The organism is Saccharibacillus alkalitolerans (genome assembly GCF_011090185.1).
GTDB classification, from domain to species: domain Bacteria; phylum Bacillota; class Bacilli; order Paenibacillales; family Paenibacillaceae; genus Saccharibacillus; species Saccharibacillus alkalitolerans.
Genome location: NZ_JAAFGS010000011.1, coordinates 57672 through 114761, shown reverse-complemented (window position 1 = coordinate 114761; position 57090 = coordinate 57672). Strand labels below are relative to the sequence as shown.

General features: G+C 56.9%; 55 protein-coding genes and 1 riboswitch (2 of these 56 running past the window's edge). Of the genes, 12 read left to right on the top strand and 43 right to left on the bottom strand.

All coding sequences use genetic code 11. The annotated features are described in order from the left end of the window. The 18 genes from GYN08_RS21675 to yyaC all read right to left on the bottom strand — a co-directional run. Positions 1-1553 carry the 5' portion of a glycosyl hydrolase family 18 protein gene (locus tag GYN08_RS21675; RefSeq protein ID WP_328802996.1) on the bottom strand. 94 nt of this gene lie to the left of the window's left edge, so 1553 of the gene's 1647 nt are visible here — the first part of the coding sequence; its start codon is at positions 1551-1553; its stop codon lies beyond the left edge, outside the window. Positions 1554-1720: 167 nt separating this feature from the next. Further along, positions 1721-2146 (bottom strand): Fur family transcriptional regulator, encoded by a 426-nt coding sequence (locus GYN08_RS21670; RefSeq protein WP_166279188.1) that lies wholly within the window; start codon positions 2144-2146, stop codon positions 1721-1723. A gap of 96 nt (positions 2147-2242) precedes the next feature. Further along, entirely contained in the window at positions 2243-3505 is a 1263-nt protein-coding gene (locus GYN08_RS21665) for a DUF4097 family beta strand repeat-containing protein (RefSeq protein ID WP_166279185.1), read from the bottom strand. Next, positions 3495-4067 (bottom strand): hypothetical protein, encoded by a 573-nt coding sequence (locus tag GYN08_RS21660; protein WP_166279182.1) that lies wholly within the window; start codon positions 4065-4067, stop codon positions 3495-3497. The genes GYN08_RS21665 and GYN08_RS21660 overlap by 11 nt, the downstream gene beginning before the upstream one ends. 48 nt (positions 4068-4115) lie before the next feature. Next, positions 4116-4829, bottom strand: coding sequence for an MgtC/SapB family protein (locus GYN08_RS21655; protein WP_166279179.1), 714 nt, complete (start codon positions 4827-4829; stop codon positions 4116-4118). 40 nt (positions 4830-4869) lie between these two features. Then, positions 4870-5346, bottom strand: a complete 477-nt coding sequence (locus GYN08_RS21650) for a GNAT family N-acetyltransferase (RefSeq protein WP_166279176.1) — start codon at positions 5344-5346, stop codon at positions 4870-4872. A gap of 145 nt (positions 5347-5491) precedes the next feature. Further along, on the bottom strand, positions 5492-6928 hold the full coding sequence (gene gatB, locus GYN08_RS21645; RefSeq protein WP_166279173.1) for an Asp-tRNA(Asn)/Glu-tRNA(Gln) amidotransferase subunit GatB: 1437 nt from the start codon (positions 6926-6928) through the stop codon (positions 5492-5494). A 32-nt stretch (positions 6929-6960) separates the two neighbouring features. Next, positions 6961-8418, bottom strand: a complete 1458-nt coding sequence (gene gatA, locus GYN08_RS21640; protein ID WP_166279170.1) for an Asp-tRNA(Asn)/Glu-tRNA(Gln) amidotransferase subunit GatA — start codon at positions 8416-8418, stop codon at positions 6961-6963. Between the two features lie 26 nt (positions 8419-8444). Beyond that, positions 8445-8732 (bottom strand): Asp-tRNA(Asn)/Glu-tRNA(Gln) amidotransferase subunit GatC, encoded by a 288-nt coding sequence (gene gatC, locus GYN08_RS21635; RefSeq protein ID WP_166279167.1) that lies wholly within the window; start codon positions 8730-8732, stop codon positions 8445-8447. 186 nt (positions 8733-8918) lie between these two features. Further along, the gene (locus GYN08_RS21630) at positions 8919-9302 is read right to left on the bottom strand and encodes an ATPase (protein ID WP_166279164.1); all 384 of its coding nucleotides are present in this window, start codon (positions 9300-9302) and stop codon (positions 8919-8921) included. 231 nt (positions 9303-9533) lie between these two features. Beyond that, positions 9534-9806, bottom strand: a complete 273-nt coding sequence (locus GYN08_RS21625) for a hypothetical protein (protein ID WP_166279161.1) — start codon at positions 9804-9806, stop codon at positions 9534-9536. Between the two features lie 310 nt (positions 9807-10116). Then, a complete protein-coding gene (locus GYN08_RS21620) occupies positions 10117-10749 on the bottom strand; it encodes an MBL fold metallo-hydrolase (RefSeq protein ID WP_166279158.1) in 633 nt (210 codons plus the stop codon). A 1-nt stretch (position 10750) separates the two neighbouring features. After that, positions 10751-11320, bottom strand: a complete 570-nt coding sequence (locus tag GYN08_RS21615) for a thioredoxin family protein (RefSeq protein ID WP_166279155.1) — start codon at positions 11318-11320, stop codon at positions 10751-10753. A 49-nt stretch (positions 11321-11369) separates the two neighbouring features. Next, on the bottom strand, positions 11370-11984 hold the full coding sequence (locus tag GYN08_RS21610) for a DedA family protein (RefSeq protein WP_166279152.1): 615 nt from the start codon (positions 11982-11984) through the stop codon (positions 11370-11372). Between the two features lie 144 nt (positions 11985-12128). Next, the gene (locus GYN08_RS21605; protein ID WP_166279150.1) at positions 12129-13307 is read right to left on the bottom strand and encodes a class I SAM-dependent methyltransferase; all 1179 of its coding nucleotides are present in this window, start codon (positions 13305-13307) and stop codon (positions 12129-12131) included. Between the two features lie 65 nt (positions 13308-13372). Next, positions 13373-14029: a DUF6483 family protein gene (locus tag GYN08_RS21600; protein WP_166279148.1), complete on the bottom strand. Its 657-nt coding sequence runs from the start codon at positions 14027-14029 to the stop codon at positions 13373-13375. Between the two features lie 32 nt (positions 14030-14061). Next, positions 14062-14847, bottom strand: a complete 786-nt coding sequence (locus GYN08_RS21595) for an alpha/beta fold hydrolase (protein WP_166279145.1) — start codon at positions 14845-14847, stop codon at positions 14062-14064. Between the two features lie 17 nt (positions 14848-14864). Continuing rightward, a complete protein-coding gene (gene yyaC / locus GYN08_RS21590) occupies positions 14865-15443 on the bottom strand; it encodes a spore protease YyaC (protein WP_166279142.1) in 579 nt (192 codons plus the stop codon). Between the two features lie 232 nt (positions 15444-15675). On the opposite strand from yyaC, the gene GYN08_RS21585 reads away from it, so the two are divergent. The 4 genes from GYN08_RS21585 to GYN08_RS21570 all read left to right on the top strand — a co-directional run bounded on the left by GYN08_RS21585 (position 15676) and on the right by GYN08_RS21570 (position 17594). Next, entirely contained in the window at positions 15676-15900 is a 225-nt protein-coding gene (locus tag GYN08_RS21585; RefSeq protein WP_166279139.1) for a DUF1128 domain-containing protein, read from the top strand. Positions 15901-16146: 246 nt separating this feature from the next. Next, positions 16147-16404, top strand: coding sequence for a GlsB/YeaQ/YmgE family stress response membrane protein (locus GYN08_RS21580; RefSeq protein ID WP_166279136.1), 258 nt, complete (start codon positions 16147-16149; stop codon positions 16402-16404). A 90-nt stretch (positions 16405-16494) separates the two neighbouring features. Then, positions 16495-17031, top strand: coding sequence for a YtxH domain-containing protein (locus GYN08_RS21575; protein ID WP_166279133.1), 537 nt, complete (start codon positions 16495-16497; stop codon positions 17029-17031). Between the two features lie 143 nt (positions 17032-17174). Then, on the top strand, positions 17175-17594 hold the full coding sequence (locus tag GYN08_RS21570; RefSeq protein WP_235946430.1) for a DUF5665 domain-containing protein: 420 nt from the start codon (positions 17175-17177) through the stop codon (positions 17592-17594). A 206-nt stretch (positions 17595-17800) separates the two neighbouring features. Here the strand turns inward: GYN08_RS21570 and GYN08_RS21565 are convergent, their stop codons facing one another. The 10 genes from GYN08_RS21565 to GYN08_RS21520 all read right to left on the bottom strand — a co-directional run bounded on the left by GYN08_RS21565 (position 17801) and on the right by GYN08_RS21520 (position 28925). Then, positions 17801-18574, bottom strand: coding sequence for a sigma-70 family RNA polymerase sigma factor (locus GYN08_RS21565; RefSeq protein WP_166279130.1), 774 nt, complete (start codon positions 18572-18574; stop codon positions 17801-17803). Further along, positions 18571-19023 carry an anti-sigma B factor RsbW gene (gene rsbW / locus GYN08_RS21560; RefSeq protein WP_166279127.1) on the bottom strand — a complete coding sequence of 151 codons (453 nt, stop codon included), beginning with the start codon at positions 19021-19023 and terminating at the stop codon, positions 18571-18573. Before rsbW ends, GYN08_RS21565 begins: the two co-directional genes overlap by 4 nt. An 18-nt stretch (positions 19024-19041) precedes the next feature. After that, a complete protein-coding gene (locus GYN08_RS21555) occupies positions 19042-19380 on the bottom strand; it encodes an STAS domain-containing protein (protein ID WP_166279124.1) in 339 nt (112 codons plus the stop codon). Between the two features lie 133 nt (positions 19381-19513). Further along, complete coding sequence (locus tag GYN08_RS21550; protein ID WP_166279121.1) at positions 19514-21169, bottom strand: response regulator; 1656 nt, start codon at positions 21167-21169, stop codon at positions 19514-19516. Positions 21170-21187: 18 nt separating this feature from the next. Continuing rightward, positions 21188-22057, bottom strand: coding sequence for a CheR family methyltransferase (locus GYN08_RS21545; RefSeq protein WP_166279118.1), 870 nt, complete (start codon positions 22055-22057; stop codon positions 21188-21190). 63 nt (positions 22058-22120) lie between these two features. Further along, entirely contained in the window at positions 22121-25798 is a 3678-nt protein-coding gene (locus GYN08_RS21540) for a response regulator (protein WP_166279115.1), read from the bottom strand. Continuing rightward, complete coding sequence (locus tag GYN08_RS21535; RefSeq protein ID WP_166279112.1) at positions 25799-26962, bottom strand: SpoIIE family protein phosphatase; 1164 nt, start codon at positions 26960-26962, stop codon at positions 25799-25801. A gap of 279 nt (positions 26963-27241) precedes the next feature. Beyond that, the gene (locus GYN08_RS21530; protein ID WP_166279109.1) at positions 27242-27643 is read right to left on the bottom strand and encodes a general stress protein; all 402 of its coding nucleotides are present in this window, start codon (positions 27641-27643) and stop codon (positions 27242-27244) included. Between the two features lie 90 nt (positions 27644-27733). Beyond that, positions 27734-28267: a hypothetical protein gene (locus GYN08_RS21525; protein WP_166279106.1), complete on the bottom strand. Its 534-nt coding sequence runs from the start codon at positions 28265-28267 to the stop codon at positions 27734-27736. Between the two features lie 130 nt (positions 28268-28397). Further along, positions 28398-28925 (bottom strand): DUF948 domain-containing protein, encoded by a 528-nt coding sequence (locus GYN08_RS21520; RefSeq protein ID WP_328802993.1) that lies wholly within the window; start codon positions 28923-28925, stop codon positions 28398-28400. 325 nt (positions 28926-29250) lie between these two features. Here GYN08_RS21520 and GYN08_RS21515 point away from each other — a divergent pair, with 325 nt between their 5' ends. The 3 genes from GYN08_RS21515 (at position 29251) to GYN08_RS21505 (ending at position 31060) form a co-directional block, all read left to right on the top strand. Then, on the top strand, positions 29251-29418 hold the full coding sequence (locus tag GYN08_RS21515) for a DUF1328 domain-containing protein (RefSeq protein WP_166279103.1): 168 nt from the start codon (positions 29251-29253) through the stop codon (positions 29416-29418). A gap of 350 nt (positions 29419-29768) precedes the next feature. Next, on the top strand, positions 29769-30650 hold the full coding sequence (locus tag GYN08_RS21510) for a hypothetical protein (protein ID WP_166279100.1): 882 nt from the start codon (positions 29769-29771) through the stop codon (positions 30648-30650). Between the two features lie 227 nt (positions 30651-30877). Beyond that, positions 30878-31060, top strand: coding sequence for a hypothetical protein (locus GYN08_RS21505; protein WP_166279097.1), 183 nt, complete (start codon positions 30878-30880; stop codon positions 31058-31060). A 151-nt stretch (positions 31061-31211) separates the two neighbouring features. On the opposite strand, the gene GYN08_RS21500 is transcribed toward GYN08_RS21505, so the two are convergent. Together GYN08_RS21500 and GYN08_RS21495 are read right to left on the bottom strand one after the other, a co-directional pair. Next, positions 31212-32837, bottom strand: a complete 1626-nt coding sequence (locus tag GYN08_RS21500; RefSeq protein ID WP_166279094.1) for an ABC-F family ATP-binding cassette domain-containing protein — start codon at positions 32835-32837, stop codon at positions 31212-31214. Positions 32838-33043: 206 nt separating this feature from the next. Beyond that, on the bottom strand, positions 33044-34150 hold the full coding sequence (locus GYN08_RS21495; protein WP_166279091.1) for an MBL fold metallo-hydrolase: 1107 nt from the start codon (positions 34148-34150) through the stop codon (positions 33044-33046). A gap of 158 nt (positions 34151-34308) precedes the next feature. On the opposite strand from GYN08_RS21495, the gene GYN08_RS21490 reads away from it, so the two are divergent. Together GYN08_RS21490 and GYN08_RS21485 are read left to right on the top strand one after the other, a co-directional pair. Next, positions 34309-35457, top strand: a complete 1149-nt coding sequence (locus GYN08_RS21490) for a virulence factor (RefSeq protein WP_166279088.1) — start codon at positions 34309-34311, stop codon at positions 35455-35457. Between the two features lie 288 nt (positions 35458-35745). Then, a riboswitch (Lysine riboswitch) is annotated at positions 35746-35931 on the top strand. Positions 35932-36050: 119 nt separating this feature from the next. Beyond that, complete coding sequence (locus GYN08_RS21485) at positions 36051-37520, top strand: amino acid permease (RefSeq protein ID WP_166279085.1); 1470 nt, start codon at positions 36051-36053, stop codon at positions 37518-37520. 148 nt (positions 37521-37668) lie between these two features. Here the strand turns inward: GYN08_RS21485 and GYN08_RS21480 are convergent, their stop codons facing one another. The 3 genes from GYN08_RS21480 to xylA form a co-directional block, all read right to left on the bottom strand. After that, positions 37669-38784, bottom strand: coding sequence for a transglutaminase domain-containing protein (locus GYN08_RS21480; protein ID WP_166279082.1), 1116 nt, complete (start codon positions 38782-38784; stop codon positions 37669-37671). Positions 38785-39019: 235 nt separating this feature from the next. After that, the gene (gene xylB / locus GYN08_RS21475) at positions 39020-40525 is read right to left on the bottom strand and encodes a xylulokinase (protein WP_166279079.1); all 1506 of its coding nucleotides are present in this window, start codon (positions 40523-40525) and stop codon (positions 39020-39022) included. A 545-nt stretch (positions 40526-41070) separates the two neighbouring features. Beyond that, positions 41071-42384, bottom strand: a complete 1314-nt coding sequence (gene xylA, locus GYN08_RS21470) for a xylose isomerase (RefSeq protein WP_166279076.1) — start codon at positions 42382-42384, stop codon at positions 41071-41073. A 239-nt stretch (positions 42385-42623) separates the two neighbouring features. On the opposite strand from xylA, the gene GYN08_RS21465 reads away from it, so the two are divergent. Further along, positions 42624-43850, top strand: coding sequence for an ROK family transcriptional regulator (locus GYN08_RS21465; RefSeq protein ID WP_166279073.1), 1227 nt, complete (start codon positions 42624-42626; stop codon positions 43848-43850). A gap of 139 nt (positions 43851-43989) precedes the next feature. Here the strand turns inward: GYN08_RS21465 and GYN08_RS21460 are convergent, their stop codons facing one another. From GYN08_RS21460 to kduI, 9 genes are all read right to left on the bottom strand, one after another. Further along, positions 43990-44220, bottom strand: a complete 231-nt coding sequence (locus tag GYN08_RS21460; protein WP_166279070.1) for a glutaredoxin family protein — start codon at positions 44218-44220, stop codon at positions 43990-43992. Between the two features lie 158 nt (positions 44221-44378). After that, entirely contained in the window at positions 44379-45332 is a 954-nt protein-coding gene (trxB, locus tag GYN08_RS21455; protein ID WP_166279067.1) for a thioredoxin-disulfide reductase, read from the bottom strand. A gap of 117 nt (positions 45333-45449) precedes the next feature. Beyond that, entirely contained in the window at positions 45450-47528 is a 2079-nt protein-coding gene (locus GYN08_RS21450; protein WP_235946429.1) for a heavy metal translocating P-type ATPase, read from the bottom strand. Between the two features lie 322 nt (positions 47529-47850). Further along, the gene (locus GYN08_RS21445; protein ID WP_268952905.1) at positions 47851-49167 is read right to left on the bottom strand and encodes a homocysteine synthase; all 1317 of its coding nucleotides are present in this window, start codon (positions 49165-49167) and stop codon (positions 47851-47853) included. 328 nt (positions 49168-49495) lie between these two features. Then, positions 49496-50323: an SDR family NAD(P)-dependent oxidoreductase gene (locus GYN08_RS21440; protein ID WP_166279061.1), complete on the bottom strand. Its 828-nt coding sequence runs from the start codon at positions 50321-50323 to the stop codon at positions 49496-49498. Between the two features lie 89 nt (positions 50324-50412). Then, complete coding sequence (locus GYN08_RS21435; protein ID WP_166279058.1) at positions 50413-51273, bottom strand: sugar phosphate isomerase/epimerase family protein; 861 nt, start codon at positions 51271-51273, stop codon at positions 50413-50415. Positions 51274-51419: 146 nt separating this feature from the next. Further along, positions 51420-52172 (bottom strand): 2-dehydro-3-deoxy-D-gluconate 5-dehydrogenase KduD, encoded by a 753-nt coding sequence (gene kduD, locus GYN08_RS21430; protein WP_166279055.1) that lies wholly within the window; start codon positions 52170-52172, stop codon positions 51420-51422. A gap of 39 nt (positions 52173-52211) precedes the next feature. Beyond that, on the bottom strand, positions 52212-52991 hold the full coding sequence (locus tag GYN08_RS21425; protein WP_166279052.1) for a DeoR/GlpR family DNA-binding transcription regulator: 780 nt from the start codon (positions 52989-52991) through the stop codon (positions 52212-52214). 40 nt (positions 52992-53031) lie between these two features. After that, positions 53032-53865, bottom strand: coding sequence for a 5-dehydro-4-deoxy-D-glucuronate isomerase (gene kduI / locus GYN08_RS21420; protein ID WP_328802992.1), 834 nt, complete (start codon positions 53863-53865; stop codon positions 53032-53034). Positions 53866-54155: 290 nt separating this feature from the next. On the opposite strand from kduI, the gene GYN08_RS21415 reads away from it, so the two are divergent. Next, positions 54156-56198: a glycosyltransferase family 39 protein gene (locus GYN08_RS21415; RefSeq protein WP_166279046.1), complete on the top strand. Its 2043-nt coding sequence runs from the start codon at positions 54156-54158 to the stop codon at positions 56196-56198. 4 nt (positions 56199-56202) lie between these two features. Continuing rightward, a complete protein-coding gene (locus GYN08_RS21410) occupies positions 56203-56607 on the top strand; it encodes a GtrA family protein (RefSeq protein ID WP_328802991.1) in 405 nt (134 codons plus the stop codon). A gap of 24 nt (positions 56608-56631) precedes the next feature. On the opposite strand, the gene GYN08_RS21405 is transcribed toward GYN08_RS21410, so the two are convergent. Further along, positions 56632-57090, bottom strand: the end of a protein-coding gene (locus tag GYN08_RS21405; RefSeq protein WP_235946428.1) for an SGNH/GDSL hydrolase family protein. 606 nt of this gene lie beyond the right edge of the window; the window shows 459 of its 1065 coding nt (coding positions 607-1065); its start codon lies off the right edge, out of view; it ends in the stop codon at positions 56632-56634.

The window sequence follows — 57090 nt, the reverse complement described above, 5'->3', positions numbered from 1 at the left end:
GCCAATTCGATCCGCCGTTTCAGCGATTCGCCGTCCTCCAACCAGATTCGTTTCAGCTCTCCGTCCTCTTCATACTGTACGTAATTTTGTCCCACGTCTTCGAGAAACTCTTTTTTGGCCCCGCTTTCGGCAATCAATCGCTGAGCCGTAACCATTCCGACTGCCGAAGAAGAAATTTTGGCGTCTCCGTTTTCTTTCGTTTCCGTCCACACCCGCGTATACAGAGGAATGCCGAGCACGAGCTTGGCGGACGGAACTTTATCTTCTTCCAGAACGCGTTTGACGGCTTTCTCGACCCATGGAAGGGAAGCCACCGATCCCGCTGTCGGACTGCTGGCCCAATGCTCGTCGTATGCCATCAGCATCATGAAGTCGACCGTTTCTCCCAGCGCATGGCGATCCAAAAATGCCGACCACATTTCGGTATTGGATTTCGGGGTCACGTCAATCGAGACCGTAAGTCCTTCGTTTCGAGCCCGAACCGTAAATTCGCGCACAAACTCGACGAACGGCTCTTTGTCTTCGGTATATACATTTTCGAAGTCAAGGTTGATTCCGTCGAGATTGAATTGCTTGGCGTAAGCCAGAACCTGGCTGATCGCTCGGGAGCGGGTCTCGTAGTCTTGCAGCATATCGCGCGTACGGTCGGCTTCAAAGCTGTTGCTGAACAAGCCCCATACCTCCATGCCGCGATTATGAGCGCGTCCGACATAAGCCGCATCGGCTTTGCTGTTCACGCCGCCCTCGCCGTCCGCCAATTCGAACCAGGTCGGGCTGACCACATTGACTCCCTGCATCTCCTCGATGACGTCGGCGCTCGGACGACGCTCGTAGACGGCTTCCCAAGCCAGGTTGATCTTTTTGTCTGCCCATTTCTGCGCTGCGGCAGTCGCTTCAGCCTTCATAACCGGGATGTTTTCCTCCCCTGTCAGCTTTACTTGATCTTCGGGAATGTAACCCGATCGACCGTCGTCCGTCTGGGCGTAGAGCCATCCGTCCTGTTCGCTCCAGATTCGAAGCGGAGTCCCTTTTTCCAAATCCGCCGCGATCGGCGATTTGGCCGCCGCTTCGCTCCGCAGCTTCGGAGAACCGATCAAGCCGCCGTCTTGCGCCGTTCCCGTACGGAACTTGTCTCCGGCCTTGAGCAGAATGACGCTGCCGTCCGGGCTCTCCTCCGCAACCTGCACTCCGTACATATGCTCAATCGCTTCTATCGGCACATACAAAAATCCGCCTGCTTCCTGCACGGGTGAATCGAGCGCATAGCTTTTCCCGTTCAGTTCGGCCGATTCGCTGTCCGCGGCCATCACCAGCATTTCGCTGCCCGTAGTCAGAATCGCCGTCTCTCCGTCCGGATCGCCATAAGCATACGCATTGATTTGTTCCCGAATCAGCGGCAGAGGGAGCTTCAGCGAGCTTCCGCTCCCGATTGCCGTATAACCGCTCCATTTTCCCTCTATGAAAATAGGTTTGCTTTTCCCCGCCCATTCCGGTTCTTCATGCGAAAAGCCGGGCAAAAATTGCCAGACTCCCCAGCCCGCGGCCGCAATCACGACGCCCAACAGAAGAACCTTTCCTGCACGTTTCTTCTTTTTGCGTCCGCGCGTTTGTCTGCTTCTTGTCACTTAACAACAGCTGCCCTTCTGCATAAATGCAAAGATACGCCATAAAAAAAAGCGTGGAAGCCTGATGGCTTCACACGCTTTATTGTAAGCAAACGTTATTGTTCGCCGCAACTTTTGCATACTCCGTAAACTTCCAGACGGTGCCCTTTGACCGTAAATCCCGTCGACTTTGCCGCCGCATGTTCGACTTCTCCCAGATAAGGATGGTGAAAATCCTCGATCTTGCCGCACTTCTCGCAGATGATATGATAATGCTCGCTGACATTTGCATCGAACCGGCTGGAATTGTCTCCGTAAGTCAGCTCGTGAATCATTCCGGCTTCGATCAGCATCTTGAGATTATTGTACACGGTGGCGACGCTCATGCTGGGAAATTGAGGACACAGCGCACGGTAAATCTCGTCCGCGGTCGGATGACCCATATTCTCCATGAGATAGGTTAAAATGGCATGTCTTTGGGGAGTGATGCGCACACCGTTTATTTTCAGCTGTTCCAAAGCATGTTGTACGCGTGTCGTCATCCCGTTCTCCTCCTTGCCGTTATTCCTCGGGTTACTCTCCATTGTAAGGTTTGTGAATATTTTTTGTCAACGTGCGAACTTTGCGGCGCTGCCCTTTCATTCGCTTCTGAAAATATTCAAATCTCCGTTTCCGTCGGCTTTTACCGAAAAAGAACCGTCTCCATAAGTTCCGCTAAGCGTCCGATCCTGAATGGCGAAAGGCAGCTCGCTGCGAATATCGCCGTACCCGTTCGATCCTTCCATCCGGTAGTCGCCGAAATCCGGAAGGGTCAAATCGATGCGCCCGACCGCGCTGTATACGGACCAGTCTCCCCTGACGACGCGAGACCGGACGTCAATGTTGCCGTTAAGCGTCTGGGCGGCGAGGTTGAAGTTGACGCCGTCTACTTCGAGGCTGCCGTTCCGCGTGTCGAGAGCGATATCGCCTATCGTGCCGCTCACGGCGATATTCCCCAAAATCGTAGTCAGATTAACCGAACCGGCCACATTTTCGCTTTCGATATCTCCCTGCTGGGTTTCGGCTTTTACGCTGCCCGCGACGGTCGATATCTGAATTGCGCCTTTGGACGTGGAGGCCGAAACATTGCCGCTTATGTTGGTGAAATCAAGGTTGCCCCCTCCGGTCTGAACGGAGATGGAACGCAGCGCCTGCACGCCGTTCAACGTAACGGAACCGCCGTTCGTCCGAATCTCCATATCGAAGCTTCTCTCCGGCGGCAGCAAAATTTCAAGGTTGATTCTCGGCTGCCTCCGCCCGGATGCGCCGTAAGACTGGGACTCGGTCGTAACGGCCAGCGTTTCGCCTTCGCTAATCTTGATTCCCGTCTTCCCTGCGATAGCTTTCGCTTCCTCCGGTTCCGTCTGATCCACCCAGACCGTGCTGCGAACACGAATACGGTCGGAGAATCCCCGCCGGATCACGATGTCTCCGTTGATCCCTTCCACGGACAGCTTCGTCATCTCCAATGCCGCGTGAACGTCGACGGACGGCTTCGCGAATTTATTGCCTTCCGCTTCGCTGAATTCGATCGCGGAATTGGTCAGGTCGAGGCTGACCTGATTCCACAAATGCAAATAATGGTTCTGCTGCGTGACGATAAAAACGGAAGCGCTGAGCGCCGAAGCGAGCAGCATGCCCGTGAAATCGATCCGGAAACGCCGGCCGCCGCCTCTTCGTCGGCGAAATACCAACAGCATGATTACGTATTCCGCTCCCCAGAGCACAAAAGCGGCCGGCCACCAACGGATCAGCTGCAGCATATCGTCTCTTCCGCGCAGCTCATCGCTGAGCAGCAGCAGTCCGACCGTCATAAGCAGGAGTGAAGCCGTCCAGCGTCCGATCCGAATTTTAGGGTTCATGGCGTTCGCCCCCTTCCGCGGCAGCCGAGGGGTGGGAAGAAGGGATGGCGCGCGACTGCCGTGCGGCTCTTCGCACACTTAATGCCTGCGCGATCGCCAGAATAATCCCCAGCAGAAAAAGCGCAAATGCAGCCGCTTCCCGGCCGTACTGCTCGATCAACTGCCGGAACCAGAGCGGACGACTGTGGAAAACCAGCAGCAGGCCCCCTTCGCCGAGCAGGATCAGAGCAAACGTCATGCTTTTTCGCCAATTGTAAAATTCGTTCTGTCTCGCGCCCCGCCGCTCATTGGCCCGGTCCGTTGCCTGCAAAACGTCATAGACGCTGTAAAAGTAAATGATCGGAATCGTCAAAGCGAGAAGAATCAGCAGCGGCACGTTGATTTTAATGCCCGTCGACGAAAAGTACAGCATAGCCTCGATAACAAGCAGGATCGTCAGCATGAACGAAATGCCTTTTTGAATCAGTCCCAAGTAAAGGTGTCCCGTACCGGGAACGATGGCGGACAGCAAACAGGCAACCAACTTTCGCTTCCGCCGCCTTGCTTTAGCGGTCTTTCCCATCTTCCGGGCCCCCTTTCTCCAAGCAGCGGTCCGTATGGACCGGCGGTTCTATTCGATGGCGACGGAATAGACGCCTTCCATTCTCAGCAGCTGATGCGTCATTTCGGCCGGGTCCATCTGCTTTTCCGAGGTGAGGTGCATCGTGATTTCAGCAGCTCCCGAACGTTCTCCCGGCTCGGACGCCAAGCTTTCGTCTTTGACGTGCACTTCCATTTTGCGGATGCGCACTTCGCGTTCTTTCATAAAATCGGATACCCTTTCCATCAATCCGCTGCCCGTTCTTCCGCGTATCGTCACGATGTGCCTGTGGTGTCCGCGTATATACCGCTGTTCGACGACATTAAGCATAAGCAGCGTCACGAATACAAAAAGGGTGGTTAAGATCGCGGCAAAATAAAATCCGGCGCCTACCGCCAACCCGATCGCCGCCACGACCCACAGCGAAGCGGCCGTCGTCAGTCCCGTAATGGATTTGCCGGTGAACAGAATCGTACCCGCGCCAAGAAAGCCGATTCCCGAAATCACGGCAGTCGCCAGCCGCGCAGGGTCGACCCGAACACTCGGCTGGTCCACAAACGCAACGAACCCGTACATCGATAGCAGCATGATAAGTGCCGAACCTACCGAGACCAGGATATGCGTTCGCAGACCCGCCGCATGGCTCGAACGTTCCCGCTCCCAGCCGATGAGTCCGCCCAGCAGCACCGCGCATACCAGCCGAAGAAAAATATGAACATTATCGATAAGCCAAGGATTCGTCATGTTTGGTCTGTGCTCCTTCAATTATACGGAAATGCGGCATTCATTCCGGTCTCTTCGCCTCTCTCTCCCGTCGCATGGTCGCCAGTTCGATACCCGGCGCAATGTTCTCGCGCTTAAAAGGCACAAAGCCGAATTTTTCGTACAAGCGCATCGCGGGGCGGTTTCTCGAACCGGTCGAGACGATATAGACGGAGAAATCCGGATAATGCGCGAAGACATACTCGATCAAACGACTGGCGATTCCCTGCCGAAAAAAATCCGGATGTACCATCATCCGGGTCAGCGTAAGTTCGCCGGGCATCTCTTCCTCGACCGCAACGGCTCCGGCGAGTTCTCCGCTTTTTGCCGTATAGCCGTAAAACGTGTCGCTGCTGCGCTTTAAGGTCTCGAACGTGTCCGCAAGCGGCGGAATTTCGTCGAAGCCGATCAGCTTGGCTTCAAGACGGTAAGCCGTCGTCTGCAGCTGCAGCAGCCTATGGACCAGAAGATCGTCTTCCATATCAACCCTGTCGATCATCGCAATCCCCTCGCTTTTTCTTATTATTAACCGAATTTCCCGTTTTCGCTTTAATCCATGAGTTTGTTTGTGGAAGGGGGCCCACGATAAAGGACGCGTCCGCAAGCGAACGCGCCCTTCGTACGGCCGATCGGCCGAAGTCGGATCAGCCTTTCAGCAGTTCCGTAAGCAGTTTGTTGACCAGTCCCGGATTGGCCTTGCCCTTGCTCTGCTTCATGACCTGGCCGACCAGGAAGCCGATCGCCTTGTCTTTGCCGGCCCGGTAATCTTCGACCGACTGCGGATTGGCGGCGACCACTTCGGTCACGATCGCCTTGATCGCGCCTTCGTCGCTGATCTGGACGAGTCCCTGTTCTTCGACGATCTGCTGCGGACGCTTGCCGCTCTGCAGCATTTCTTTGAACACGGTCTTGGCGATCTTGCTGCTGACCGTGCCCTTGCCGATCAGTCCGACCAGTTCGCCGAGGCTCTGCCCGGTGATCGGAACGGCTCCCAGTTCCAAGCCGCTCGTATTGAGATGGCCCAGCAGTTCGCCCATGATCCAGTTGGATACGGACTTGGCGTCGTCCGTATGCTTCAGGCTTTCCTCGAACAGGTCCGCCAGCGGCTTCGAGGAGGTAATGACCTGCGCGTCGTAAGCCGGCAGGCCGTAATCCGCGCTGTAACGCGCACGGCGAGCGTCCGGCAGTTCCGGAATGCTCGCGCGGATCCGTTCTTTCCAATCGGCGCCGATCTCCACGGACACCAAATCCGGGTCCGGGAAGTAGCGGTAATCATGAGCCTCTTCTTTGCCGCGCATCGAGAACGTCTGCCCCTTGGCTTCGTCCCAGCGGCGGGTCTCCTGCACGACGACGCCGCCCTCGTCCAGAATCTCCGCCTGGCGGATTTCCTCGTATTCAAGGCCGCGCTGCACGCCGCGGAAAGAGTTCATGTTTTTGAGTTCTGCGCGGATGCCGAATTCCTTCTGTCCTTGCGGACGAATGCTGATGTTGGCATCGCACCGCAGCGAGCCTTCCTCCATTTTCACGTCCGACACTTCGCAGTACTGCATGATCGCGCGCATCTTCTCCAGGTAAGCGCGCGCTTCTTCCGGCGAAGAAATCTCCGGCTCGGATACAATCTCGACGAGCGGCGTGCCGACGCGGTTGAAGTCGACGAGCGAGCCGAAGGCTCCCGTATGAGTCAGCTTCCCGGCATCTTCTTCCAGATGCAGGCGCGTGATGCCGATCCGCTTGGTCTTTCCGCCGACTTCGATGTCGATCCAGCCGTGCTCCCCGATCGGACGGGCCGCCTGCGAGATCTGGTACGCTTTAGGCGAATCGGGATAGAAATAGTTTTTGCGGTCGAAATGGCTGATGTCGGCGATCTGGCAGTTCAGCGCCATCGCCGCCTTGATCGCGTATTCGACGGCCTGACGGTTCAGCACCGGCAGCACGCCGGGGTGACCGAGGCAGACCGGACAAGTATGGGTGTTGGGCGGCGCCCCGAACTCGGTGGAGCAGCCGCAGAAGATTTTGGATTTCGTGTGCAGCTCGACGTGCACTTCGAGTCCGATGACCGTTTCGTATTGTACGGTGGACATGACAGGCGGTTCCTCCTTCTTACGCGCGCGGATTAAATCTGCGGGCGGCGTTTGTGATGATCGGTACTCTGCTCGAACGCGTGCGAGACGCGCAGCACGGTCTGTTCGTCAAACGGTTTGCCGATGATCTGCAGGCCGACCGGCATGTCGTCCGCGAATCCGCACGGAATGCTGATTGCCGGCACGCCCGCAAGGCTGACCGGAATGGTCAGGATGTCGTTCAGGTACATGGTCAGCGGATCGTCCGTTTGCGAACCGATGGCAAAAGCGGTCGTCGGGGCCGTCGGCCCCACGATGACATCGAACTTCTCGAATACCCGGTCAAAGTCCTGCTTGATCAGCGTGCGAACCTTCTGCGCCTTCAGATAGTAGGCATCGTAATAACCGGAGCTGAGCGCATAGGTGCCGAGCATGATCCGCCGCTTCACCTCGTCGCCGAATCCTTCGCTTCTCGACTTCAGATAGAGATCGAGCAAATTGTCCGGATTGTCCGCGCGCACGCCGTAACGCACGCCGTCGAAACGGGCCAAGTTGGACGAAGCTTCCGAGGACGACAGCAGGTAATAAGCGGCCAGCGCGTATTCCGTATGCGGCAGCGAAACTTCTTCCCAGGTCGCGCCGAGCGATTCCAGCTGCCGGATCGCCGCCATAACGGATTCCTTGACCTGAGGGTCGACGCCTTCGCCCATGTATTCCTTAGGCACGGCGATGCGCAGTCCCTTGATGTCGCCCGTCAGCGCGGAGACATAGTCCGGCACGTCCACGTTCGCCGACGTCGAATCCCTGTCGTCGTGACCGGCGATCGCCTGCAGCACATAAGCCGAGTCTTCGACGGTACGCGTTACCGGACCGATCTGGTCAAGCGAAGAAGCGAACGCCACAAGGCCGAAACGCGACACAAGGCCGTAAGTCGGCTTCAAACCGACCACGCCGCAGTAAGAAGCCGGCTGGCGGATCGAACCGCCCGTGTCGGAGCCGAGGGTGAAATACACTTCGCCCGCCGCGACAGCCGCGGCGGAACCGCCGCTGGAACCGCCCGGAACGCGGTCCGGATTCCATGGGTTGCGAACCGGATAAAAACTGGAATTTTCGTTCGAACCGCCCATCGCGAATTCGTCCATATTCAGCTTGCCGATCGTGACGCTGTCGGCCGCGCGGAGCTTCTTCACCACGGTCGCGTCGTATACCGGATCGAAATTGCGCAGGAATTGGCTGGCGCAGGTCGTGCGCAGCCCTTCCGTCACGATATTGTCCTTGATCCCGGCCGGCAGCCCGAACAGCAGCCCCCGCTCTTCGCCCGCCGCCAGCTTTTCGTCGAGCTTGGCCGCCGAAGCCAGCGCTCCTTCTTCGTCGACCGTCAAAAAAGCTTTTACTTTCTCGTCGCGCTCCCCGACTTTTTGCAGGGAGTCCTTGACCAGTTCGGTCACGGACAGTTCACCGGCGTGCAGCCGGTTATGAATTTCCCGAAGTCCCAAATCGAACAATGTCACTATCGCACCTCCGCGTTGATCGTTAACTATTCAAGTACTGCCGGTACCCGGAACTGGCCGTCTTCGTCTTCGGGCGCATTTTGCAATACCCGCTCGATCGGCAAGCTCTCGCGTACGTTGTCTTCGCGCATGACGCTGTGCAGCGGCAGCACGTGCGTCGTCGGCTCCACGTTGTCCGTATCCAGCTCGTTCAGCTTTTCCGCATACTGCAGAATGGCGCTCAACTGCTCGGCGAACATTTCTTTTTCGTCGTCTTGCACATTCAACCGGGCAAGTTTCGCCACGTGTTCGACCTGTTCCACCGTAATTTTCATATCAAGTTCTCCTATCGTTTAAAGGGTTAAAGTGCCGAAACTCCTCAACGTCCCCATTATAGGTTAGCAACCCGCAAAAATCCAGACCGCCGCGCAGTCTTCAGCGTCCGCCTTCCGAGCCGTGCCGACGCGCGGCAGGCCGTACGAATAGTCTCTCCTAAAGAAAAAAGCCGGCAGCCGCCGGCTTTAAATCCATGCCCGTAAATTGATTCGCTTGATGAACTCGGCCTGCGACATCGGCTCTGCGGCCGCTTCGATTTCCGGTTCGGACGTTTCTTCTTCGCCGTTCATTACCTGATAGAACAGCTTCTCGTTGTGCGTTGCCAGCGCGTAATCGATCAGTGCGGCACGCTCGACCTGCTCCGCTTCGAAACGCAGTACGTTTACCTCCGGCTCGATATCTTTTTCGGTCACGAAAAAGTTGCGGTTGGCCTGCGGGATTCGAACGATATAATCGAAAGCGTTATCCGGATTACGATCGTAAGCGATCAAATAACCGTATTCCCCCACAGGGAGGTTTTGTTCGAAGACGTCGGCGACGATCACGATCTTTTCTCCCAGATGAAGCATTGTTTCTCCCCCTCGGTCGTCATCTATAAAGCCCGGCACGCCCGGGCGCTTCCGGCTTCATGGTCCACTTGTTCATGAAAAATGAATGTAAAGCAAATGCTTGACTTATATCGTACTAAAAAAAGGTTTTGCTGTCCACGCAATCGGCTCACTTCATGTGAGTTTTATACGAAAATCGAGTCCGAATTTTCCGGTAAGCGCCTACGAACGTCCGTTAACGGTGCCCGCCGGCTAAAAGCGCGGATCCTGTCTGTCCCGAATTCGGCTCAACCGCTCGTGCCAAGGCTGAGCTATCCGCCCCGCCCGCAGCTTGACCGAATTCCAAGAACGTACCGCGGCCTCTTCCGCGTCTTTGCTCCCGCAGCGGTAGACCGCTTCGGTTTCCCGAATTTCCGGCAGCTTTTCGCCGTCCTTCGTTTCCCGCTCCGTGCGCTGCCGCGATCCCCTTCTCGCTTCCGTCGTTTTCTCCCCATCAAAAGGCTTTGCTCCGTCCAATTCGCTCATCTCTCCCTCGATATTCCGATCCGTGCCCGGACCGACGGTCGCCGCATTGGACGAAGGTCACGGCCGGGCATGCATCGGTGGTGATTGGATTGCCATATGAAGCGTCGATCTCCCGAAAAAAGCAAAAAAAAGCACGCAAACCGGGAATGAATCCTCAGCTTGCGTGCTTCGCAGGCGTTAGGCGCATCGCGAAAATCGGCCTTAACGCCGTGTTCGCTGCCGCGCGTATGTAACTCAATAGCTGTATCTTACTACCGGGTTCGCCTATTGTCCAGCTTTTGAGCGTCCTAATGGGGAAATGTCCGCCATTTTACAAAGCCGGAACAAACGGATTATTCGCTTTCTCGTAACCGATCTTGGTTCGAGGGCCATGCCCCGGGTAGACGACCGTATCGTCCGGAAGCTTGTACAGCTTCAAACGGACCGAGTCGACCAAGTCGCCCTGACGGCCGCCGTACAAGTCGGTCCGTCCGACTCCCTCCCGGAACAGCACGTCGCCGGCGAAGAGGTCTTTGCCGCACAGGAAGCTGACGCTGCCCGGCGAGTGTCCCGGAGTATGCAGCACCTTGAACTCGTTTCCGATCAAGCTTAACGTCTGGCCTTCGACCAGCGCGAACTCGGCCGGTTCGGCCTTGATCGGTCCTCCCAGCTCGGACCACATCGCGGAACCGTTGAACTTCGGATTCCCGAGCCAATCGGCTTCCAAATCGTGCACGTATACCGGGCAGCCTTTCATCCGGCGCAGTTCTTCCACGCCTCCGATGTGGTCGAAATGCGCGTGGGTCAGCAGAATCGCCTCGATATGCAGGTGCTCGACCCGCCGCATCAGCGCGGCGGGATTCATGCCGGGATCGACCACGACCGCTTTCAGATCGTCTTCTCCGCGCAGCAGGTAAGCGTTGGTCTGCAGCGGTCCCAAGTTAAAAGTTTCGACTCTCAGCATCTTACACCCCCGACAGAAGCGTACGCAGCTCGTGCACGATCACTTCGTGAACGGAAGTGCCTTCGCCGTAACGCTCTTTCATCTGCTCGCGAACGATCTTCATGTTGTCGGCATAATCCGGCGCTTCGCGGTCCGGATTTTCCGCTTTGAATTTGCGCATCAGCTCCTGCACCTTTTCCGGACGAGGTCCCCACTGCGCCAGCGGTTCGCCGTCCGCATCGGCGAAAATGACGATCGGCACGGAACGCCCTCCCATCGTCAGATACTCGTCCATCAGATCGAAGTTCTCCTCCAGAATCATCACGTCGACCGGAATCTCAGCCGTTTCCAACACCCGGAATACGACCGGAACGTTGCGGGCCACGTCGCCGCACCAATCGGCCGCCAGAATGACGCTTCTCAAGTCTCCGCGCGAGCGCAGATTTTCAAAAAAGAGCCGGTCTTCTTCGTTCTTCCACGAGAAATCGCGGTATCCCGCTTCGAACGTTTCCTTGTTTTGCTGCATGGAATCCATGAATGCCTGCGGAGTCCGCCCGGTTCCGAACCGGGACTTCAAATTTGATTTGCCCATGGCTCTCCCTCTTTTCTCTCAAAATTCCGGCCGAAGCCGGGTGTCCGGATCAAGCGCGCATCTTCTTGCGGCGGGTGAGCACGGCTTTGACTACCAAATACACGAGCAGCACGAACGCCGCTCCCAAAATGATCGGGACGATATAAGGCGATGCTTTTTCGTCGATCTGCTCCCATTGCCCGCCGAGCTGATAGCCGAGGAAGATGAACAGGATCGACCATGGAATGACGGCAAGCGTCGTCAGCACCGTAAAGCGCCAGGTCGGCATTTTGGCCAGGCCGGCAGGAATCGAAATCGCGTGCCGAACGACCGGGATGAAGCGGCCGGTGAAAATGATGCCCGCTCCGTATTTGTTGAACCAAGACTCGGCATGATCGATATGAGACTCTTTGATAAAGATGTACTTGCCGAACCGTTTCAGTACCGGACGACCGCCGTAGCGGCTGATCCAGTAAATGAAGAGCTGGGCGAACACCCCGCCGATCGTGCCGAACAGCACCGCTCCCCAGAAGTTGATGTCGCCCGAATAGACCAGAAATCCGCCGTAAGCCAGCACGATTTCGCTCGGGATGACTTCGACCATCAGGCCGAACATGATGCCGAAATACCCTAACCCCTGAATCCATTGAAACAGCTGTGCCACAATATCCGAAATAACGCTCACCGTTTTCCCTCTTTCCTGTGCCGTTGCGTTGGCCGTCCCCGTGTCCCTGCCCTCCCGATTCGAAAAAATCACAGGACCGGACTTGGGATTGAAGCGCTCAACGTTTAGACTTATCGTTTAATTTCCCGCCTGCCGACTCCGCGTTCAGACGTTCGAAGCGGCGGGCAGACGATCGCGCAGCGCGTTTTCCAGGTACGGCGAAGCGCCGAGAAAACCGCGGAACGCTTCGTATTCGCGCCACAGTGCCGCCGTATCTTGACCGCCCGACTTTACTGCACGGATCAGAATGTTTTTGGGCGTATGTTCCATATCGATAAACTCGAGCAGTTGGGTCTTATACCCGACGATGTCGAGCAGCTTCGCCCGGATCGCGTCGGTGGCGAGCGCGGAGAAGCGTTCTTTCAGGATGCCGTGCGAAAGCAGCGGCTCCAGCACGTCATTTTGCACCTGCGAAAAAAGTTCATGCTGGCAGCACGGTACCGAGAGAATCGCCGAAGCTCCCCAGCGTACCGCCTTTTCCAGCGCGGCGTCGGTGGCCGTATCGCAGGCGTGCAGCGTGATTACCATGTCCACGGCTTCGAATTCGTCGTAATCGGCGATGTCGCCGATGCGGAAATGCAGCCCGACATAGTTCAGCGTCCGGGCCAGCGATTCGCAGTGTTCAATGACGTCCGCTTTGAGATCGAGGCCGACGACGTTCAGCTCGAAACCTTCCTGCACCGCCAGATAGTGATACAGCGCGAACGTCAAATACGATTTGCCGCAGCCGAAATCGACGATGGTCAGCTTCCGTTCCTTCGGCAGGGCGGGCAGAATGTCGCGCACCATCTCCAAAAAACGATTGATCTGGCGGAACTTATCATACTTGGCGGCCAGCACGCGTCCTTTGTCGTTCATGACGCCCAGCTCGACCAGAAACGGAACCGGCTCTCCCTCGTCCAATACGTAAGTTTTTTTGCGGTTGTGGGCAAGGTTCGGCGCTTCTTTTTTCGTCGGCGGTTTTTTCAAAATCGCCGTTTTGCCTTTTTTGCTGACCAATACCTGATAATCGGCTTCCAGCGTGCAGAACAGTCCTTGGCGCATATCGTTCTCCAACAGTTCCGCGATTCGCTTGCGCGCTTCTTCGAGGGTCAGATTATCATGCGTGACTTTTTTCTCGTAGTGATAGGCAAGCTGATAATGCAGTTCGTTTTTCAGCAGGACCGGCTTCACGGCCACTTTGGCGTAAGCTTCGCCATCCTTGCGCCGAGGCTGGCTGACGGTCGCCGTGACCAGCCTGCCTTCCGGCAGCACGGCTTCCAGCAGTTCGTCGATATTTTGCATGGGTGAATCTCATCCTCTCGGGTGTTGTCGTCTTGTTGTCGACATCGGACTTTTCGTCCGGAGCCTTATTCTTCTCGGAGCGCTTCGATGCCTTCTTCCAGTTCTTCTCGGGTCAGTCCTCCGGCCTGCAGCCGTTCTTCGTCGAGACCCGACAGCCGGGCATAGAACATTCTGCCTTCTTCCAACGCATTCGGATCATTCTCGGCGCTCGCGTTCAGCATCCGGTACATGGCATCTTCCGCCTGTACGTAGCGGCCTTCCCGCTCCTCATAGAGCATGACAAGCCGTTCCGCTTCGGCGGGCAGCCGATAGCGCTCAAGCAGAGCGTACAGTTCGGCAATCCGTTCCGGATAATCGACCAGTTCCCGGCTGCCGCCGTTCAATGCCGCGAACAAATACAGATGAAGCGCCTTGATCCGCACGGCTGCGGCTTCCTGTTCCTCGCCCATGTTTTCGCGGATTTCTCCGTTTTCCTGCAGCATCCGGGCGACAAGCTGAAGGCTTTCCGCATCGACGCCGTCCCTCTGCCGGAACAGCCCGATCAGTTCTTCGGGCGGAAGCGAACGCAGCATCTGCTCGCTCATGCGGAAGTTGCGCTTCAGCAGCCCGTCGAGTTTTTCGAGAGCCTGCTCGTTTTTTTGCTCCCGGCGGAGCCCCAACATCGCGCCGACCGCCTCGGTCATTTCTTCGATCATGCGTGTCAAATAATCTTTTCTCAGCAATGGAATCCCGCCTTTTCAAACATTCGGTGCCTTTACAGGCTCTCGGCAAAAGAAGCGATCTGACGAGCCAATTCCTGAGGCGCCTCGAACAGGCTCATATGGCCCGCGCCTTCGATTACGCGTTTTGTCGTGCGCGGATTCTCGGCGGCGAACGCCTTCTCGGGCGGCGCGATGCCGTCTTCGCCGCCGGCGATCAGCAGGACGGGCAGCTTCGAATCCCGGATCACGCGCTTCCGGTCGGGACGTTCGCGCATCGCAAGCGCCGCGCCTGCCGCTCCCCGGGGGTTCGTGCCGAATCCGATCTCCAGCACCCGGTCCAGCTCGGCGGTCATCCGCTTTGCGTTATCGGGAGCGAACCAATTGGGCGCGGATTGTTCCACGAACGGACGAACGCCTTCGCGCAGTACCCGCTCGGCAACGGCCGTCCGCTTCTCTCTGCCCGCCTCGTCGTCCGGCAGAGGCGTGGAATGGATCAAACCGAACGCCGAAAGCCGTTCGGGATACCGTTCCGCGAAAGACAGCGCCGTATACCCGCCCATCGAATGTCCCAGCAGCACGGCCTGTTCAATCTTCAACTCGTCCAGCAGCCGAAAAACGCCGTCGGCCAGCCGCTCGATCGTGTACGGGCCTTCCGGCGCTTCGGAAGCTCCATGGCCGAGCAGGTCAGGCACGATACAGCGGAAATGTCCTTCCAACAGCGGTACGACCCGTTCCCAGTAATCCGCGCTTCCCATAAAGCCGTGCAGCAGCACAAGCGCCGGCCCATCTCCACGGTCCGCATAGCGGATCGGCAGCCCTTGTTGTTCCCTTCTTTCCATTCGCACGCCTTCTTCCGTTATCGTTTTGCCGGACGGAGCGAATTCTGCGCCGTGACCGGTTCCAAGCCGAACGCCTTAACCGCCGAAGCCGCCGCCCGATCCGCCATCTGCAGCACAAGCCCTAGCGAAGCCGTTTGCAGCGCCTGATACGGTTTCGGGCCGTACACGTTAACGACCGCCGCGATGCTGTAATCGCCGATCGGCACAAACGTTCCTTTCATGGAGCCGGCAGGAGTCAGGGGAGCGCGCAAAGACAAAAATTTCCCGACCGATCCCGGCTTGCCCAGACATGCGTCGAACGCGACAATTTTCAATTCCGGAGGCAGCGCGGCGACAACCGCTTCCAAGCGGGTCGCATCACACGGCTCTTCCAACGTACCCGCAACATGAGGAAAACCGGCCGCTTTCAAGCGGCTTCCGACAAGCGGCCCGAATGCGTCTCCGCTGGAACGATCGGTGCCGATACACAAAAACATCAACTCTTCCGGGCGAAAAAGGGCCGATGCTTCATCAAACAGCTCGTCCGGGCCCGCGAAGCGATCTTCGCGTTTGCCTTCGCCCTGCGGCTGCGCCCATACCGATTCACTTATGCTCAAAGCCTCTTTCACCTCTTCATTCCGGTCTCCCGGGCTTCCGATCCTTCGATCGATTTCCTTTCGATTTTAACGCACTTTACGGGTATTCTGCAAAAAAGGATGAGTCCGCACACGGATCATGCTACAATGGGGGAACATGAGCCGTCGAACGGCGCGACTTTTCCAAGATTCGTTCTGGCGAAAAGCGACGTTCCCAGACGGAATTCGCCTGCCGGAAGGAGATTACTCGCATATGGATTTGTCCGAAAAAACCCAGGAAAATGTAGAGCACATGATCGAAGCGATCAAAAATAAGCTTCGGATGGCTTCCGGGGCGGCAATGCAGCCTTCCTCGTTTTCCGTTGACCAGTACGATGACATTTTTGATGTCTATGATCTGGTGATGAACAAACCCAGCCTCAGCATTTCCGAAGTCGAAGCGGTGGCTTCCGAACTGGGCCGCCTTCGCCGGAAATAAACGCGAGGCTGCCGCACCCCACCCGGAATTTCCGCCTTTCGTTAAGCCCGGCCTTTCGCGCTCGTATCCGAGCCGCGGGCCGGGTTTTTGTCTTTCTCTCCTTCATTCCCAGGCCTTTCCTCCTTGTGCCGCAGTGCCGGTTTGCCTGTTTCAGCGGGAAAACGGGCGTTTATATAGCAATTAAGAGCGGCGGCGCAGTCATACGCAGCAATGCGCAGCGGAAAGCCGGGAACGGAGGTGAGCCGGATGTGGGGGCTGGTTATCAGCCTGATCATGGCGATTGTGATCGGATTTATCGGAGATGCTTTGGCGGACAACATGATGCCTGGGGGAATAATCGGAGCCGCGGTTGCCGGTTTTGCCGGAGCTTGGGTAGGCAGTCTTCTCTTTGGCGATATCGGTCCGACCATCGCGGGCTTTGCCATCATCCCAGCCGTGCTCGGCACTGCGATCTTCGTCCTGGTTCTCGGACTCATTGCCAAGATGTTCAGACGCGCAGCTTAGAGATTCGACAGACGGAACAAATTGGAAGAATCCAATCCGTACCGACATGTGACCGTACGGCACATGACTACACTTAAGGAGTGATTTTGCATGAATGAAGCAGAAAGAGAATATCCGGCACAAAGCGGCACGACCTTTGCCAAAGGTCTCTTGATCGGTAGTCTGATCGGCGCCGCTGCGGCACTGCTGTTTGCTCCGAAACCGGGTCGCGATCTTCGCAGCGACCTTTCGGATAAAGTGGGAGCTGCTACCGACAAGACAAAGGGAGCCGCGAGCACAATCGGCTTGAAAGCCAAAGATACCGCTTCGGTCGTCGGCGACAAAGCCAAATCGGCAGCCGGCGTCGTAAGCGACAAGGCGACTACACTCGCCCAATCCGTATCCGAAAAAACGTCGAACGTCATTCAGTCGGTGCGCAAAAACGGAGCCGACGTAGCGGAGTCCGTCAGCGACGCTTCTGCCGATGTCGGCGAAACCGTAAAAAACGCTTCCGCCGATGTGGCAAACGAAGCGGTCAAAGCGGATAAAGAAGTCATGAAAGAAACGGCCGACAAAGCGAAAGAAGCGCAAGAAGAAATGAAATCGAAAAACTCCGGCTCGCCTACAAGCGAAAAGCCTGTCCTGTAACCCCGAACATTTTGAAAAAGCCGGCTGATCCAGCCGGCTTTTTTTATCGAATATCTTGAACCGCGCTTTATCCCACTGTCGTGTTTGCGTTACGCGAACCGCATACCTTAACCAACAACATGATCGAAAGCGGGGAATTTGCCATGGCAACCACAGAAACCAGACCCAATCCGGGCGATCGTTTCGCGAACGGAACAATAGATCAGAATGAGCGCACGCAGGATGGGACGCTTCGCCCCCAGGATTTGGCTAAAGATCACCCGTTCGAACTGCGTCACGAAGTGACCCGGTTGAACAAGCAGCTGGAAGACATCTCGATTGCGTTAAAAAAAGGCGATTTCAAAGATCTTGTCGAAAACTACACCGATTGGAAAAGACGCTTGATTTCCAACTTCACTGCCGGTATCGCCCGCGGTCTGGGACTGACGGTCGGTACGGTCGTCGTCATCGCGCTGCTTACCTGGATCGCTTCCGTGATGGCCAGCCTGGGCGTTCCTTATGTCAGCGACTTTTTCGACTATGTAGGCGGCCTGATTCAGGAAAGCCGCGATACCACGTCCTGATTCGGAACGGGATCATGCCGGACTTCCCGCAAAGCGTCCAAGACCGTTATTTCCGAAACGAACGGCACTTCCGTTTTGGAAATAACGGTCTTGGTTTATCGGGTTTTCCGCTGCGCGCGGCCGCATCAAAACGCAAAATGGCCAGGCCATTTTTAAAAAAAGAAACGGCCTGACCATTTTCTTATTAACCTGAATCGTCCCGGTCTTCATAGCGACGAAGAATTGGACATAATCTGCTTGAGCTTTTCGGTCGCTCTTTTTTGAATCCGCGATACGCTCATTTGGGAAACGCCAAGCTTCTGCGCGATCGCTCTCTGGGACTGCCCTTCCTGGAAGGCAAGCAGCAGGACTTTTTGCTCCTGCTCCTTCAGCTGGCTGAGCGCCTGCTGAAGGTCCATGCGGCGTTCGACGGTATCGTAATCGTTGACGTCGGAACTGATCAGTTCTCCGAGCGTTGCCGCGCTTTCCTCCTGGGAAAGAGGGGAATCAAGGGACACGTAATGATAGCATTCGCGGCCTGCCAGCACTTCGACCGTTTCTTCCACGCTCAAGTCCAGATATTCCGCGATTTCCTTAACGTCCGGCGAGCGCTCCAAACGGACCGTCAGCTCGTCGATCGCCTGCTGAACGAGCGCTCCTTTTTCCTTGATTCGTCTTGGCACTTGTATGTACCACGATTTGTCTCGCAAAAAGTTCTTCATGTGCCCGATCATGCTCTTCATCGCATAGGGCTCGAAAGGAATTCCCAATTGGATGTCGTACTGCTGGAGCAAACGAATCAGGGCCATTTGCCCAACCTGATACAAGTCTTCGTAAAGATCGGGCCGGTTTCTGGCAATTTTGCCTGCGGCCATCTTGACCATCGGCTCGTACTTTTTAATAAGCACCGTGGCGATTTCGTTATCCTTGGTCTGTTGATACTCCCAGATCAAGGATACCGCTTCCGACATGGATTCAGGCGGGGTCACTTTATCATTCATACTTTCTCCTCACTCCTGGTGAGACGCTTGGTCAGTACGACCTGCGTTCCTTTTCCGCTCTCGCTGACAACGCTGACGTCGTCCATGAGAGCCTGCATCAAATAGAAACCGAGACCTCCGATTTCCACATCGTGCAGTTCTTTGTCGTGCAGGGTCGGGGCATCAGGAGCCTCCTGCTGCGGCAGCGAGAAACTTACGCCTTCGTCTTTGACGGTGATCGTAAGTTCTTCTCCGTTAATGCCGAAGAGGACCTCCACCAATCCTCCTTCCTGTCCGTACGCGTATAAAACCGAGTTATTGCAGGCTTCGGATACGGCGACCTTCATGTCTTCGATGTCCTCGTAAGAGAATCCCATCTTGGACGCGATCCCGTACAGGTTAAGCCGTACAATATCCACGTAGTCGGCTGTAGCCGGTAAGTTGAGAGTAACGGTTTGATCTGCTTTCATGCGTTGTTCGATCCTTTCCTATTGGGAATTCTCTTGGGGTTCAAAAAACTTGGCGATGCCTGTCATGTCAAACAGTTTTTGAATTTGAGTCGGCACTTCTTCCACGCTGAACGAGGCGTTCATGGAATGCCGGGCTTTCAAAATGGACAGCAAAATGCCAATCCCCGTACTGTCGATGTACTTCAAATCTTTCAAATTGATAGCCAAATCGACGTCGGAATCCCCTACTAACGGTTCCATGACAAGACGAAAATCCGGCGCTACGGACAAATCGAGTTCCCCGGTCAAGTAAACGACGCTTTTTCCTTCTTCGGAAACCGTTCTTGCATTAAACTTATCGCTTTTATTAGTGGTCATAGACATTCTCCCTAAAAAAATGTTTTCTTAGCTTATTAAACGTAAACCAAGCGATTGAAACGAAATCTTGCAGATCCGTTGACACCTGCAGGCATTTAACCGGACCCGCGTTTCAAGAAAAGCCCGTTCTTCGTCAGCGGGCCGCCTTCTTGATAGGATAAGTATGATACAACGGCACGTGGCGCGCAAGAACCTGCTTTACTCCGGCCATTTTGACAGGCTTGCTGATGTAATCGTCCATGCCCGCTTCCCGGCAGCGCAGCTGAATGTCGTTCATGACATTCGCGGTCATCGCCACGATGACGGGGCTTTCGTCCGAAAAGCGTTCGCGAATCCGCCTCGTCGCTTCAAGACCGTCCATCACCGGCATTTGCAGATCCATAAACACATAGTCGTAAAGCCGGTCTTCCAACATTCGCAGCGCCTGCTCGCCGTCTTCGGCCGCTTCGACCGCAATGTTCATTTTCTGAAGCATGCTCACCATCAGCTTGCGGTTAACCGGGTGGTCGTCCACGATCAGGACCGAAGCCGTTCTCCCTCCTTCTTCGCGTACCGACGTTAAAGATTCGCTTCGAAAAGGATTCGGCTCTTCCGGCTGAAAGCTTTGTACCTGGATCGTAAAGACGAATGTCGCTCCTCCCTCGTCCATGGCTTCGACATAAATGTCTCCGCCCATCATTTCGACGAGCGTTTTGCAGATTGCCAGACCCAGTCCTGTGCCTCCGTACTTTCTCGTCATGGAAGAGTCTAGCTGAGAAAAAGGCTGGAACAACCGATTGATTTTTTCCGGAGAAATGCCGATCCCCGTGTCTTTGACGGCAAATTCGAGCGTCAACCGGCCGTTTTCTTCCCCTCGCCTCGAAACGACCAAATAAATGCCGCCCCGGTCGGTAAACTTGACGGCATTCGCCACCAGATTAATCAGAACCTGCCGCAAACGGGCCATGTCCCCGTACAGCAGATCCGGAACCGACTCCTCCGTAAAGTATACCATCTCAAGATTTTTGCGGGTCGTTTCCATTGTAAACAGATTGAAAACTTCGCTAATGCATGTTTTCAGCTCGAACGGATGCTCTTCCAATTCCATCTTGCCCGACTCCATTTTGGTAAAGTCCAAGATATCGTTGATGACGGTGACGAGCGCGTCCGCGCTGCCTCGGATAATTTCCGTATATTCCTTCTGCTCCGGCTTCAGCTCCGTTTCCATAAGCAGATCGATCATCCCGATCACGCCGTTCATCGGCGTACGGATCTCGTGGCTCATCATGGCCAAAAATTCCGTCTTCGCCTTGGCCGCGATTTCGGCCGCTTCCTTCGCCTTGACCAGCTCTTCGTTGATCTTCTCCAGCTCCTGCGTTTTTTGGTGCAGCAGGGCGGTCTGATCCTTAAGGCGCTTGTTGGCGAGGTACATGCTGACAAACCCCTCGATTTTGGATTTCAAAATCTGGGGGATGAACGGTTTGACCATATAGTCGATCGCGCCTGCGGAATAACCCGCAAACAAATGCTCGGACTCTTTGCTGTTGGCGGAAATGAAAATGATCGGAATGTCCTTGGTCTTCTCTCTCGCTTTAACGAGTTTAGCGGTTTCGATCCCGTCCATGCCCGGCATTTGGACATCGAGCACGATAACCGCGAATTCGTCCTTCAGCAGGCAGCGCAGCGCTTCTTCGCCCGAAGTCGCCTTCACGAGCGTATAACGCTCGCTGCCCAGAACGGCTTCCAAAGCGAGCAAGTTTTCCGGACGGTCGTCGACCAACAGGATATGAATCGGCTCTTGAACCACCATGGAATCCTCCTACACTTTCTATTTAATCTTCCGGTAGATCTTCTCGACCCGATCCAACGGTTCATAGCAGTCGCTGAAGCGGGTGAAGTGAATGGACTCTTTGGAACCGAGAACGAGGATGCCGAAACGGCTGAGGCTCTCGTAAAACAGGCCATGCACTTGATCCCGAAGCGTGTCGTTGAAATAAATCATTACGTTCCGGCAAAAAATAACGTTGAATTCGTTGAAAGAACGGTCGGTCGCAAGATTGTGCTCGGCAAAAATGATGTTTTTGCGCAGATAAGGCTGCAGCATTACCGAATTGTACTTGGCCGTATAATAATCGGAAAAAGACTGCGTCCCGCCTGCTTCCAAGTAATTTTTGGTATAAAGCTTCATTTTTTCGATGCCGTAAATGCCTTCCTTTGCCTGTTGAAGCGATCGGTCGTTCATATCTGTCGCATAAATGCGCGCTTTGTCGTAAAGTCCTTCCTCATGCAGCAAAATTGCCATCGAGTACACTTCTTCTCCGGTCGAACAGCCGGCGTGCCAGATTCGGATGTACGGATAAGTCCGCAGGATCGGCACGACTTCGCGGCGGAATGTCCGAAACAGTTCTGGGTCCCGAAACATTTCCGTTACCGGAATCGAGAGGCTTTGGACCATGCGCTCGAAACAGGCACGGTCATGCAGCACCTTGTCCTGAAGTTGGGAAATGCTGTTCAGGCTCTCGGCATGGACATGGTGCCAGATCCGGCGCGTCAGCGACGGCCTGGCATAGTTCCGGAAATCGTAACCGTACATCCGATGCACGCCTTCAAGCAGCAGATCGGTCTCGATCGCTTCCAGTTCCGTTGAATCAGGCGAACTTTCCGATAAAACCGCATCCTGAAAATCGTTGAATTTCATAAGTTCAACCCCGATTGTGTAAAAAATCGTCCTTAATCTTTGTTTATTACCCAAATTTATCGCTTACGAATACAACCAAACGCGCATTAAGGAAAGAAGCTGTTCGGTCTGAATCGGTTTTTTGACGTAATCCGAAGCGCCGGCCTCGATGCATTTGCCCCGGTCCTCTTTCATCGCCTTCGCCGTGAGCGCAATGATCGGAATGCGTTCGAACTTCGGCATCTGCCGGATCAATCGCATGGCTTCATAACCGTCCATTTCCGGCATCATCATATCCATCAGGATCAGATCGAAGTCTTCCTGCTGCTCCAGAATGTCGATGGCTTCTCTGCCGTTTTCGGCGAAGGTCACGTCCATGCGGTATCCTTCCAGCACGCTCGACAGCGCGAATACGTTGCGGACGTCGTCGTCGACAAGCAGAATCTTTTTGCCTTCGAACAGCGTCTCTTTGTTGTGCAGCTTCTGCAGGATTTTACGTTTATCTTCCGGCAGGTCGGCTTCGACCCGGTGCAGGAACAGCGTCGTTTCGTCGAGCAGCCGTTCCGGCGACTTGACGTCTTTTACGATGATCGACTCGGCGTACTGACGCAGCTTCGTCTCTTCCTTCGCGTCGAGATCCTTGCCTGTGTAAATAATGATCGGCAGATCGCGCAGACGGTCGTCCTCGCGAATCCGGTCCAGCATTTCGAACCCGGTCATATCCGAAAGCATCAGATCGAGCACCATGCAGTCGTAACGATGACGCTGAAGCTCTTCGAGCGCCTGCGTCCCCGTCCCCACCGCTTTGATCGCCACGTCGTCGTGCCCGATCAACTCGATGATCGCCTTGCGCTGAATTTCGTCGTCTTCGACGATCAGCAGGTGCTTGACTCCTTTATCCGCATAAGAACCGATATAGGAAAATGCGCGCTCCAATCCTTCCTTGTTGGCCGGCTTTTTCAGGTAAGCGATCGCTCCCATCATAAGCCCCTGCTTGACGTCGTCGACGACGGAGACGACGTGCACCGGAATATGACGGGTTTCCGAGCTGCTCTTCAGCTCGCTCAGAATGGTCCACCCGTCGATGACCGGCAGTTGAATATCTAGAATGATGGCGTCCGGCATGCGGCTGCGGGCCGTTTCGAGGCCGGTATCGCCCTGAACTTCGACTATCGCTTTATATCCGTTGCTTCTCGCCATGTCGCGAAGAATAACGGCGAATTTCGGATCGTCTTCAATAATCAGCAGAACTTTGTCGTGAGGATCGATATGGTCCCGATCGTCCTCGATTTCCGTCCGCTGCGCTTTCGGCGCGATCGGCTCCACGGCCTCCGGCCGTCTTTTCCGATTCAAGACGCGCTCCTCCGGACGCGACTCGGCGGCGGAGTTCTCTTTCGGGCCGGACTCTTCGCCCGATGCATAAGTCGTCAGCTTCGGAATGTACAGCGTGAAGCGGCTGCCTTGGCCTTCTTCGCTCTCCAGCTCGATTCCGCCGCCGAGCAGCTTCGCCAACTCGCGGCTGATCGACAAGCCGAGCCCCGTGCCGCCGTATTTGCGGCTGGTCGTGCCGTCGACCTGCTGGAACGCTTCGAAAATGATATCCGTCTTGTCCTGCGGAATGCCGATCCCCGTATCGATGACGGAGAATTCGATAAATTTGCGTTTCTTCTCCAGATAATCCGGCAGCTGTTCGGGTGCGGCTTCCCGTACCCGGAACGTGACCGAGCCTTCGGAAGTGAACTTGAACGCATTCGACAGCAGATTGCGCAGCACCTGCTTCAGGCGATGTCCGTCGGTCAAAAGGGCGCTCGGCAGTTTATCTTCGTCCGCCTCGATATGAAGTCCGATCCCTTTTTTGTCCGCGACCGCGGCGAAGTTGCCCGAGACAAATTTGGTGATCTCCTCAAGCGGCACCGGCTCCCGGTTGAGCTCCATCTTTCCGGCGTCGACTTTGGACAGGTCGAGAATTTCGTCGATCATCTTCAGCAGGTCGGAGCCCGACATGTAGATGGTCTGGGCGTATTCCACCTGTTTCGGCTCCAGGTTGCCGTCCTTGTTCTCCGCCAGCAGCTGCGAAAGGATCAGCAGGCTGTTGAGCGGCGTACGGAGTTCGTGCGACATGTTCGCCAAAAACTCGGACTTGTATTTGCTCGAGACGGCGAGCTGCATGGTCTGACGTTCCAACTGAACGCGCGCCAGCTCGACTTCCCGGTTCTTTTCTTCGGTCTCGTGCACCTGCTCTTCCAGCGCTCGGGTCTTCGCAATCAACTCGGTGTTGAAATGCTCCAGTTCTTCCTGCTGACGCTGCAGCAGTTCCTCCGAACGCTTCAGCGCATCGGTCTGCGATTCCAGGCTTTCGTTCGAGCGTTTGAGTTCTTCCTGCTGCGTCTGAAGCTCTTCGGATTGGCACTGCAGCTCTTCCGTGAGCGCCTGCGATTCGCGAAGCAGTTCCTCCACGCGCAGCCGTCCGTTGATGTTGTTCAAAATGACGCCCAGATTGGACAGCAATTGATCCAGCAGTTGGCGGTGAAGCTGGTTGAACGGCGTCAGCGAAGCGATTTCGAACACCCCGATCAGCTCGTCTTCCGCCACGATCGGATGGATAAGAATCTGCGTCGAGGCGCTTTCGCCGAGGGCGGAGCGGATTTCGATGTACTGCTGCGGCGCGTCCTCGAGCAGGATCGTGCGGCGGTCGGCCGCGCTCTGTCCGAGCAGGCCCTCTCCGATGCGGAAAGAAGGCTTGATTTTCGAATCGCCGGAAAAAGCATACGAACCGTAGAGGCTCAGTTCGTCCGGATTTTTCACGTCCACCAGATACAAAGCTCCGTACTCCGCTCCTAGAACGGGGGCGAATTCGCTGACGAATGTCTGCGATACCTTTTCCAGAGACATGATTCCTTTCAGCACGTCGGTAATGCGGGCCATATTGGAATTGATCCAACCCTGGGCGTTTTGCGCCTCCGTGTACTCGCGTTCCATGCGCTGCTTTTCTTCGATGTCCTCGGCCATCTCCTGGAACACGCGGGCCACGGTCCCGATTTCGTCTTTGGATTTGACTTTGATGCGCCGGATCGCCTTCAATTTCCCTTTGCCGAAGCTCGAGATCATCATGGAGACCGTATTAAGCCCCCGGGTGACGCTCGGAATGACCCACATCATCACGCCCAATCCGAGCAGGAGGCCGACAACCAGAAACGCGGTCGTGATCTGGGTCGAGCGTTGGTAAGCCTCTTTGACGCTGCCGACTTCCGCTTCCACCTGAAGATCCTGATAATTCGCCAGATCGTTCAAGACGCTCAGCGCCGTTCGCTGAAGCTCGATGCCCGTCGAGTCGCGGTAAGCCCTCGCCTGCTCGATTTCCCCGTTTTCCAGCAGCTGCATCAAATTGGCTTCGTAGCTCGAAAAGTTCTCCCAGGCGGTGCCCACCCGTTGAACAAGCCGCCGCTCCTCCGCCGAGCCCTGCTCGGCCGTAATCGAGTTCCAATACTGCTGCGTGCGCTCTTTGGCGTTCTCGATCAGCAGGCGGCTTTCCGACAATTCGGCCGACCTTCCGCCGAGCAGCTGGTTGGCGAGTTCGGTCGCGATGTTGTTGACTTCTCCCCTCATGCCGCTGCTGTAGCGAACCTTCATGTAACGGTCTTGATATACCCGGTCGATCTGGTCGTTCATATAGCTCATCCGATCGTAGCTGACCAGCGAAAGCGCCAGCATGATGATCAGCAGCGCCGAAAATCCGACGACCAGCTTGGTCTTTATTCTCATTTATTCAGCCGCTCCCTCTTTCAAAGAAATCCAGACCAGACATTTATCGTCGTCCTGCTCGGCATCGGGTTCCCCTACAAAGAACGCCTCTTCCATTCGGGCCTTATTGAAAGCGTGCCCTTCGCGCAGATGACTGATCAAAAAATTCAGCTGATCTTCCTGTTCGCCGTCCACCGCTTCGAGCAGCCCGTCCGTATACAGCACCAGATGGCTTTCGCCTTCGTAAGAAACCGTTTGGGGTTCGGCGTCGATTCGGTCGAACAAACCGACCGGATGCGAGGAACGTTCCAGTCTCACCACTTCGTCGCCGCGGAACAGCATGCCCGGAGGATGGCCCGCATTCACGTAATCGATCCGTTTGAAGCGCGTATCCACCACCATATAGATAGCCGTAAAGTAATATTGGATGAGCTGATTTTCGATATGCAGCTGATTGAAACGTCGGTTCAGCTCCTGAATGACCTTTTCCGGATCCACGTAAGTCACGACCGTGTCTTTGAGCACGGAGGCGATGAACATCGTGAACAACGACGAAGAAATTCCGTGTCCCATCATATCCAGCAAAATGATGCCGTAGCGCCCGTCGCCGAGCGGATACCACGCGTAAAGGTCTCCGGCCAGTTCGAACGAAGGCTTATACAGCGCGTCGATACCGATATGCCGTTCGTCGACCGGGAGGCTCAGCACGGCATTTTGCACAAGCGCCGCCAGCTTGAGCTCGTCCTGGATGCGCTGGTCTCGCTCCTTGTGCCAGTCTTTCTCCTGCTTGAGCCGCAGCGCCAAGCGGATGCGGGCCATCAGTTCGACTTTGTTGATCGGCTTCGTGACGTAATCGCCGGCGCCCGCGTCCAGCGCTTCGGCCAACTTTTTCGAATCGCCCACGGCGGTGACCATAATGATCGGAATATCGCGAAGGTGCTCGTAAGTCTGGACGATCCGGCACGCTTCGATCCCGTCCATTTCCGGCATCATCATATCCAGCAGAATAAGGTCGATGTCCGAGTTTTTCGATTTGACCCGGGGGTCCAGGTCGGCAATGCCCAGAATCGCGAACATTTCGCGTGCCGAAGAAGCGATCTCGATATTGCGGTAATCTTCTTTTTTCAGTATTTCGCGAATGATAATGACATTGGTAGGATTGTCGTCGACAACTAGAATCTTCATAATCCTCTCCCTCTTGCGTTGAACGCCTCATGTTAAACGCGGTGTGATGGCCTCTCTAAATTTCAACTGCGTCCGATTGAGTCGACGCACCCCTTGCACGCCTCTCATTCGAACGATTCTATTCGATTCATCAAATACCTTTTTATCCTGCAACAACCTTTTTATCAACTTCTTGTAAAAGGTTCCACAAACATAGATAAGGAATGGGACGCCGAGTTCCCATTCCTTATCTATACTTTGAATCCTTCAAAGGCGAAACCTTTATCATGCGCCGCTTTTTTATAAGCGGGGGGTTTGAGCCACTACCAAAACTTTGCCCGTTTCGAGCTGTTCTTCGTAATAAGCCGACTCTTGCTCCGAAAAACCCATCGATGCGATGCGCTCTCGAAGTTCTGCCGCATTCGAACGAAACAGCTGAGTCCCGGCCATTTCGGGATCGTCGGAATCAGGAAATACCGGACGTACTCCCGCTGCTTCCGCTGTTCGTTCCGTCTGTCCTTCATCGTAAGCAAGCACAAACAATTGGTCTCCCGTATAACCGGTCATTCGAAGCTCCCGGACCGTTTCGACGGCCTGGATACCGTTTTCGACGATTTTCGCATAAGCTTTCGCATCGGCAGCATCCATATTTCCGCACGCTCCTTCGCTAAATAAGCTCAAACAAGGGGCACAAACAATCATTTACCCCGTTTTTCTTTGCCTGAAACAACTATACGACATTTTTTGTTTCTTGTTGCGATTTTGCTCGGATCGTCATCGTCTCCACTCGGCTTATACCGATGTACTGTCGAAAAGATCGACGCTCCGAACGCTTCCGGTAGAAGGATCGACGAATACTTTAAGCGCTTGGCCGTCATGTTCGTATCCGAAACCATCGTCGGCCGTAAAGTCCGGTTCTCCCAGCACTTCGCGGATTCGCTGGCCGTCCATCGGCAGTTCGTGACCGTTCAGATTAAAGCTTTCCGCGCTCGAGGGAACGGAAATATAATAAATCCATTTTTCGTAAGTTCCTACATTCAAGCCGCCGTAACGGTATTCTTCGCCGGCCATATAGGCGGGCACCCGCTCGGAAGGTTCTCCGTACAATCGTCCGACTTTTTCAATGCGGTCTTGAAGCGTAAGCCCGTTCAGCGTTTCGTAACCGGACGAGGCCGGGTAAGCGGCGGTCGGGGTCTGCGGCTGCGCCTGATACGCCGCACGATAAACGGCCGTCGTATCAGGCGCGGACGCAGCATAGGAAGGCGCGTAATCCTGATTCGAAAGAGAAGACAACATTCCGGTCAGCATCATCATGATTGTAAACATCGTTCTCATCCTTTCGCATTGCTGCAGGGATTCGAGACGCCCGTCCATACCCGCAACCAAACCGATTACATCCATTCCTCGTTTTCAAAACGTTTGGTCCGTTTTCGGCGTTGACAGCCGAAGCTTTCGGTTAACGGCGGAATTTCTGCCACATAGACGCGCCCGTATCGATCCATTTCGCAAATTTTTGCACGCCGGCACGGTCGCCGCTTCCGGTTCCGTACGTCGCATTGTAGGTACGGACCGTCGGGCTGTCGCCCGAAGCAGGCAGGAGCGCCGCATTGTCGCTGCCGCCGTGTTCGCGTTTTTCGTGTTCTTTCTTTTCTTTATGCTGCTTGGCTTTCTCGATCATCCGGTGCGAATACTGCTGGGTCACCAGCGTCACTTCGTTCAGAAGGTTGCCCAGGTTTTTTACCGATTCCATGACCGGGTCCAGCTGCTTCAGCTTATGATTGGCATCCAGCGTAATATCGTTGGTATGCCGCACGACCTGCTTCACCTCGTAGGTGAGTTCATCCATCGTCTTTTGCACTTCTTTTAATGTTTGCGCCGTGTTTTCAAGCGTCTTGGTGCCGGCTTGCAGTGTTTTGATCAAAAATACGACAAGCACCGCAAAAGCTACGGCCACAATCAGTACAGCCCATTGCCACAGATCCACATTTAAAACCTCGCTTTCTTAAAGCCCATTTTATGTTGCCCATTGCACGGATAGTCCCCTGCATTACTCCATAGTTACCCTGACCTTTTTCGCCCGAAACAACGATGAAAACCCCTTTCAAGCCCCTCGCGATGCCTTGTTTCAATCCGAAAATGCCTGGTTAATTGGAGTCTACGAGACGCTGAAACGAAGGCGGACGCCTCACGATGCCCTATCTTTTCGCCTCTGCCCGTCGACTTCGCACAAGCCGACGCCGGAAACGGAAACGGAAAATCTTCGGTCTGCCTCGTTTCTACTATTAAAAAAGCTAAGGAGGGTGAAGGTCATGATGAAATGGTCTTTGATTCTGCTCGTTATTGCCGTCGTGCTGGGGATTTTCGGCTTTGTCGGAATCATCCAAGCTGCCGCGGCGATTTTCAAAGTTCTGTTCTGGGTGTTCCTGGTTCTGTTCATTATTTCCCTGTTCATGGGACGAGGACGATCAACCCGTTAGATTATCGGCTGCTGCCTGCTCGTTCGGACCGATGTCCGTATCGCAGCAGGCCCGCCTGACTCTGCCGCTTCCACGGAAGCGGCTTTTTCTTTTTTATTTTCCCTCCTTTTCCCCTCCCTTTCGATAAAAAGTGTTCAGCCGTTTTTTCAAAGCAACTTTATGCTCTCTTGCTTTCTTCTTCAATTATAGCAACTTTTCTTTAGTTCGCCTAAAGCTCGTTTATGTAAAATGGAGGTTACGATTCCGTTATTTTTTTTACGCTAGGCTGGTTCAATCGGTTAAGGTGGAGTTTATTCTTATATCAGGATGGAGCAAACAAGCTCCCTAAATACAAAGGAGGTTCATTTTATATGAAAAAATTAGTAACGCTCACAGCTTCGGCTATGCTCATGGCTTCCATGGCTACAGCTGCTTCCGCGGCTGAAACGACTACGGGAACGGTAACGAATGCAAACACTACTACGAATCCGGTAGATGCAACGCCTACTCAAACTCCCGCGACTAACGCTACGGTTACAGGTTCCACTTACAGCGGAACCGCAGTTAAGTTCGTCAGCGCGAACAGAGGCTTCAGCTTCACTCAGCCAGCAGTCTGGGGTACTGACGTTGCCACGCAAGAATATACAGCAGAACAATTAAGTGACATGGGAGAAACCGGAGTTTATCTTGTTCGTTTTACATACACTCCAACTGGAACTACAGCTACAGGAGAAGCGATGAAGCCAGTAACGATCGCTACTATCCGCGGCTATGATCGCACGGCTTGGAACTCGATGACCAATCAAGCTGCGCTTGGGACCGCACTGAACCAGGACGGAACTACTGTTTACGTACTTTCTCCTGTAACTAGCAATCCTTTCACAAACCAAGCAGACAAAGAACGTTTTCAATCGCTGATCGATAACGTTCGCACCGGAATCACTGGAACATTCACAACTACCGTACCTACTACAACGACTCCGACTACTCCGACTGCACCTCCAGCAGTACCTGTAGGTTCGGACACAGCGCTCATCCCAACTAACGATCCATCCAAAGTATCCGTGAACCCGACTCCGACGATCGAACTGACGAGCATGACGCCGTTCTACAAATCGCCGGGCGGCACGATGATCGGTTACCTCGGACCGCAAAAGCTCGATACAACGGGCAACGGCACGACGGATCCGGCTACCGGCCAATGGGTCGAAATCTACACTTGGATGGGTATGGCTTGGATCGTAGTCGAGTAATCGACTACCTCTCGGACCATATATCCGAAGAAGCACCGGCAGCCGCCGGTGCTTTTTTTATGCCCGCCTCTCCCCTCGGCCTCTCCGGCCCGCGCATAATGCCGAACAAAACGAATTTCCCGCTTGTCCCGCCGCTTGAAAGCGGCTAATATAAAGGAGAAATCCGCAGCGAACGGCAGCCCCGACCGGGACCTTTCGCCATGCTGCGCAGCGAGGAGGAGTTCCGCATGACCGAAGAAAAAGGGACCCGCAAAGTGGATCTGGCCGAAGCGATTCGCAACAAGCTCGAGCAGAAAAAGCAGCAGGCCGCTTCGAACAAAAACGGCTTTCAGAGCAACCAGACCAAGAAGCTGACGACCCAAAACAACAAAAAACCAAACAATCAGCGCCGCCGTACCGGAGGATCCTAACCGTCCATCCTTTTCGGTCGCGCCGACGCAAAAGCCCCTTTTCCGGCATGAGCCGAAAAAGGGGCTTTTTTGTAGGCTTGGAGCGTACGCCGCCACGTCGGGCAGCTTCCGTCCGACGCCGGGCAAGCACGAAAGGTTTCCTTGTCTTGAGTTAGACCTGAACCGCGTACATCCGCTCGCGCATCTCTTTGACCTCATCGCTTTCGAGATACTCGTCGTAGGTCATCACGCGGTCGATGACGCCGTTCGGCGTGATCTCCACGATACGGTTGGCGATCGTCTGAATAAACTGATGGTCATGCGAAACGAACAGCAAAGTGCCGTCAAAATCGATCAGGCCGTTATTGAGCGCCGTGATGGATTCGAGGTCCAAGTGGTTGGTCGGTTCGTCCATGATCAGCACGTTCGCGCCGTTGAGCATCATTTTGGCCAGCATGCAGCGAACCTTCTCGCCCCCGGACAGGACGCTCGCTTTCTTCTGGCTCTCTTCGCCGGCGAACAGCATCCGGCCGAGGAAGCCGCGCAGGAATGTCTCGTCCTGATCGTTCGAATACTGACGCAGCCACTCGACGAGGTTCAGATCGACGCCGTCGAAGTATTTCGAATTGTCTTTCGGGAAATAAGCCTGAGTCGTCGTGACGCCCCAAGTATATTCGCCGCCGTCCGCTTCCTGTTCGCCCATGACGATGTCGAACAGCGTCGATTTCGGCAGTCCGTGCGGACCGACAAACGCGATCTTGTCGCCTTTGTTGACGATCAAATTGAAGTTGTCGAGCACCTTTTCGCCTTCGATGGACTTGTTCAAGTTATCGACCGTCAGCAGCTGCTTGCCCGCTTCGCGTTCAGGCTTGAAGTTGATGAACGGGTACTTCCGGTTGGAAGGACGGATGTCGTCCAGAGAAATTTTGTCCAGCTGCTTTTTACGCGACGTCGCCTGCTTCGATTTCGAAGCGTTCGCCGAGAAGCGTTGGATAAAGGCCTGCAGTTCTTTGATCTTCTCTTCTTTTTTCTTGTTCTGCTCGCGGGCAAGCTTCAGCGCCAGCTGGCTGGATTCGTACCAGAAGTCGTAGTTGCCGACGTACATCTGGATTTTGCCGAAGTCGATATCCGCGATGTGCGTGCAGACTTTGTTCAGGAAGTGACGGTCGTGGGACACGACGATGACCGTGCCTTCGTAACCCATCAGGAAGTTCTCCAGCCAGTTGATGGACTCGATGTCCAAGTGGTTGGTCGGTTCGTCCAGCAGCAGGATCTGAGGCGTGCCGAACAGCGCCTGCGCGAGCAGGACGCGGACTTTTTCGTTGCCGCTCAGCTCGTCCATCTTCTTGTCGTGCAGATCGCGGTGGATGCCGAGACCGATCAGGAGCGCGGCCGCGTCGGCTTCGGCGTCCCAGCCGTTCAGCTCGGCGAATTCGCCCTCGAGTTCGCCGGCGCGGATGCCGTCTTCCTCGGAGAAGTCGCTTTTCGCGTAAAGCGCGTCTTTTTCCTTCATGATCGAATACAGACGGTTGTGGCCCATGATGACCGTTTCCAGTACCGGGTACTCGTCGTATTCGAAATGGTTCTGTTTCAGAACGGCCAGGCGCTCGCCAGGCGTGATGGAGACTTCGCCCTGGTTCGGTTCGATCTCTCCGGAGAGGATCTTGAGGAACGTCGATTTGCCGGCGCCGTTGGCGCCGATCAGGCCGTAGCAGTTGCCCGGGTTGAATTGAATGTTGACGTCTTCGAAAAGTGGCCGCTTGCCGTAGCGAAGCGTAACGCCGCTTGTACTGATCATATGCATTCCCATCCTTTATTATAAACTTTTCGTTAAGCTCCGATTTTGCCGTGCAGCTTCAACATGTCTAGGGTGCTTTTCAAAAGCCTATTATAGCATAAAAAGGGCGTCCGTAAGGCGTACATTGACTGTTTCTGCGTAAAATTTCAGGCGTTCGTCCGATAAAAGGGCCAAAAACCGCTCCGGCTGAACCGGGGCGGTTTTTTTCACGTCTCGATGACTTTTTGCTGCGCGTGCACGATCATCGTCTCGCCGTGAATCATCAGCTTGATGCAGTCGCGGGACGTTCCGGTACGCAGCCGTTCGGCTTCCAACCGGGCAAGCGCTTCTTCCGCCGTGTCGTCGGACAGTTTGAACGTGCCGTAATGCATCGGAATCATGACCTCGGCCCCGACATCGCGGAACGCCTGCAGCGCCTGCTCCGGATTCATATGCTGCGGCCCCATAAACCATTCGGGCTCGTACGCGCCGATCGGCATCATCGTGATATGAATGCGGAATCGGTCTCCGATCTCCCGAAAGCCGGCAAAGTACCCGCTGTCTCCGGCAAAGTAAATCGTCGGCGGCAGCGGAGTGCCGTCGGCCGAAACGTTGGCGTTCAGCGTATCGTCCCAACGGCCGCATTTCGCCTTGTCGGCGGAATCGATGGACGACGGAGCCGCGTGAGGCTCATAGCGCGAATGTTCCGGCGGATTGACGACTTTTCCGGGTACGACCCGGGCCGCCTCCGCAGGTTCGAGCACAAAACCGCCCCAATGCGACGTATTGGCGTCGAACAGCGTCCGGCGCGTCCAATGCTGGGTCGGCACGAACGTGATTTTCACCCCTTCGACGACAACGTCCTCCCACCAGGACAGCTCGATGCAGCGGCCGATCTGCTTGCGGGCGAGTTTTTTCTTCAGCCCGACAGGCACGATAACCTGCGTTTTCGGATTTTGCAGCCTGCGGATCGAAGCGATATGCATATGGTCGTAATGGGAATGGGAAATCAGGATCAGGTCGACCGGCGGCACTTTTTCGATCGGAATGCCGGGTTCGCTGAGCCTTTTGCCGACGCCCATCCGTTTGGCCCAGATCGGGTCGGTCAGGATGTTGAGCCCCGCGTACTGAACCAGAAACGTCGAATGTCCGACCCAAGTGATCGTCACGTCTTCGCGGTTATCCGTCAAATAATCCAGTTTTGCGGGCTGACTCGGAATGATATAAGAATAATCGCGCTTTTTGCGTCTGCGATGCAGATGCCGGTCGCGATGTTCTTTTAACGTTTTCCCCATCGGGGTATTGTTCGCGTTGAGATACTTAACCTTGGGCATATCCGTTCCTCCTTCTCTAGACTGCCTCTCTATCCCATTACCCTCTACTTACTTCTATCGACTAGGAAAGCTCAATTTTTTTGCATTCTTCCGCTTCTCCTATTGTGACATTTGTTACGGCGGCGTGTAAAATGGTGTTGAAGGAGGTCTGATCGCTTATGAAAATCAAATTGATCGAACCCACTCCCAGCCCGAACACGATGAAACTCCATCTGGACGAGACGCTGGAAGCGGGCATCCGAAAAACATACACGCTCGACAACGAACGTTCCGCGCCGCCGATCATCGCGCGGCTGCTGCATATCGAAGGCGTCAAAAGCGTCTTCCACACCACCGATTTCATGGCCGTGGACCGCAAACCGGGCGCGGATTGGCCGTCGATCCTGGCAGGCGTGCAGGAAGTGTTCGGCAGCCGTTCCGAGCAGCCCGTCGTCGCCGATATCGAGGATGCGGCCGGCCATTTCGGCGAAGCCCAGGTATTCGTCCAGTTCTTCCGCGGCATTCCGATGCAAATCCGCGTCAAAGCGGGCATGCAGGAAGAACGGATCGGACTGTCGCAGCGCTTCGTCGACGCCGTGACGGAAGTCGCGAGCGCGACGCTGATCAAGGAACGCAAATTGACCGATTACGGCGTGCGCTACGGCGACCTGCCGGATATCGCGCGCGAAGTGGAGCAGGAGCTCGAAGCCGCGTTTCCGCCGGAACGCCTGGAACGCGTCGTCAAGCAGGCCATCGCCCACGGCGCAAAGGCGGAGGAGTTCGTCGAAGAACGCCGGGAATGGTCGCAGGCGGAGATCGAAGAAGGCTTGGGCAGCGACGACTGGCGCCGCCGTTATTCCGCGCTTGAAGCGATGGAAGCGAGCGAAGGAAATCTGCCGCTGATCGAGCGGGCGCTCGATGACGACAAGATGCAGATTCGCCGCCTGGCCGTCGTGTATCTCGGCGACCTGAAGACGCCGGAAGCGATGCGGCTGCTGTTCCGGGCTATGAAAGACGGCTCCCCGGCCGTTCGCCGTACGGCGGGCGATACGCTGTCGGACATCGGCGATCCGTCCGCGACGCAGGTCATGCTCGAATCGCTGAAGGACGGCAGCAAAATCGTCCGCTGGCGCGCGGCCCGCTTCCTGTACGAAGTCGGAACCGCCGATGCCCGGGAAGCGCTCGAAGAAGCGTCGAACGATCCCGAATTCGAGGTCGGGCTTCAGGCGCGCATGGCGCTGGAGCGGATCGATTCCGGCGAGGAAGCGGCCGGTACCGTCTGGCAGCAAATGGCGAAAAGCCGACAAAAACCGAACGAGTCCGTCTAAATCGGCCGAAGGCGGCAAAGGACCTCGAACACGGCGGCTGCCGTGTACGGGAACGGTTCAAAAAAGCGGTCCAAGAAAGTGCCGGCGGCGCGGCTCTTCGGCGAACTCCGGCTCGCTCCGAACCGGCACGGCACCGCATGGCGGAATGTCGGCAAAGCTTGTGCAAAATAGACTTGCCTACACAAAGACAATCTCGTATACTGTGAAAGTTGTTCGCCCTGCGAATGTCAGGGCTTTTTCTTATCCAACCGAATAGTTTTCCCCTCATCGCACTCGGGTTCGAACCGGTGATGAGGTAGAGGTTGCGGTGGCGATCAGTACACCGGCGGAGGCGCAGCAGAGCGCCCGAGATGCCGGCTGGAAAGGCGCACCCGCCGAAGTGCGGACTTCTTCTGCTTGAATCCGTGCTGGGGCCGTCTCCGAAAGGAACGGAACTGTCATCCGCTTTGAAGCGGGTGTTGAGCTATCTTCACGAAACGAAGCGACTTTGCGATGCGGAATTTGCCACAGCCGGCGGACCCGTGTCCGCCGGCTTTTTGCCGTACGCTTCTTTTCGTGATCGACCAAAACCACACGAGGAGAGTTGAATCACGATGAAATTCACCCAAGAAAGGACGCCCCAGGCGTCCCAGTTGAAAAAGGGCCTGCAGGCCCGACATATGACGATGATCGCCCTGGGCGGCGCGATCGGAACGGGACTGTTCCTGGCCAGCGGCGGCGCGATCGCCGACGCCGGACCCGGAGGCGCCCTGTTGGCCTACACGGCCGTCGGCATCATGGTGTACTTCTTGATGACGAGTCTCGGCGAGCTGGCGACCCACTCGCCGGAACCGGGCTCCTTCAGCGCTTACGCGGGACGCTATGTCGATCCGGCGTTCGGTTTCGCCATGGGCTGGAATTACTGGTACAACTGGGCCGTTACGATCGCCGCGGAGCTTGCGGCGGCGACGCTCATTATCAAGTACTGGTTCCCGGGCACTTCCTCTTTCCTCTGGAGCCTGCTGTTTCTGGCCGTGCTGTTCCTGCTGAACGCGCTGTCGGTCAGAGCCTACGGCGAAGCGGAATATTGGTTCGCGCTGATCAAGATCGTGACCGTGATCGTGTTCCTGGTCATCGGCGTAGCCATGATTTTCGGCGTCATGGGCGGCGAAGCCGTCGGATTCACCAACTTCACGGTCGCTTCCGCTCCGTTTAACGGCGGATTCTTCGCCTTCCTGGGCGTCTTCATGGCGGCCGGATTCTCGTTCCAGGGAACCGAACTGATCGGCGTGGCCGCCGGCGAAAGCGAAAATCCTCGCCGCAACGTCCCTCGCGCGATCCGTCAGGTGTTCTGGCGCATCCTGGTGTTCTACGTTCTGGCGATCTTCGTCATCGGTCTGCTGATTCCGTACACCGACCCGAGCCTGCTGAACGGCGATCTGGAACACATCGGCGTCAGCCCGTTCACGCTCGTGTTCGAGCGCGCCGGATTCGCCTTCGCGGCGGCCGTCATGAACGCGATCATCCTGACTTCGGTACTTTCGGCCGGCAATTCCGGCATGTATGCTTCGACCCGGATGCTGTATGCGCTCGCTCTCGAAGGCAAAGCGCCGAAATTCCTGACCAAACTGACTCGCGGCGGCGTGCCGATCAACGCGCTGATCGTGACGGCGGCCGTCGGCATGCTGGCTTTTCTGGCCTCGTTCTTCGGCGACGGCGTCGTGTATACGTGGCTGCTCAACGCTTCCGGCATGTGCGGATTCATTACCTGGGTCGGCATCGCGATCAGCCATTATCGATTCCGCCGCGCTTTTATCAAGCAGGGGCATAGTCTTGACGAGCTCCCTTACCGCGCGCGCTGGTTCCCGTTCGGACCGCTGTTCGCGTTCGCGCTCTGCCTGGTCGTGATCGTGGGCCAAAGCTTGTCCACGATCGAGAACGGTACGGTAGATTGGCTGGGCTTGATCGCGACTTACCTGAGCGTGCCGCTGTTCTTGATCCTCTGGTTCGGTTACAAACGCGCCAAAGGAACCAAAGTCGTTCCGCTTGAGCAGTGCGACGTCAGCGGACGCGGCGACCTGTAACGCGGACGTGACTGCCCGTTTTGCGGCGGATTCGGAAGCCTCCCGCTTCTTCCGCCGTTTTCCGAGCGTTATACCGAAAAAAGAACCTTTGCCCCGATTCTAGGAGCAAAGGTTCTTTTGCTTTTTAAAGCCTTTAAAACTTTTCAGTTTACTTCCAATACAAAGTGATCTGCAGCCCTCTCGCGCTGCCGAGCGACTTGCTCGTATATCCGATCGGCGATACTCCGTGGTTATACAGGGTCAGAAGATCTTTTTTCAGCTTGGTTTTCGTTCCCTGATAGCGGAAAGTAAGGCTGTTCTGCCCGTCCGAATCGGCTTCTTTGACGATTCGCTGCAGCACGGACGCCGTCGACACGAGACTGTTCGAGGATGCCGAGTATCCCAGTGAGGCGCGCAGTTCCTTGGCTCCCGCGACCCCGCGCGCAACCAACACATTCAGCGCCTCGTTATACGGCGTGACCGCTTTCGGGTAGTCGGCCGTTTTCCAGGTGTGATCCCGCTTGAGCTGTTCGTCGGTCACCAGATAATACGCAGTCGATACCCGGTCTCCGCGGTCCGGAACCGGATCGTCCCACGTCGTATCGATTTGATACCATTTGCCGTCCAGCTTCACCATATTCCAGGCATGCGCTTCGTTTTCGACGTAGCCTTCGACGATATTCGTTTCGAACCCCGCCTGCTTCAGCATGTCGTAAGTAAGCAGCGCGTACCCTTGGCAGACCGTGCTGCCCGTCTTGAGGCCTTCGTAGGCCGTGAATTTCGACAGCGTCGTGTCGTATTTGAGATTGCGGACGATCCAATCGTGGATGGCTTTGACTTTCATATCGTCGTTCATGTCCGGCGTCACGATTTCTTTGAGCACGGATGCGACCTTCTGGTGCACGTAAGCGCTCTGCTCCGCCGTTTCCCGATACGTCAGCTTCACTGCGGCGGTCGATGCGGAACTGCTGCCGCGCAGCGAGTAGGCGTATCCTTTCATCGTGTAATGAATATAAGGATCCTGAGCGATCGCCGATTCGAGCGCAGGCTCGATCGCCGCCTTCAATTCGTTGATTCCGCCGGCATAGGTCAAATTCACGCTGTCCTTGCGCGCCGACAAAGCTTGAAACAGCTGGCTTTGCAGCTGATTTTGCGCTTGCGATACCGCAGCCGCGCTTGCCGTCTGTACGGCCGACAGCGGCTGAAAACCGCCCAGCGTCCCCCCCGTCACCAATGCGAGCACGGCGCTTACCTTCAACAGTTGTCTTCTTGCATTCCCCTTCATGTGGCTGCCTTCTCTCCTTTGATTGACGAAAGTTCTCTTTTGTATATCGGCATGCGGAGGGGATTTTTTAACTTTTTATGTAAATTCGCATGAAAAAAGCCCCACCTTTTATTATGGACCTCTCTCGCTAAAAAGCAACTTTCTCCGTTCTCTCTTACTGCCTGCTTAAGCACGGCAAAAAGCCGGCTTCCCTTTCCTGGGAAACCGGCTTTTCGCATCGAATCGGGCGGGTCTTTTAGTTGTCGCCGCCGCGGAACGCCGCCAGCCTGCGATTCAGTTCGGCCGTCTGGCCGTATACGTCCCGATACACGTCGAACAGCTTGCTGTAGACTTCGGTACGCCGAGCGTCCGGCGTGTACGTCTTGGCTTCGCGAATGAACTCGCGCGCGCAGTCCTGCAGCGTCTCGAACCAGCCGCTGCCGAAAGCCGCCAGCATCGCCGCTCCCATGGCGGGCCCCTGTTCGCTCTCCAGCTTGACGACGTCCGCGCCGAAGACGTCGGCCTGCATCTGCAGCCATTCTTGGTTTTTGGCGCCGCCGCCGATCGAAACGACCTTATCGACCGTCTTGCCGGCCGCGCGCAGAATGTCGATCGACTCGCGCAGCGAGAAGGTAATGCCTTCCATTACGGCGCGCGCGAAATGAGGAAGCTTATGGCTCGCGTCGATGCCGACGAAGCTGCCGCGGATGTCGGAGTCCGGATGCGGCGTGCGCTCGCCCACGATATACGGAGTAAACAGCAGGCCGTTCGCGCCCGGCGCCACTTCGCCGATTCCCGCAAGCAGATCTTCGAACGATTGGCCGCCGCCGAACGTTTCGCGGAACCACTGCATGCTGTAACCTGCTGCCAGCGTAACTCCCATGATGTAGAAGGCGTCTTTTTCGCCGTGATTGAAGAAATGGACCTTGCCTTCGAAATCGAGGTCGCGGCGGGTCTCGTACGACAGAACGACGCCCGACGTTCCGATGCTGCACATCGTCTGGCCTTCGTTCAGGATGCCCGCTCCGATCGCGCCGCAGGCGTTATCGGCGCCGCCGGCATACACGCGCGTCTTCTCCGTCAGCCCTGTGCTCGCCTGCATCTCCGGCAGCAGCGAGCCGGTATCGTCGAACGACTCGACGAGCGGCGGGAACAGCGAAGCCTTCAGACCGAACGCTTCGGCGATTTCGGTGCTCCATTCCTTGCCCGCCACGTCGAGCAGCAGCGTGCCGGCCGCGTCCGAATAATCCATCGCGGCACTGCCGGTCAGACGCAGACGGACATAGTCTTTGGGCAGCAGGAAGAGCGATGCCCGCTCCAGGATCTCCGGTTCGTACTCCTGCACCCAGAGGATCTTCGGCAGCGTGAATCCTTCCAGCGCGCGGTTGCGGGCAATCTTCAGCAGCTTGTCGCCGAGCGTCCGCTCGATTCTGCGGCACTGCGGCGTCGTCCGCGTGTCGTTCCACAAGATGGCCCGGCGCAGCGCGCGTCCGTCTTCGCCGACCAGTACCAGCCCGTGCATCTGGCCGGAGAAGCTGATGCCTTCGATTTCTTCCGGCTTCACGCCGGAAGCCGCCAGCAGCCTGTTCAGCGACAGAACCGTCTTCTCGACCCAGTCTTCCGCATCCTGCTCGCTGTAGCCCGGCTGCGGCTGGTAGAGCGGATACGCTTCCGATTCTTCGCAGACCACTTTGCCGGACCGGTCCACGAGCACCGACTTGACGGCGCTTGTCCCCAGGTCGATCCCGATTACGTAACTCATGAATTTTCCTCCTCGAGTATAAAGAAAGTACAAACGGTAAGAAGTAAGAAGGCGCCGCTTATCGAAAAACGTAAAACGGACGGCGTCCCTTCCCCGAAGGGAGCTTGCGGGAAGCCGTCCGATGTTGATTCGTCGATCGCCTAGGCGATTCTGTATCTATGTTTCAACCCTGACGCCGCCTGCGGCGGCTGGCCGGTTCTTGCCGGCTTTTTTTATGATGGTGCGGGGAAATGCTTGGGTGAAGGCTTAAAGGCTTAAAAGCTTAAAGGCTTAAAGGCTTAAAGGCTTAAAAGCTTAAGAGCTTAAGAGCTTAAGAGCTTAAGAGCTTAAGAGCTTAAGAGCTTAAAGGCTTAAAAGATTTGCGCTTCGCGCGGAAGCCGAGTCGCCTCGTTTGAAGGGAGACGGCTCGGGCTTGGGAGACTGTCGCTCGTCGCGGGAACTGCAATTCACCTTGCCCGGAGGGGTAAGTGAATTTCGTTCCTACTTTATCGCTCGTCGCGGGAACTGCAATTCACCTTGCCCGGAGGGGTAAGTGAATTTCGTTCCTAACCATAAATGTATTGGTTAAGGACGGATTGAAGCAGTTCCTGACGTCCGGATTTGTTCGGACGAGGGTTCTCGTTATTCAGCGCGTACTCGGCCAGGGAAGCCAGAGTCGTTTTGCCGGCTACGATATCGGCGCCGATGCCTTCGGAGAAGCTGCTGTAGCGTTCTTCGATGACTTTGTCGAACGCGCCGTCTTCGATCAGCTTGGCTGCGACTTTAAGGCCTTTCGCGTAAGTGTCCATGCCGGCGATGTGAGCCAGGAACAGGTCGTCCGCTTCGAAGGAATCGCGGCGTACTTTGGCGTCGAAGTTGATGCCGCCTTTGCCCAGGCCGCCGTTTTTCAGCACTTCGTACAGCGTCAGCGTCGCGTCGTAGACGTTAACCGGGAATTCGTCGGTATCCCAGCCCAGCAGCATGTCGCCTTGGTTGGCGTCGAGCGAGCCGAGCATGCCGTTGATGCGCGCTACGCGCAGTTCGTGCTCGAACGTGTGGCCGGCCAGCGTCGCGTGGTTGGCTTCCAGGTTGAGCTTGAAGTGCTTGTCGAGATCGTATTTTTGCAGGAATGCGATCGAAGTCGCCGCGTCGAAGTCGTATTGGTGCTTCGTCGGCTCTTTCGGTTTCGGTTCGATCAGGAATTGGGCGTCGAAGCCGATTTCCTTGGCGTAGTCGACCGCCATGTGGAACATGCGGGCGATGTTGTCCTGCTCCAGCTTCATGTCCGTGTTCAGCAGGGACATGTAACCTTCGCGGCCGCCCCAGAAGACGTAGTTCTCGCCGCCGAGACGTTTGCCGACTTCGAGACCTTTTTTGATTTGAGCCGCCGCGTGGGCGTAAACGTCCGCGTTGTTGGTCGACGCGGCGCCGTGCACGAAGCGCGGGTTCGTGAACATGTTGGCCGTGTTCCAGAGCAGCTTTTTGCCGCTGGATTTCATGTTCGATTCAATCAGGTCGACGATCGTGTCGATGTTCGCGAAAAACTCTTTGAGCGTCGATCCTTCCGGCGTGATGTCGATATCGTGGAAGCAGAAGTATTCCAGTCCCATTTTGTCCATGAACTCGAATCCGGCTTCGACGCGCGCTTTCGCCAGGTCCATGCCCTTGTACGAATGCCAAGGACGCACTGCCGTCGTGTCGCCGAACGGATCGCTGCCTTCCGCCGTCAGCGTATGCCAGTAAGCCATCGAGAACTTCAGGTGTTCGGACATCTTTTTGCCCGCGACCACTTCGTCCGGGTTGTAGAATTTAAATGCGAATGGGTTTTGCGACTGACTGCCTTCGTAAGCCACTTTACCGACATTTTCAAAATAAGCCATGTAAGAGATGCCTCCTCGTTATTTCGCAGAAATCGTTTACATCGCTATCCTAGCACATCCAAAAAACTTTGTCTATCGGATAAACTAAGTCTTTCGGGAAAAGTTTTTGTACGCTAGAATAAAGATTGATAACGCTATCAAATCAGCCGAAAAAATAAAGGGGGAGCGTCGGAACGTCTTCTTTTTGCCGCGCGCTTCGCTTATGATAAAGGTTCACAGGTACGGATGGAGGAATCGGAATGAGAGTAACGGGGGATCAGGCGCTCGTCAAGAAATTGAATAAATCGATCGTGCTGGATACCATTCGCAGGAACGGGCCGCTGTCGAGAACGGACGTATCCGAACGGACGGGACTGAATAAAGCGACCGTGTCGAACCTGACGCTGGAACTGCTGGAGCAGAAGCTCGTCGAAGAAACCGGGCTGGGGGCATCCAGCGGAGGCCGCAAGCCGCTGATGCTGCTCTTCAACGGAGCCGCCGGCTGCGCGATCGGGATCGAGCTCGGCGTTACGCTGGTCAAAGCGGCTCTGACCGACCTCAAAGGCGGCATTTTGCTGGAACGAAGCGCGCCTCTCGGTCGGCACGATCCCGATACGGCGTTTGCCGTCATCCTCGAAGCCGTGCGCCCTCTGCTTGAAGAAGCGCCCGATACGCCGCACGGCGTGGTCGGCATCGGCATCGGCGTGCCGGGCATGGTCGACGAATCGGGTACGATTCTCTACGCGCCCAATCTGGGCTGGGAAGGCGTCGATCTCGGCGCCCGGCTGGAAAAAGAATTCGGCGTGCCCGTCGTCGTCGACAACGAGGCCAACGCGGGAGCGGCGGGAGAACGGGAATACGGGGCGGGCCGCCATGTGCGCCATCTCGTGTACGTCAGCGCGGGCATGGGCATCGGCTCGGGCATGATCATCGACGGGCAGCTGTACAAGGGAGCCTGGGGCTACGCCGGCGAAACGGGGCATATGTCGATCGAAAGCGACGGCCGGCTGTGCAGCTGCGGCAGCCGGGGCTGCTGGGAGCTGTACGCGTCGGAACGCGCTTACGCTTATGCTCCGGCGGCGGGCGGAAGCGCCGAAGGGAGCGGGGATGCAGATGTTCGCGCACGGGACGCCGCTTCCCCCTCCTCCCTGCCTGCGCTCACCACGCCGGAACTGGCGGAATATGCGCGTCAAGGAGACGCTGCCACGCTCGAGATGTACCGGGAAATCGGCCGTCGGCTCGGTATCGGCGTCACCAATCTCGTCAACGGCTTCAACCCGGAAAAGATCGTCGTGGGCGGCCCCCTGACCGAAGCGAAAGAATGGATCGAACCGGCGATGCTGGCGACGATCGCGGAGCGGGCGCTTCCGTATCACAGACGCGAGCTGGCCGTCTCCTTTTCCGAATTAGGCAGCCGATCGGCCCTGCTGGGAGCGGCGCATCTGGCGGTCTCTCAGTTTCTCGGGCGGGTGCGCGTATCGCTCTAGGCGGGACGCTCCCGGTAAAGGCTTCTTTGCCCGCCGTCTCCGCATAAGCAGCTCAAAAAGGCGAAGCCCCGAGGCTTCGCCTTTTCTTATGTGCCTGCTCTATCCGTTCGCGGCGAAGCCGGAACGATCGCGGCCGAACTTACGCGTTCAGCGCTTTTTCGAGCTGCAGCTTGTTCATGCCCACGATTTTCGCTTCGCCGATGACCGTTACCGGAACGGCGCGCAGTCCCATATCCCAGACCTGCTGCGCGAAATCGTCGCTCTGTTCGATGTTGCGCTCTTCGTAAGCGACGCCCTTGCCGTCCAGATAGCTCTTCACCTGTTTGCAGTGCGGGCAGTTGGTGCTTGTGTATACGATTGCCGTCGTCATTGTCTCTCCACCTTTTCAATATGTTTTTACTATCGGCTTTCTTTATTATAACGTCTATTCGGCTTTACACAAAACCGATCCGTGACGAAACCTGTGCAAATCGGCCGGAACGAAAGAACGCCGGGAAAAAATCCGCGACGCCCTGCCCGATTCCGTCTTTACAGGACCGCTTCCGCCGCAGCTTCCGCGAACTCCAGGCTTTCGATGAAACGCTCCGCGTCCATAGCCGCCGCGCAGCCGCTTCCCGCAGCCGTGATCGCCTGACGATAGCGCGTATCCTGCACGTCGCCGCAGGCGAAGACGCCAGGGACGTTCGTTTCGCTCGTGCCCGGGGTCACGACGATGTAGCCGTTCTCGTCGGTCGTGATCTGGCCGTTCAGGAAGCCCGTGTTCGGATGGTGCCCGATCGCGACGAATACCCCGCTGGCTTCGATCAGCTGATCTTCGCCCGTCTCGTTGTTGCGGACCAGCAGGCCTTTCAGGCCGTTCTCGCCTTTGACCACTTCGAGCGGCGTGCGGTCGAGCGCCCATTCGATCTTCGGATTCTGACGGGCGCGGTCCTGCATGATCTTCGACGCGCGCAGTTCGCCTCTGCGGTGCACCAGCGTCACCTTCGTCGCGAAGCGCGTCAGGAAGTTCGCTTCTTCGAGCGCCGAGTCGCCGCCGCCGACCACGATGATTTCTTTGCCGCGGAAAAAGAATCCGTCGCACGTCGCGCAGGTGCTGACGCCCATGCCCACGTTCTCTTCTTCGCCCGGAATGCCGAGGTACTTGGCGCTTGCGCCGGTGGAGATGATCAGCGTGTCGGTCACCAGTTCGCCCATGCCGTCAACGTTCAGCTTGAACGGGCGCTCCGACAGGTCGACGTTCTCGACCCAGCCCGTCCGGAACTCGGCGCCGAAACGTTCCGCCTGCTTGCGCATGTTGTCCATCAATTCCGGACCCATGATGCCTTCCGGGAAGCCGGGGAAGTTCTCGACTTCGGTCGTCGTCGTCAGCTGTCCGCCCGGCTGAGGGCCTTCGATAACGAGCGGGCTCATGTTGGCGCGCGCCAGATAGATGGCGGCGGTCAATCCGGCCGGGCCCGTACCGATGATGATCGATTTATACATAAAAGTGATCCTCCTCTTTCTCAGTCATTCCTAATTTATAATTATTACAATGTAGTTTCATTATGCTGTCTCCAATTGATTGTGTCAAGTTGAATTTCTTGCCATAAAAATGAAGATTTAATGAAACGACTTCTTGGAACGAAGCAGTCTCAATCCGTTTAACAAAACGAGAAGCGTACTGCCCTCATGGCCGACGACGCCTAACGGCAGCGCGATGCCCAGCGACAAGCTGGAGGCGATCAGCAGCAGGATGACGGCCGTGGCAAACGCCAGATTCTGCCGGATTACGCGTTCGGCCCGGCGGGCGAGCCGCACGGCGCCGGCTGCGGCACGGACTTCGTCGCGCATCAGCACGATATCGGCCGTTCCCAGAGCAGCCCCGCTGCCCCGAATCCCCATCGCCATGCTGACGTCGGCAGCCGCCATCGCCGGCGCGTCATTGACTCCGTCGCCCACCATAAGCACGGGGCCGTAACGTCGGCGAAGTTCCTGGATGCGGCCGACTTTGTCTTCCGGCAGCAGTCCGGCAAACACCTGCTCAATGCCGGCAGCCCGAGCCATATGAGCGGCCGCCCCGGTTCCGTCGCCGGTCAGCATGACCGATTCGATCCCCAGCCCGCGAAGCTGATCCACCGCTTCGCGCGCTTCGGGACGCACCCGATCGCTCAGCGCAAGCAGCGCGACCGCTTCTCCTTCCCGCCGCACGAAAGACACGGTCCGCCCTTCGGCGCGCAGTCGTTCCCGTTCAGGCTCCCACCAAGCCGAGTCGTTCCGCGGCATGTCTTCCGAGCGGGCCGTTTCCGCAGCGAAGCGGCGTATGCCTTTTTCCGCTTTTTCGGCAGCCGCTCCTTCCCCCGCCTTTCCGCTTTCCATGCTGTACGGCAGGCGGCCGACGCCCCACCGTTCGTTTCCGATGAAAGCCTCCGCCCCGAAACCCGGACGCTCGCTCGGCCGCTCGGCTTGCGGCAGGCTCAATCCGCGCGATTCCGCCGCCCGCACGACAGCCTGCGCCAAAGGATGGGAAGAATACCGCTCGACCGACGCGGCGAAACGCAGCACCTCGTTCTCTTCCACCCCGGGCGCGGTGATAAACTCTACCAGCTCGGGTCTGCCCTGGGTAAGCGTACCGGTCTTGTCGAAAGCGACGACTCGAACGCCGGCCAGTCTATCGACGCATGCTCCGCCCTTGAACAGCACGCCTCTGCGCGCGGCGCCCGACATCGCGGACAGCACCGGCGGCATGATCGAAGCCACGATCGCGCAGGGCGAAGCAACGACCAGAAAGACCATGCCTTTGTAAAAAGCGGTCTGCCAGCTTCCGTCCCACAGCCACGGGCCGAGCGCGATCAGAAGCGATGCCGCGACCAGCACAGCCTTAACGTACACGGCTTCGAAGCGTTCGACGAAACGCTGCGAAGGCGGCGAATCTTCGCGGGCTTGTTCGACCATGCGAATCATTTTGGCAAAAAGCGTATCCGCCGCATCCTGCGTCACTTCGATGCGAAGCTCCCCTTCTCCATTGACGGTCCCCGTGTACACGCCGTCTCCCAAGCTCCGGTCGACGGGAACGGACTCTCCCGTAATGGAAGACTGATCGACGGAAGAGCGTCCGCCGATCACGCATCCGTCCGCCGGAATGATTTCTCCGGGCGGAACGAGGACCCGGTCCCCGATTCTCAGCTCATTGGCTTCGACTTTCCGCACCGTTCCCGCTTCAATCTTCAGCGCGCGTTCGGGCCGCATCGCGATCAGCTCGGAAATATCCCGTCCGCTTCGATCGGAAGCGAAGCTCTCCAACGCGCCGCTGAGCGCGAAAATGAAAATAAGCAGCGCTCCTTCGTTCCAATATCCGATGGCGGCCGCTCCCAGCGCGGCCGCCACCATCAGCAGATTGACGTCCAACTCCCGTTCGTTTTTCAATTTGCGGACGGCATCGCGGGCTTTCCCCCAGCCGCCGAGACCGTAGGAAAAAACATACAGCACCGCGGCTGCCGCTTCGATCCCGGCATGCGCCATTCCCCAGGCGGCCAGCATCAGCAGGCCGCTGCCCAGCGCTTTTTGCACTTCGGAATGGGCGGCCAGCTCACGCAGCGACGCCCCTTTTTCTCTCTTCTTTTTTCCGAAGAATTTGGGTCCGCTGTCCGCGCCCGTTCTTTTCCCCGTCAGATTCCTGCTGCCAATCGTCTGCATCGACATGATTCTGCCTCCTTTTAATGAGAATGAGAGTTATTCCGACTGCCCCTAAAATGACACATGCTGCTCCGGAGGTTCCGGAGCAGCATGTGTTAAATGAGAATGAGACTCATTTTTCCTATATTCAATTTTATTGGTCAAGGGCAACTTATATTCGAATCGTACTCTTTTATTCCGAAAAAGTAAAGCGAATCTCTGCCTTCCTCTCGCCGCCTATAAAAAAACCGTGCTTTTCGCCTAAGCGAAAAACACGGTTGGCCGTTCATGAAACGGAGCGGTTGCAAGGCCTTGCTCCGACAGCCTTAAGCACGCCGGGACAGCCGGTTCAGTGTGCGTTCGAAGCCGCGATCGCCTGCTCCAGGTCATGCAGGATGTCGTCGATCGCCTCGGTGCCGATCGACAAACGAACCATGCCGGGCAGCACGCCGGAAGCTTCCTGTTCCTCCGGTCCCAGCTGCTGATGCGTCGTGCTCGCCGGATGGATGATCAGACTCTTCGAGTCGCCTACGTTGGCCAGGTGGGAGAACAGCTTGACGTTCTCGATCAATTTGCGGCCGGTCTCCACTCCGCCTTTGATGCCGAACGTCAATATCGCGCCCTGCCCTTTCGGCAGATATTTCTGCGCCAGTTCGTGTGACGGATGGCTCGGCAGTCCGGAATAATTGACCCATTCCACCCGTTCGTGGCTCTCCAGGAACTTGGCGACCGCCAGCGCGTTCTGGCTGTGGCGCTCCATGCGCAGATGCAGCGTCTCCAGTCCCTGCAGCAGCAGCCAGGAGTTGAACGGCGAAATGGCTGCCCCCAAGTCGCGCATCAGCTGCACACGGGCTTTGATGATGTAAGCGATGGGCCCGACGGCTTCCGTATAGACGACGCCGTGGTAGCTCGGATCCGGCTCCGTGAGCCCCGGGAAGCGTCCGCTTGCCGCCCAGTCGAATTTGCCCGCGTCCACGATGACCCCGCCGATCGACGTGCCGTGACCGCCGATGAATTTGGTCGCGGAGTGGACGACGATATCCGCCCCGTGCTCGATCGGACGCAGCAGGTAAGGGCTCGGGAACGTGTTGTCCACAATCAGCGGAACGCCGTTCTCGTGGGCAATGTCGGCTACCGCCCGGATATCCAGCACGTCCCCGCGCGGATTGCCGACCGTTTCCGCATAAACGGCTTTGGTCTTCTCGTTGATGGCGCGGCGGAAGTTCTCCGGGTCGCTGGAATCGACGAAATGCACCTTGATGCCGAGCTTCGGCAGCGTGACCGCAAAGAGATTGTATGTACCGCCGTATAGACTCGCCGACGATACGATTTCGTCGCCCGCTCCCGCGATGTTCAGCAGCGAATACGTGATCGCCGCCTGGCCCGATGCCGTCGCCAGCGCTCCGGCGGCGCCTTCCAGCGCGGCGATCCGCTGCTCGAACACGTCGCTGGTCGGATTCATCAGCCGGGTATAGATGTTGCCGAATTCTTTCAACCCGAACAAGTTCGCCGCATGTTCCGTGTCGCGGAACCCGTACGAAGTAGTCTGGTACAGCGGCACGGCGCGGGCTCCCGTTACCGGATCAATCTCCTGCCCTCCGTGTACGGCGAGCGTCTCAAAAGCGAGCTTTCTTTCTTCCGTCATATCCGATTCCTCCTTGGGCATATGGGCAACTGTCGGCTTTTCGCCGAAAAACGGTGGACTGTCCTGTCGGGTAGAAGCGGATTCTGGATGAGAAGGCCTTGGCGGACACTCCGATTCTTTAGCTCTTGAAAGCGTTACTTGGTTCTATTCTTACATAAATGAATAAGAATGAAAAGAGCGTAATTTAAATCCCCATCCGAATAGTGGGTTTTTAGCGTGATCTACATATTCGATATCCTACTGTCTGCAGCAAAAAACGGAAACGTCCGTTTTGCGTGCGGACGTCTCCGTCGTTTTCCGTGCCGATATGAATCGTCTGCTCAAGCAGGCCGTTATCCGCGCCCCTTCTTCAGTCTTCTTTCGGATACACCACGCCCCAGCCGTAGCCCGCTTCCTCGGACGTGTCTTCCGGCATGCCGGGCAGAATCAGGCCGCCGTCGATCCGCAGATTGATGCCCGTAATATAGGAAGCCTTGTCCGAGGCCAGCCAGGCGACCGCTTCCCCGATATCCGAAGGCGTGCCGAGACGGCCCAACGGGATCTTGCGGCCCAGCGGTTCCGTCCGCGCGTCCTGCTCCAGGTCGTTGACGGTCGCGCCGGGCGCGATGCAGTTGGTGCGGATGCCGTGCGGCGCCCATTCCAGCGCCAGCGAAGCGCAGGAGCGGATCAGCGCGGCTTTCATGCCGCCGTAGATGCTGTCCCCCGGATAGGCGCGTTCGCCGCGGGACGATGTGATAAAGTGGACGCTGCCTTTGATGCCGCGCTCGATCATCGACCGGACGGCATACTTCGACAGCACGATCGGCGCCGTATAATCCAAACCGATCATCCAGGCGATGTCCTCTTCTTCAAGCTCGGTCAGCTCTTTCATCGTGCTCTGTCCCGCGTTGTTGACGACCAGGTCGATCCGTCCGAAATGCTCCAACACCGCTTCGACGACCCGGCGCGGTTCGCCGGGCTGCGTCAGGTCGCTCTGCATGGCGAAAGGCTCCGCCCCGTAAATATGCTTCAATTCCCGCGTCATCTCTTCCACGTCGTCGAGGCTGGAATGATAAGTCAAAGCGATGCGATAACCTTTTTGCGCCAACACGTGAGCGATGCCTCGGCCGATGCCTTTGACTCCGCCGGTCACCAGCGCGACGAGAAACTGTTCCGAAGACTGCAGATCTTGAGTCATCCGATCCCTCTCCTTTTCGCCGTAATCTTGGGTTTAGGGCCCATTACCCGGCTGCGTCGGAGTATAACCGTGCATTCGGCGCAATTCGCTCAGGCTTCCGCATACAGCCGGCGCAGCGTATCGGCCGAACGCTTCGCCTGCTCCGCCGTCACGCCTTCGATCGAGATATCGATATGCGGCTTGCGCTCTTTCAGCAGGCGGTACAGCAAGTCTTTGTTCAGCAGCCCTTCCCCGATCGGACGATCGAGCCTAGGCTGTCCGCCGCCGGCCCAGTGGCCGCCTTCGCCGAAGTCCAAATCTTTGGCGTGGATCAGTACCATCCGGTCCGCCAGCGTATCGAACGCGTCCCGGATCAGTTCGTCCTGCTTGGGCAGCCGCTCCTCGTTCAGCAGGTTGCACGCGTCGAACAGCAGTCCGATCGAAGAGGAAGGCACTTCGCTCAGCAGCCGCCGAAAATGCTCAAGCGAATGCAGCGTATGTCCGGCGACCGGTTCCAGCGCAAGCTTGATTCCCCATTTTTCCGCTTCTTCCGCCAGCTCCGACATCGTCTCCCGCAGAACGCTCCAGCCGTGCTCTTCGTAATTCGACGGATGCGATTCGCTGTAGGTCCGGATCGATCCCGTCTCCGTCGCCACCATCCCGCAGCCGAAATCGCGAGCCAGACGCAGATGTTCCTTGAACCGGTCGATCTCGGCACGCCGAACGGTCGAGTCCGGATGCACCGGATCGATATAGCAGCCGAGCACCGCGATTCGCACCCCTTCGCGTCCGAACGCTTCAGCGATATGGTTCGCCAACCCGGGACTCAATTTGCCCGGCGAGCAGTCGATATCCCCGATCGCTTTGAGCAGCGCCAGCTGAACCGAAGTAAAGCCTTCTTCCGCGACTTTGCGCGCCAGTTCGGCCGCAGGCAGCTTGCCGTAAGTATGCGCCAGAATGCCAAGTTTCATTCGCCTTTCCTCCCTTAGCCGACAGAAGGCCGCGGCGGCGAGGCGGAAGTGCTCCCGCCTTCGCCGTTCGCGGCCCTCATCGGAATTATGGTCCTGCGTCTCGTTTCCGTTTCTTCATCCGTGCCTTTTCGCCGAACGGTTCGGCGTCAGCGGATCATCCAGCCTCCGTCGACGCACAGCACATGGCCGTTCACGTAATCGGCCGCCGCCGAAGCCAGGAACACCGCCGGACCGCCGACGTCTTCGCCCGTGCCCCATCGTCCCGCCGGGATGCGCACCGTGATCGAATCCGTGCGTTCCTTGTCTTCGCGGATCGGCGCGGTGTTGTCCGTCGACATATAGCCCGGAGCGATCGCGTTGACCTGCACGCCTTTGGACGCCCACTCGTTCGCGAACGCTTTGGTCAATCCCGCTACGCCGTGTTTGCTGGCCGTGTAACCGGGAACGTTGATGCCTCCTTGGAACGACAGCATCGAAGCGATATTGATGATCTTGCCGCTGCCGCGTTCGACCATATGGTTGCCGACCAGCTGCGTCAGATAAAAGACCGTTTTCAGGTTGATGTCCAGCACCTCGTCGAAATCTTTCCAGCTGTGCTGCGAAATCGGCGTGCGCCGGATAATGCCCGCGTTGTTGATCAAAATATCGATGCGGCCCTCAAACTCCAGACAGCGGGCGACGACGTCTTCGAGCTCTTCCGACTTGCTGAGATCCGCTTGAATGTCGTGAGCTTTGCGCCCGAGCGCACGCACCTTTTCCGCCGTGTCGGAACAGGACGTGTACGAGACGGCGATAATATCCGCGCCCGCTTCCGCCAGCGCAAGCGCCATTCCCTGCCCGAGCCCGCCGCTCGCTCCCGTGACCAACGCGACTTTTCCGCTGAGATCGAACATGCTCATCTTTTTTCCTCCCGAAATGTTGCCGGACCGATAGGGCGATTATGCCTGCTTCTCCGGTGCGCCGCTTCCGTCGTCCAGCCGTATGTTTTTCCGTGCAAAAAGCTCTTTCTGCTCCGGGTCCAGCCCGCCGTCCGTCACAATGACGTCCATCTCTTCGCACGCCGCGAACGTCCACAGCGCGAACTTGCCGAACTTTTGATGCTCGATGACCCCGTACACCCTGCGCGCCGTTTTGACCAGCGCCTTCTTGTACGGAACCAGGTCGCCCGTGTAGATCGAAGCGCCGAGCTCCGGATGAAGCGCCGTCGCCGACAAGAACGCTTTGCTGATGTTCAGGCCTTCGACGAACGTCGCGCTGCCCGTACCGATCAGCACGTTGCGCACCCGCTCCCCGCCCGGCACGACAAGCCGAATATTGTCCTTGCGCGCCAGTTCGCTGAGGATGAACAGGTCGTTCGTCACCACGGTCAGCGGCACGTTCTCGAGCTGCCGGGCCATTTCCAGCGTCGTGCTCCCGCCGTCCAGCGCGATGATGTCGCCGGGTTCGATATAGCGCAGCGCGCGGGCGGCAATCTCCGCTTTTTCCGCGGCGTGCTTATCGCCCGTCCCCTTCGACGACAGGATGCCGAACTGGTCGTTCTGGGCCAGCATCGCGCCGCCGTGTACCCTCAGCAGAAGCCCTTTTTCCTCCAGCCTCGCCAGATCCTCGCGGATCGTTTTGCCGGTGACTTCCAGCATCGAGCTGAGTTCGCCCACCCCGACCTCCTGGCGCTCGATCAAAATTTCCATGATTTTTTCGTGCCGTTTGAGTGCGTTCATGTCTGGATATAGCTCCTATTCCGAAAAAAGTCGTTAGGATCTATTTTAAGTCCTTCATATCCACCGCGTCCATATCGTCGAAAACCTGATTCTCGCCGGCCATCGCCCAGCAGAACGTATAGTTGTTCGTGCCGACGCCGCTGTGGATCGACCAGCTGGGGGAAATGACGGCCTGCTCGTTGCGCACGACCAGGTGACGCGTCTCCTGAGGTTCGCCCATGAAATGGAACACCGCGGCGTCTTCCGGCATATTGAAATACAGATACACTTCCGAGCGGCGGTTATGCGTGTGGCACGGCATCGTGTTCCACATATTGCCCGGCTCGAGCTCCGTAATGCCCATGACCAGCTGGCAGCTCTCGATGCCGCCCGGCAGGATGTATTTGTTGATCGTGCGCTCGTTGGAGCTGTCGATGCTGCCCAGATGGGCTTTGATCGCTTCGCCCTGACCGGCTTTTTTGGTCGGATACGCTTTGTGCGCCGGGGTGGATACGAGATAGAACTTCGCGGGACTTCCGCCGTCCGCGCTCTTGAACGTCACGTCTTTGACGCCGAGGCCGACGTACAGACATTCGTTTTTGCCGACTTCGAACACCTCGCCGTCCGCCGTCACCGAACCTTCGCCGCCCACGTTGATGATGCCGGCTTCGCGGCGCTCCAGGAAAAAGTCCGCGCCGATCTGCTTCAGATCCACTTCCAGCTTGATCTCCTTCGAGACGGGGACAGCCGAGCCGACGATATAACGGTCCACATGCGAGTAAACGGTTACAAGCTGATCCGGCGCGAACAGCGTCTCGATCAGAAATTCCTCCCGAAGGCGGGTCGTATCGAAACTTTTGACGTCGTTCGGATGCGAAACATAGCGGTTTTCCACAATATTCATCCTTTCGATTTGAAGTTGGATAAAACGGTGAGATACGAAGTGAACGTTTATATGGGTTCATATTAGTTCATTTTACACACTTTGTATACCCATTTCGAAAAAAAATCCGGTATTCCTCTCCCACCAAAACAGTCGGCGGGCGGCTTCCGTTCAGCTGGCGCTAAGCTTGCTTTCAGTTTCTTTTCATGCTTCGGCGTTATAATTAAAAGTATCATTAGACGGGGAAAAAGCGGCCGGGCTTAGAGGTCCGCCGCCGATCTTCGGTTCGGAGGGAGTTTCAAGTGGACTTGCGAAGGCTAAAAAATATCGATCCCGTTCCGGCGGCGCTTGCGCTGGCGGCTCTCTTTTTATCGCTGTATAATATTGAAAAATCCGGTTACTTGAACGCCTACTACACGGCCGCCGTAACCAGCATGACCCAGAGCCTACATAACTTTTTTTACAATTCGTTCGATCCCGGCGGCTTTATCTCCATCGACAAGCCGCCGGTCGCTTTCTGGCTGCAGGCGATCAGCGTCAAGCTGCTGGGGCTCCATTCCTGGAGCCTGGCGCTGCCTTCGGCGCTGGCGTTCGCCGGTTCGGTCATTCTGCTGTACCTGACGGTCCGGCCGTCGTTCGGTCGAACGGCGGCGCGGTTGGCCGCGCTGATCCTGACGTTTACTCCGATCGCCGCGGCCGTCAGCCGAACGAACAACGTGGACAGCGTGCTCGTATTTTTCCTTATGCTCGCCGTTCACGTGCTGACCCGCGCCGTCCGTACGGACAGCTTGGGGCAGCTGTGCCTGGCATTCGCTCTGGTAGGCGTCGGTTTCAACACGAAAATGATGCAGGCCTACCTCGTGCTGCCGGCCCTGTATCTGTTCGTGCTGGCGGCGCGCAGGCTTCCTTGGCAGCGGACGCTGAAGCGCTTGGCCGCCGCCACCGCGGTGCTCGCGCTCGTCTCGTTATCCTGGGCGGCCGCGGTCGATACGACGCCCGAAGCTCGGCGGCCGTACGTGGGCAGCAGCCTGCACAACTCCGTATTGGAGCTGGCGCTCGGCTACAACGGCATCGGCCGTCTGACCGGCAATCTGAGCGGCAGCGTGTCGCTGTCGCCGGAAGCGGCCAAGATCGCGGGACAGGAGGCCAGCCTGATTCCGGCTCTGCCCGGCGGCCTGGATGGCCGCCTGAAGAGCGAAGAGAAAAGCTCGGACGCTTTTTCCGCGGACGACAAGGCGTCCGAACGTCCGGCCCGGGGCTTCGCTCCGGCTTCGAGCGCCGGCACGATGAGCTCGGTCGGCGAAGACGGGCCGCCGGGACCGCTGCGGCTGCTGGACGCGAAGCTGGCCGGACAGATCACCTGGCTGCTTCCGTTCGCGCTGCTGGGCGCAGTCATGCTCTGGTTCCGCCGTCCCGAACGGCGGCCTGAAATTTTGCTCTGGACCGTCTGGCTGCTGCCGATGATCGTCGTGTTCAGCATGGCGGGATACTTCCACCGCTATTACCTGATCATGCTGGCGCCGGGCATCGCGGCGCTCTCCGGCGCGGCGCTCGCCGAGCTGATGCGGTCGCCGCGCCTTGCCTGGCTGCTGCCGGGCTGGGCGGTCGCCTTCGGTACGGCCGCTTACATCGCCTTCGACGACGAACTTCCGCGCATCGCCTTGACCGTCGCCGCTCTCGGCGTTCTGGCCCTGCTGCCTGCGCTTGCGCCGCTGCGCCGACGCTTAAAAGGCCGCTTCGCGTTGAAAGCGGCCTTCGCCTGCGGGCTTGCCGCGCTTATGGCGGCTCCGATCTATTGGTCGTTGACTCCCGCCCTGTACGGCGTCAGCGCCCGTCAGCCTTACGCTTCGCCTCATTTGGCGGAAGGCGGCGGCAGTTGGAGCCGCGACGGCGAACCGCTGAACGGAGCGCTCGTCGATTACCTGCTCCGCCATCAAGGAAATGCCAAGTACATCGCGGCCATGCCCTCGTCCAACAGCGGCGCGGACGCGCTTATCATTCAGACGGGCAAGCCCGTGCTGGCCTGGGGCGGATTCAAGGGAGTCGATCCGGCCCTCGACATTCAAGGACTCCGGGACAAGGTTCGCAAAGACGAGGTCCGCTACGCGCTGCTCAGCGAAACGCATGTTTCGAACAATCCCCTGGCCCGCTGGATACAGGAGAACGCGGCACCGGTCCCCGAATCCGCCTGGAACGCGATGCGGGGGAGCGACCGGCCCGCCGGCAGGATGACGGACGAAAACGCGTCCCCTTCCTCTTCCATAACCGGCGCGATCGGCCGCGTCGCCGACGCGCTGGGCTTGGAACACAGCTATCAGCTTTACGATATGAAGAAGGAGGAATAGTCCGGTGCCGCTCAAAATGAAGCAAGACTCCGCCCGTCCCCTGCGTTTCGCCGTCGTCGGCGTTTCCAATACGGTCGTCGATTTCGTCGTCTTTTTCCTGCTGCAGAGTCTGATCGGACCGTTTGCCCAGGCCGCGGGTTACGCCGCCGGCACCGCGAACAGCTATTACTGGAACCGGAGATGGACGTTCAAGACCGATCAGCCGAGACAAAAAGGAGAGCTGCTTCGCTTCCTGGTCGTCAACGCGACCGTTGCCCTGCTGACTTCGCTGCTGCTTGCCCTGCTCGATCTGTTCATGCCCGTTTGGACGGCCAAAGTGCTCGTGACCGTTCCCGGCATGGCGTTCAACTACGTGCTCAGCAAAGTCTGGGTATTCCGGCCGGCCGCGGCGGAAAAGCCCAATTTGTGAACCGTGCCGCGCAGCCGCGTTTCTTTACCCGAGAATCTCCCTGATGCGCCGCGCCAGCTTCTCCGCCGCTTTGGCATGCGTGCGCTTCGAAGGATGGAAGTCGGCGCCGTATCCGTCTTCCGCCCGCTGCACGTCGAATTTCATGACGGACACGTCGGAATCGCCCGACTCTTCGCTATAACGGGCGGCCGCCCGCTCGACAAACGGATACAGCCGATCGCCCATCATTCCCAGCGTGCAGAGAATGGGAACATGGGCGTTTTGGCGTCTGACCGTTTTTAAAAATTCGGTATAGCGTTCCGCAAACTCCGCCTGCCGCTCCGGATGATCCCCGGCGTAAGAGTCGTCGTTCGTTCCCAAATTGATCACGATCAGATCGGGCGCGAACGCCGCGAAATCCCACTCGATCTCCAGCGGGTCCAGCACGCCGTCCAATCGGCCTTCGGACTTCGCCAGCTTCGTGTAATAATCGGGAAGCAGATG

Excerpts from the sequence above, each read along its gene's own strand:
- GYN08_RS21670 (WP_166279188.1), bottom strand. The coding sequence starts at position 2,146 with ATGACGACACGCGTACAACATGCTTTGGAACAGCTGAAAATAAACGGT.
- GYN08_RS21665 (WP_166279185.1), bottom strand. The coding sequence starts at position 3,505 with ATGAACCCTAAAATTCGGATCGGACGCTGGACGGCTTCACTCCTGCTT.
- GYN08_RS21660 (WP_166279182.1), bottom strand. The coding sequence starts at position 4,067 with ATGGGAAAGACCGCTAAAGCAAGGCGGCGGAAGCGAAAGTTGGTTGCC.
- GYN08_RS21655 (WP_166279179.1), bottom strand. The coding sequence starts at position 4,829 with ATGACGAATCCTTGGCTTATCGATAATGTTCATATTTTTCTTCGGCTG.
- GYN08_RS21650 (WP_166279176.1), bottom strand. The coding sequence starts at position 5,346 with ATGATCGACAGGGTTGATATGGAAGACGATCTTCTGGTCCATAGGCTG.
- gatB (WP_166279173.1), bottom strand. The coding sequence starts at position 6,928 with ATGTCCACCGTACAATACGAAACGGTCATCGGACTCGAAGTGCACGTC.
- gatC (WP_166279167.1), bottom strand. The coding sequence starts at position 8,732 with ATGAAAATTACGGTGGAACAGGTCGAACACGTGGCGAAACTTGCCCGG.
- GYN08_RS21630 (WP_166279164.1), bottom strand. The coding sequence starts at position 9,302 with ATGCTTCATCTGGGAGAAAAGATCGTGATCGTCGCCGACGTCTTCGAA.
- GYN08_RS21625 (WP_166279161.1), bottom strand. The coding sequence starts at position 9,806 with ATGAGCGAATTGGACGGAGCAAAGCCTTTTGATGGGGAGAAAACGACG.
- GYN08_RS21620 (WP_166279158.1), bottom strand. The coding sequence starts at position 10,749 with ATGCTGAGAGTCGAAACTTTTAACTTGGGACCGCTGCAGACCAACGCT.
- GYN08_RS21615 (WP_166279155.1), bottom strand. The coding sequence starts at position 11,320 with ATGGGCAAATCAAATTTGAAGTCCCGGTTCGGAACCGGGCGGACTCCG.
- GYN08_RS21605 (WP_166279150.1), bottom strand. The coding sequence starts at position 13,307 with ATGCAAAATATCGACGAACTGCTGGAAGCCGTGCTGCCGGAAGGCAGG.
- GYN08_RS21595 (WP_166279145.1), bottom strand. The coding sequence starts at position 14,847 with ATGGAAAGAAGGGAACAACAAGGGCTGCCGATCCGCTATGCGGACCGT.
- GYN08_RS21585 (WP_166279139.1), top strand. The coding sequence starts at position 15,676 with ATGGATTTGTCCGAAAAAACCCAGGAAAATGTAGAGCACATGATCGAA.
- GYN08_RS21580 (WP_166279136.1), top strand. The coding sequence starts at position 16,147 with ATGTGGGGGCTGGTTATCAGCCTGATCATGGCGATTGTGATCGGATTT.
- GYN08_RS21575 (WP_166279133.1), top strand. The coding sequence starts at position 16,495 with ATGAATGAAGCAGAAAGAGAATATCCGGCACAAAGCGGCACGACCTTT.
- GYN08_RS21570 (WP_235946430.1), top strand. The coding sequence starts at position 17,175 with ATGGCAACCACAGAAACCAGACCCAATCCGGGCGATCGTTTCGCGAAC.
- GYN08_RS21565 (WP_166279130.1), bottom strand. The coding sequence starts at position 18,574 with ATGAATGATAAAGTGACCCCGCCTGAATCCATGTCGGAAGCGGTATCC.
- rsbW (WP_166279127.1), bottom strand. The coding sequence starts at position 19,023 with ATGAAAGCAGATCAAACCGTTACTCTCAACTTACCGGCTACAGCCGAC.
- GYN08_RS21555 (WP_166279124.1), bottom strand. The coding sequence starts at position 19,380 with ATGACCACTAATAAAAGCGATAAGTTTAATGCAAGAACGGTTTCCGAA.
- GYN08_RS21550 (WP_166279121.1), bottom strand. The coding sequence starts at position 21,169 with ATGGTGGTTCAAGAGCCGATTCATATCCTGTTGGTCGACGACCGTCCG.
- GYN08_RS21545 (WP_166279118.1), bottom strand. The coding sequence starts at position 22,057 with ATGAAATTCAACGATTTTCAGGATGCGGTTTTATCGGAAAGTTCGCCT.
- GYN08_RS21540 (WP_166279115.1), bottom strand. The coding sequence starts at position 25,798 with ATGAGAATAAAGACCAAGCTGGTCGTCGGATTTTCGGCGCTGCTGATC.
- GYN08_RS21535 (WP_166279112.1), bottom strand. The coding sequence starts at position 26,962 with ATGAAGATTCTAGTTGTCGACGACAATCCTACCAATGTCATTATCATT.
- GYN08_RS21530 (WP_166279109.1), bottom strand. The coding sequence starts at position 27,643 with ATGATTGTTTGTGCCCCTTGTTTGAGCTTATTTAGCGAAGGAGCGTGC.
- GYN08_RS21525 (WP_166279106.1), bottom strand. The coding sequence starts at position 28,267 with ATGTTTACAATCATGATGATGCTGACCGGAATGTTGTCTTCTCTTTCG.
- GYN08_RS21515 (WP_166279103.1), top strand. The coding sequence starts at position 29,251 with ATGATGAAATGGTCTTTGATTCTGCTCGTTATTGCCGTCGTGCTGGGG.
- GYN08_RS21510 (WP_166279100.1), top strand. The coding sequence starts at position 29,769 with ATGAAAAAATTAGTAACGCTCACAGCTTCGGCTATGCTCATGGCTTCC.
- GYN08_RS21505 (WP_166279097.1), top strand. The coding sequence starts at position 30,878 with ATGACCGAAGAAAAAGGGACCCGCAAAGTGGATCTGGCCGAAGCGATT.
- GYN08_RS21500 (WP_166279094.1), bottom strand. The coding sequence starts at position 32,837 with ATGATCAGTACAAGCGGCGTTACGCTTCGCTACGGCAAGCGGCCACTT.
- GYN08_RS21495 (WP_166279091.1), bottom strand. The coding sequence starts at position 34,150 with ATGCCCAAGGTTAAGTATCTCAACGCGAACAATACCCCGATGGGGAAA.
- GYN08_RS21490 (WP_166279088.1), top strand. The coding sequence starts at position 34,309 with ATGAAAATCAAATTGATCGAACCCACTCCCAGCCCGAACACGATGAAA.
- GYN08_RS21485 (WP_166279085.1), top strand. The coding sequence starts at position 36,051 with ATGAAATTCACCCAAGAAAGGACGCCCCAGGCGTCCCAGTTGAAAAAG.
- GYN08_RS21480 (WP_166279082.1), bottom strand. The coding sequence starts at position 38,784 with ATGAAGGGGAATGCAAGAAGACAACTGTTGAAGGTAAGCGCCGTGCTC.
- xylB (WP_166279079.1), bottom strand. The coding sequence starts at position 40,525 with ATGAGTTACGTAATCGGGATCGACCTGGGGACAAGCGCCGTCAAGTCG.
- xylA (WP_166279076.1), bottom strand. The coding sequence starts at position 42,384 with ATGGCTTATTTTGAAAATGTCGGTAAAGTGGCTTACGAAGGCAGTCAG.
- GYN08_RS21465 (WP_166279073.1), top strand. The coding sequence starts at position 42,624 with ATGAGAGTAACGGGGGATCAGGCGCTCGTCAAGAAATTGAATAAATCG.
- GYN08_RS21460 (WP_166279070.1), bottom strand. The coding sequence starts at position 44,220 with ATGACGACGGCAATCGTATACACAAGCACCAACTGCCCGCACTGCAAA.
- trxB (WP_166279067.1), bottom strand. The coding sequence starts at position 45,332 with ATGTATAAATCGATCATCATCGGTACGGGCCCGGCCGGATTGACCGCC.
- GYN08_RS21450 (WP_235946429.1), bottom strand. The coding sequence starts at position 47,528 with ATGTCGATGCAGACGATTGGCAGCAGGAATCTGACGGGGAAAAGAACG.
- GYN08_RS21445 (WP_268952905.1), bottom strand. The coding sequence starts at position 49,167 with ATGCCCAAGGAGGAATCGGATATGACGGAAGAAAGAAAGCTCGCTTTT.
- GYN08_RS21440 (WP_166279061.1), bottom strand. The coding sequence starts at position 50,323 with ATGACTCAAGATCTGCAGTCTTCGGAACAGTTTCTCGTCGCGCTGGTG.
- GYN08_RS21435 (WP_166279058.1), bottom strand. The coding sequence starts at position 51,273 with ATGAAACTTGGCATTCTGGCGCATACTTACGGCAAGCTGCCTGCGGCC.
- kduD (WP_166279055.1), bottom strand. The coding sequence starts at position 52,172 with ATGAGCATGTTCGATCTCAGCGGAAAAGTCGCGTTGGTCACGGGAGCG.
- GYN08_RS21425 (WP_166279052.1), bottom strand. The coding sequence starts at position 52,991 with ATGAACGCACTCAAACGGCACGAAAAAATCATGGAAATTTTGATCGAG.